Origin of the sequence: Pseudomonas sp. DVZ6 (assembly GCF_024259445.1) — a bacterium.
Classification (GTDB): domain Bacteria; phylum Pseudomonadota; class Gammaproteobacteria; order Pseudomonadales; family Pseudomonadaceae; genus Aquipseudomonas; species Aquipseudomonas peradeniyensis.
Genome location: NZ_JANCLM010000014.1, coordinates 1 through 57,040, shown reverse-complemented (window position 1 = coordinate 57,040; position 57,040 = coordinate 1). Strand labels below are relative to the sequence as shown.

Genomic DNA, 57,040 nt, shown 5'->3' with positions numbered 1-57,040 from the left:
CATCGTGATCATGGTGACCCTGGTGGAAACCTCGGCGGACATCCTCGCAGTCGGTGAGATCATCGACACCAAGGTCGACTCCAAGCGCCTGGGCAATGGCCTGCGCGCCGACATGGCGTCGAGCATCCTGGCGCCGATCTTCGGCTCGTTCACCCAGAGCGCCTTCGCCCAGAACGTCGGCCTGGTGGCCGTGACCGGGGTCAAGAGCCGCTACGTGGTGGCCACCGGCGGGGTGATCCTGGTGGTGCTGGGCCTGCTGCCGATCATGGGCCGGGTCATCGCCGCGGTACCAACCCCGGTCCTCGGCGGCGCGGGCATCGTGCTGTTCGGCACCGTGGCGGCCAGCGGCATCCGTACCCTGTCCAAGGTCAACTACAAGAACAACGTCAACCTGATCATCGTCGCCGCCTCGCTGGGCTTCGGCATGATCCCGATCGCGGCGCCGACCTTCTACCACAACTTCCCGAGCTGGTTCGAAACCATCTTCCACTCCGGCATCAGCTCGGCGGCGATCATGGCCATCCTGCTGAACCTGATCTTCAACCACTTCACCACCGGCAACTCGGAAAACCAGTCGGTGTTCGCCGCGGCCTACGAGCGCACCATCCAGTACTCGGACATCTCGGCCCTGCGCGATGGCGATTACTTCAAGGATGGCAAGCTGTTCGACGCCGACGGTAACGAGGTTCCGGTGCTGGAACTCGACGAGCACGGCAACGAGGCGCCCAGGCGCAAGGCGGTTGCCGAACACTGATCGCTGACCAGGACGGTCATCGAGGGGGAGCCGACGCGCATCGTCGGCTCCTTTTTTTCGTCTGGTGCATACGTGGTAGCGGGAGTTGTGGGAGCAACTGTCTTGCTGAGTTTTCTCAACTGGCGTGATCTCTGTAGGAGCGGCCTTGCGTCGCGAAAGGGCCGCAAAGCGGCCCCAGCGATATCTGCAACTACGCTGAAATCCCGGGGCTGCTGCGCAGCCCTTTCGCGACACAAGGCCGCTCCTACAGGTTGGCGTAGAACCTGTGGGGCCCGCTCCCACGATTGATCCGCTGAGTCGCCCTAGCCGTGCGCCACGAAGTACCGGTTCAACACATTCAGATCCCCCGCCTCCAGCACCCCCGCCAGATAGCGCAACTGCAACCACGCCCGCAGGTACTCATGGCGTGCCTGCGCCAGGTCGCGCCGGGCACCGAACAGCTGCTGCTCGGCGTCCAGCACATCCAGGTTGACCCTCTCCCCTCCCCGCACACTCTTGCGCGTGGCCTGCACCAGGGCCGAGGCGGCCTTCACCGCCAGGTCGTAGGCACGGATCTTCGCCGTGCCGCTGGCGCACAGGTTGAACTGCCGGCGCAGCTGGTTGAGCGTGTCGCGCAGCTGCGCATCCAGCTCGAAACCCGCGGCATCGCGCTGGGCCCGGGCCTGACGCACCGACGCCTGCACACCGCCTCCGGCAAACAGCGGCACGCTCAACTGCACGCCAATGCTGTCGGTGTCGTAACGCTGGTTGTAGCTGCTCTCGGAGCTGGAACTGGAAATGCCCTTGCTGGCATAGGCACTCAACGAAGGCAGGTGCCCGGCCCGCTGCCGCTCGATGTTCTGCTCGGCGACCTCGAGCCCGTGGCGCTGGCTGGCCAGTTCGGCGTTGTGGGCGACGGCCAGGTCGCGCCAGGGTTCGAAACGCGTGGGGGTGAGCGGCTGGACGCGAAAATCGCCGGTCATCGGCGCCAGGTCCTCGACCGCCACCGGTTCGCCGATGATTGCCTGCAAGGCGCGCAACGCCGCATCGAGATTGTCGCCGGCCTCGATCTCCTGGGCCTGGGCCAACTCGTAGCGGGCGCGGGTTTCCAGTACATCGGTACGGGTGCCCTCGCCGCCCTTTAGCAGGCGCTCGTTGAGGGTCAGCTGCTCGGCGTAGGTGCGTCGCTGGGCCTGGGCCAGGGCGATCTGTTCGTTGGCGAACAGCGCTTCGCTGTAGGCGCCGAACAAACGCACCATCAGCTCCTGGCCACGGCCGCGATAGCGCTCGTCGGCCAGGGCGGCCTGGGCCACGCCACGGCGGTAGTCGCTCCAGGCGGCATAATCGAACAAAGGCTGTTCGAGAGTCAGGGTCGAACTGTAGCTGCGGTAGTCGCGCTGGGTGGTCACATCGCCGAACTGGCTGCGCTGGGTCACCTCGGAATCGTTGCGGGCACGGTTGTAGCGATACGAAAGCCTCGGCAGCAATCCGGCGCGACCGATCGCCAGGTTCTCGAGCCCCGCCTCGAGCTCGGCGATGGAGCCCTGCCAGGTGGGATCGTTGCGCAGTGCCAGGGCATAGGCGTCGCCCAGGTCCAAGGCCTGCGCCGACAGGCTGGTGAACAACAGCAGCGGGCAAACGGCACGCAAAAGCACGGACATCCTTTTATTCCTCGGCCAGGGCGACATGCACCCGGTCGGCCAGTGGCTTGAACAGGTAGTTGAGCATCGAGCGTTCGCCGGTCCGCACGAAGGCCTCCACCGGCATGCCCGGACGGATATCCAGGCCGGCCAGTTGGCCGAGGCCCTGCTCGCTGACCTTGATGCGCACCTGGTAGTAGGGCTGCTGGGTCTTTTCGTCGAGCAGGCGGTCGGCCGAGACCAACGTCACCTCGCCATCCACTCGCGGCGTGGTGCTCTGGTTGAAGGCGACGAACATCAATTCCACCGGCAGCCCTGGGCGCAGGCGGTCGACCATGTCCACCGAGGCACGGGCGTCGACCAGCAACGGCGCATCGCGCGGCACGATCTCCATCAGTTGCTGGCCCCTGGCGATGACCCCGCCGTTGGTGAACACGCTGAGGCCGACCACCGTGCCGGCCACGGGCGCCCGCACCTGGGTATGGGCCAGCTCGAATTCGGCGCTGCGCAGGCGGTTGTCCAGGTCCTCGGCGCTGGCCTGCAGCTCGGCGAGCTGCTGGCGCACCTCGTTCTGATACTCCTGCTGGCGCTGGCCGATGCGCAGCTTGAGTTCCAGCACCTGGCGCCGGGTGCGACCGATACTGCCGAAGTCCTCGGCGATCGAGCCGTTGACCTGGGCCATCAGCCGCTCGCTGTCGAGCAGGCGATTGCGGGCAATGTAGCCGTCTCGGGCCAGCTCGCGCAGGCCGCGCAACTGCTCGTCCAGCGCGTCACGCTGGGCCTGTTTGCTGGCCAGCGAGCCTTGCAGACCCTGCAACGAGGCTTCGGCGCCGGCAATGCTCTCGCGCAGGCCACCGAGCTCCATGTCCAACGCCTGGGCGCGGCTGCTGCGCAGTTGCCGCTGGCTCTCCAGCACCGTGGCCACCCAGGCGCTGCCGGCCTGGTCACGCAGCCCCTGCGGGAACTCGATCGAGGCCCTGCCATCGCGCTCAGCCAGCAGGCGCGCCTCGCCGGCGCGGGCGTTGACGTACTGCACCCGCAGCGAGCCGACCTGGGCCTGGGCCTGGGTCGGGTCCATGCGCAGCACGACCTGGCCGGCGCTCACCGTGTCGCCGTCACGCACCAGCAACTGCTCGATCACCCCGCCCGTGGGGTGCTGCACGGCCTGCCGGCTACCGGCGACCATCACGCTGCCGCTGACCGGCACACCCTTGTCCAGCGGCGCCAGCGCGGCCCACAGGAGGAAGCCACCAAAACCTGCCAGCACCAGCCAGCGGCCGACCCGGCCCGGGCGGTGTTCGTCGAGGCTGAGCAGGCTCGCCTCGGTCTTTTGCGTGGAGAGGGCGTGTACGCTCATGAAGTCAGGCTCTTGGTTGGCCGAAGGTGACGCTCAGGCCGATGGGATTGCGTGTGGTGGGTGGCGCGACGGGTGCGGGAGCCGGCCGGGCGGACCGTTGTGCGTCCTGCAGCACCCGGGCGGTGGGGCCGAAGGCCTGCAACTGGCCGCCCTTGAGCATCAGCAGGTTGTCCAGGCCGGCCAGCAGCGAGGACTTGTGGGTAATCAGGATCAACGTGCGCTTGTGCTCGCGCAGCCTGGCAATGGCCTCGACCAGCGCCTGCTCCCCGGCTTCATCGAGATTGGAATTGGGCTCGTCGAGCACGATCAGCGCCGGCAGCCCATACAGCGCCCGCGCCAGGCCGATGCGCTGGCGCTGGCCGCCGGACAGGCCCAGCCCGCCCTCGCCCAGCAGCGTGTCATAGCCTCCCGGTAGCTTGAGGATCATGTCGTGCACCCCCGCCAGCTGTGCTGCGGCCACCACCTGCTGGGCATCCACCGCGCCAAGCCGGGCGATGTTGTCGGCGATGCTGCCGGCGAACAGCTGCACGTCCTGGGGCAGGTAGCCGATATGCTGACCCAGTGCGCCACGGTCCCAGACCCTCAGGTCCGCGCCATCCAGGCGGACCTTGCCGCTCGCCGGGGCAACGGCGCCGACCAGCAGCCGCGCCAGGGTCGACTTGCCCGAGCCGGACGGGCCGATGATCCCCAGTGACTCGCCCGCTGGCAGTTCGAAGCCCAGGTTGTTCAGGCACAGACGGCTGCTGCCCGGCTGCGTCGCCCCCACCTGCTCAAGCGTCAGCTTGCCAAGCGGTGCCGGCAGCGGCATGCCCGCAGGACGCGGCGGCTGGGCCAGCAGCAGCTCGCTCAGGCGCTGATAGGCCAGGCGCGCACCACTCCATTGGCGCCAGGCACCGATCAACTGGTCGATCGGTGCCAGCACCCGGGCCATGAGGATGGAGCCGGCGATCATCATCCCCGGCGTGATCAGTTGCTCGATGGCCAGCCAGGCGCCCAGGCCGAGCACCAGCGACTGCAGCGCCAGGCGCACGGTCTTGGTCAGCGCGGTGACCGCCGCGGTACGCTCGCTGCCCAGGTTCTGCCGAGCCAGGAAGCCATGGTGCAGGCGCGCCCAGCGCTGACGCACCGGCGCCAGCATGCCCATGGCCTCGATCACCTCGGCGTTGCGCAGGTTGGCGCTGGCTTCCAGGCCGGCCTGCTGCGACAGCTGCCCGGCCTCGGCGAACGGCGCCTGGGTCAGGCGCTCGTTGACCCAGGCCAGCAGCGTCAGCAGCACCGCCCCCAGCAGCGCCATCAGGCCGAGCCATGGGCTGAACATGAACATCACCAGCAGGTACACCGGGAACCACGGCGCGTCGAAGAACGCGAACAGGGCCTGGCCGGTGGCGAACTGGCGCAACGCGGTCAGGTCGGCGAGCATCTGCCCCGCAGCGCCCTTGTGTCCGGCCAGGCTGGCCTCATAGGCGGCCTCGAACACCCGTGGGTTGAGGTCCATGTCCATGCGCGTGCCCAGGCGGATCACCACCTGGCTGCGCAGCCACTCCAGCAGGCCCATGAAGGCGAACACCCCGAGCACCATGAGGCTGAGCATCAACAGGGTCATCTCGTTGCGCGACGACAGGACCCGGTCGTAGACCTGCAGCATATACAGCGCCGGGGCCAGCATCAGCACGTTGATCACCGCGGTGAACAGCGCAACGTTGCCAAGCCCGGCACGGCAGGCCCTGAGCGCCCGCAGCACTTCGTTGGCCGCGGCGGGAGCGGTTCGCATTTGTTGGAAACCTCGTAGAAGGCGCCGACCGGTGATTGCATTCGCCCTGTCGTCGCCACAGAATTCGCACCGCCGCAGCCTGGGCCCGGCAAAGACACGGGCTGCGGGGTAAGTGCATCAGATCAGCGAATGGCAGGGTGACCTTCCATTCGCTTTTTCATGCCTGCGCTCAGGCCGCCAGGGCCAGGTCCTCGGGCAGCGCCTGCACGCCGACCGCTTCGGCAGCAGCGGCGTGAGCCGGGCCGGCGGCCAGGGCCGCACCGATCTCGGCGAAAGTGCTGTTGGTGGAGACGCCATAACCGGCCAGCAGGTTGTCCAGCACGCCTTCCAGGGCCGAGGTGTTGCCCTGCATCAGGCCGTAGATCACGCCCTGCACTTCGTTGCCGGCACGCCCGGCACCCTGCGCGGCATCCAGGTCCAGGCCGTTGAAGCTGACCACGTAGTTGCCCAGGCTGAAGTCGCTGCCGCTGCCGCCACCGAGCACTTCACCCAGGGAGACGTTGTCCAGCGAGCCCCACAGGTAGTGGTTGAGGTTGTCGCCCGGGGCCTTGGACGGGTCGAACACATAGTGCAGACCGTTGGCGCTGTCGCTGTCGGCAATGAAGGCGTAGTCCGAGTTGTTGCGACCGTGGGTGGCGTACTGGTCGCCATCGAAGGTGCCGTTGCTGAAGCCGCCGGTGTTGCTGTAGCCATGGCCGGCGGTGACGAAGCCGGCACTCCAGAAGGCCAGGTAGTCGTCGACGGTCGAGCTGGCGAAGGCGGCGTCATAGTTAACGGAGATGGTCATAACGGTTCCTCGTTGTTGCACAGTGATGACGAAGGCGCGTTCCGTGCCTTCGCGTCGCCCGGAATGGGCAAACCCGGTTGGTTCAGAAGCGGTACTCGAGCATGCCGCTCAAGGTGCGGCCGCGGGCCAGCGACAGGTTGTTGCCGTCGCCCATGGCCACGAAGTAGGCCTCATCGGTGGCGTTCTCCAACGACAGGGCCAGGTTCAGGCTGGGGGTCATCCAGTAGCTGGCGTAGAGGTCGTAGACCGTGTACTGCGGCCACTGGGCCTGGTCGATCTGGTTGTAGGTATGGCTCTTGAGGTTCTCGCCGTTGCCTTCGCTGTAGCGCACGCGCATGCCCACATCCAGGGTGCGTTCGAGCAGGCGCATGCCCAGGGTCAGGGCGCCACGGTCGGCGGGCATGTACGAGGCGTTGCCCATGATGTCGCCGCAACTGACGATACTGTTGGTGTCTGCGGCGCCCTCGGCGCGTGATACGCGCACCGGCAGCATGATGATGCGGCTGCCCACCCGCACCGGGCGCATGACGGTGCCGGCGCTGACCAGACGCTGCGCGCCACCCATGTAGAACTGGTTGGAACAGAACTCGTTGCTGCCGATCATGTGGGTGTAGCTGAGTTGGCCGTAGTAGGCACCGGCATCGTAGTCCAGGCTGTATTCCACGCCGCGAAAGCGCGTGGTCTCCAGGTTGTTCTGGTAGGCCGAACGGCCCAGGGCGATGCCTGCCACGCTGCTGCCGGGCAGCGAGACATTGGTGTCGAGGAACGAGAAGTTGTCGATGCGCGTATCGAAGTAGGCGACCTTGGCGCCGAAGCGGTCGCCGTCGCGCAGCAGCGACTCCTTGAAGATGTTCAGCCCCAACTCCCAGTTGTGCGACTCCTCGGCCTTGAGGAACGGGTTGGGGTAGACCATCTCGGCACTGCCGCCGGCATGCGGGCGGCCGCTCATGAACACTTCGGTCACCGCTGGCGGGCGCCAGCCACGGCCCCAGCGGGTGTAGACCTGCAACCAGTCCGGCCCGGGCTTGAGCGCGATGCCGAAGGTCGGCGAGAAGCGGCCCTCCTCGGTGTCCTCGTCAAAGATCATGTGGGTCTGCTGGCGGGTAAGGCCGACCTCGGTGACGCCCTCGGGGTACATCCAGGTGGTGACGCCGGTCTTGCCGCTCAGGCGATAACGGTCATAGCGCAGCCCGGCATCCAGGGTGAGCCAATCGTCATGCTCGTAGGTGAGCTTGCCGAACAGGCTGGCCATCACCCGCTTGCCCTTGGGGTTGGCGCCCTGCACGTAGGGTAGTGACTCCACCTCGTTGGCCGCGGCGATGCGCTCGGTGCTGGGGCGAAAGCTGTCCTGGAACAACTCGGTGCCGTAGTTGAAGCTCAGGGTATCAGCCTGCCCCAGGTGCCAACGCGAGGTGTTCTGCAGTTGCAGGCCCCAGGTGTCGGTCTGGAAGCGGTCGGTGTAGGCCTCGACACGGTTGCCGGTGGCGGCGCTGGACAGGTTGTCGGCGTTCCAGCGGTCCTGGCGGGTGGTCACGTAGTACAGCTTGGCCTTGAAGTCGATCAGGTCGTTGTCCGGGGTGAAGCTGTAATCCAGCGCGGCATTCTTCGCATTGATGTCGTTGGTGCCGGTGACCCGGTAGTAATAGCGGTTGGCGTTGCTGTCGTTGTAGGTCCAGGCGTCCTTGCTGTCGGTGTCGGTCTCGATGTAGCTGAACTGCAGGCGCTGGTCGTCGGCGAAGTTGAGGCCGAACTTGAACAGCTGGGAGCGGGTCACGCTGTCCATCGCCCCCACTTCGCCATGCAGCCAGCTCTTCCAGGCCTCGCGATTCTCCAGCTTGCCGCGGATCTGCGTGCCCAGGTTGTCGGCGTTCTGCGTACCGCTGCGGTAGTTGCCGAAATGCCGCTCGCTGTGGCCAAGCAGGATATCGCCGGCTTCATTGCCGACGGCGAACAGCGCACTGCCATTGAAGTAGGTGCCGTTGCCCAACTCGCCGATACCGTGGCCGGCGCGCAGGCGACCACCGATTTCCTTGCCCTGGCCGAGCAGGTCACGGGCATCGACGGTGTTGAAGCTGGCGATGCCGCCGATCACCCCGGCACCGCCCATGCCGGCCGAGGTGCCCTTGTCGATCTCGACGCCCTGGATGAACTCGGGGTCGATGAACATCACGCCGTTGCGCTGCTGGTGGCCGTTGACGTTGAAGTTCTGGCGCATGCCGTCGATGTTCATGTTGACCCGGCCATAGTCCTGCACGCCGCGGATGTTCACCGACAGTCCTGGGTCACGCTGGTTGACCGCGGTGTACACGCCCGGGGTCTGTTCGAGCAGGTCGGCGGCATGACGAGGGGCGCGTTGCTCGATCTGCTCGCGGGTAATGACACTCACCGATCGCGGGGTCTGGTACACCCAATCGCCATCGCGCTGCGAATCGACATGAGTCGCGCCCAGCTCCAGGACCTCGCCGTCCTGGGCGACACGCTCCAGGCCGACCTGTCCGGCGGCGCTGAAGTGGTAGCGCACCGGCGTGCCGCGCAGCAGTTGGCGCAGGCCCTCTTCAGCCGGGTAGCTGCCGCGCAGCCCCTCGCTGCGCAGGCCGGCCAGCTTGCGGCTGTCGAAGAACACCTGCACAGCGGACTGCTCGGCGTAGGCCAGTACCGCGCTGTCGAGCGACTGGGCCGGAATATCGAAACGCACCAGGTTGCGGCTGGCGGTGCTTGGCGAATCGGCGGCTTGTGCCATGCCGATCCCCATCGGCAAAGCACAGCAGCCCAGGACCAGGCTGCCGGCCAGGGCGAGACGGCCCAGAGGGCGCAAGGGTTGTTGTCGTGGCGTGCTCACTGCGGTTGCTCGTCCGTTGTTGGCGTTTTCTAGTAATGAAAATCAATCTCAACAATCAGACGAGCTGCGCAGGAAAAGTCAGTAAATAAAATTGAAAGTATTTTGCCGAAGCTGCATTCAGTACAGCACGGCCAAGCCTGGAAGCTCGATCAACCGGGCCTTGAGCTCATCACCTAGCACCACCGGCGCGGTGCCGAGCTGGTCCAGGCGGAATACGCCGCTGACCTCACGCCGGGCCAGTGCGTCACTGGCAACCACCAGCTGGCCAGCACGGTAGCGATTGAGCCGAGCGACCACGTCGGCGAGCGGCTGACGTTCGAACACCAGCACGCCGCGCTGCCAGTCCGTGGCCCGCCGCAGATCGTGACCCGGCCAGGGTCGTATCCCTTTGCGCTGGTCATAGCGCAAGCTATCGCCCTGCTCCAGTAACTGGCTGGCCGGGCCCTGCAACGGCGGCGCCTGCAGCTCGACGGCGACGCTATGCTCCAACATGCCGACCCAGCCCCCCTCACCCTGCGCGCCAACCACGAAGCGTGTACCGAGGGCGCGACTGGTAGCCCCGGCGTATTCGACCACGAACGGGCGTGCGTCCTGGGCCGTGACCGGTGCGGCGGTGAAGATGGCTTCACCAGACAGCAGGCGTACGCGGCGTTCCCGATCATCGAAGGCGAGCTGGAGGGCGCTGCGGCTGTCCAATTCCACCTGGCTGCCATCGGGCAAGGTCACCCGGCGCACCTCGCCGATACCCGTGAGGTAGTCCGCGCGCCAGCCCAGCCAGGCCTGCGGCCCCTGCTGCACGGCAAGCACGGCCAGCAACAGCGCCGCCGCGCTGGCAACGGCCCGGCGCAACCGAGGTCGCCGTCGCCGCATCGGGCTGCCCTGGTGGGGAGTCGTGGGGCGAGCGGTCGAGACGGCGGGCAAGCTTGCCAATTGCCCAAGGTCAGCCCAGGTGGCCTGGGCGAAACCATAGGCCTGGGCGTGCCGGGGATCGCTGGCGCACCACTGGTCCAAGGCGTGCTGCTGCGCCGGGCCCAGGGGACCGGCCTGCTGCAGCACCACCCACTCGGCGGCCTGCTCGCGGATGGCTTGCTCGTTCTGGCTGCTCACACGGTTCTCTCGTGATCTGGTTATGTCTGGGCTGACGTCTGAAGCGGCATTTGTCAGTAAACCGTTGGTCATTCGGTTTCCTGCAGGCACTGCATCACATAGGCCAGGGCCTTGGCCAGATGCTTTTGCACCGAGCTGTCGGAGATCCCCAGGTGCCGGGCAACCTCGGCGTGGGTCATGCCTTCCAGGCGGTTGAGGCGAAAGATTTCCCGGGTACGTTCGGGCAGCTCGCCGAGGATCGCCTGCAGGCGACGCAGGTGCTGCTCACGCACGGCCTGCTCCTCGAGCCCGGGGCCATCCTCGACGATCGCCTCGAAGGCTTCGTGGGGCACCGTGTCGGTCTTGCGCCGCTGCTGCTGGCGCACGTGATCGATCATCAGGTTGTGCGCGGTGCGGTACAGGTAGGCCTGGGCGTTGTCGATCGGCTCGTGACGTTGCTGCTCGGCCAGGCGCAGGAAGCTGTCCTGCACCAGGTCGGCCGCCAGCTGCGGGTCGCGCACCTTGCGCGAGAGCAGGCCCTGAAGGTTTTTCGCGTGCTTTGTGAACAGCCGCTTGAGGTCGAACTCCGCCACACGCTCTCCATGGGGTGGTCGCAAGGTGGCGGTATGCTACTGGTTATTGAGAATCACTTGCAAGAAACAGCATTACTCGAAGAGTGCATCCAGCGCCTGTTCCAGACGGGTCACGGCAATCACCTGCAACCCGACGGGCGCTTCCTTCGGCGCGTTGCCCTTGGGCACGATGGCGCGCTTGAAGCCATGCTTGGCCGCCTCTTTCAGACGCTCCTGGCCGCTGGGCACCGGGCGCACCTCACCGGACAGGCCAATCTCGCCGAACACCAGCAGGCCATGGGCCAGCGGGCGGTTGCGCAGGCTCGACATCACCGCGGCCAGCAACGCCAGGTCCGAGGCGGTTTCGAGCACCTTCACGCCACCAACGACGTTGAGGAACACGTCCTGGTCGTGGGTGGGGATGCCGCCGTGCCGGTGCAGCACCGCCAGCAGCATGGCCAGGCGGTTCTGGTCCAGACCCAGGGTCACCCGTCGCGGGTTGGCCAGGTGGCTGTCGTCGACCAGCGCCTGGACCTCCACCAGCATCGGCCGGGTACCTTCCCAGGTGGCCATGACCACGCTGCCCGGCACTTCCTCCTGGGTACGGTTGAGGAAGATCGCCGAGGGGTTGGAGACTTCCTTGAGGCCACGGTCGGTCATGCCGAACACGCCCAGTTCGTTGACCGCGCCGAAGCGGTTCTTCACCGCCCGCAACAGGCGCAGGCGGCCGTCGGACTCACCCTCGAAATACAGCACGGTGTCGACCATGTGCTCGAGCACCCGGGGCCCGGCCAGCGAACCCTCCTTGGTGACATGGCCGACCAGGAAGATCGCCGTGCCGCTCTGCTTGGCGTAGCGCACCAGCAATGCCGTGCTCTCGCGCACCTGGGCCACGCCGCCGGGGGCTGACTGCAACTGCTCGGTGAAGATGGTCTGGATCGAGTCGATGACCATCACCCGCGGCTTTTCCTGGCGCGCGGTGGCGATGATGGTCTCGATGCAGGTTTCGGTCATGACCTTGAGCTGCTCCTGGGGCAGGCCCAGGCGCCGGGAGCGCATGGCCACCTGCTGCTGCGACTCCTCGCCGGTGACATACAGCGCCGGCATCTGCGTGGCGATGTTGCACAGGGTCTGCAGGAGGATGGTGGACTTGCCGATCCCCGGATCACCGCCGATCAGCACCACCGAGCCGTCCACCAGGCCCCCGCCGAGCACGCGATCGAGCTCGGTGCTGCTGGTGGTGAAACGCGGGATCTCCTCGACGCTGACTTCGGCCAGGGTCTTGATCTGCGCCTGCTGCCCGGTCCAGCCGGCACGCCCGCTCGGCGCCGCGGCGCCGCCGCTCTCGATCATGGTCTCGACCAGGGTGTTCCAGGCCCCGCAGTCACCGCACTGGCCGGCCCATTTGGGGAAGGTCGCGCCGCACTCTGTGCAGCCATACAAGCGCTTGGCCTTGGCCATGGGCGGGTCTCCTGGAAAAAACCGCCATGATAGCCGAACACGGACGTGTCCCGGAGGCTGCGGCAGGCGACAAAACTATTCGCGCTAAACACAGTCTGTAGCTGCGAACGTCACGCATGAAGCGTTTTAGTGGCTTACACTGCGTTTACCTCTCCATTCGTAACAAAGGAATACAGCATGGGCATGCTCAGTGAATTCAAGGCCTTCGCGGTCAAGGGAAATGTCGTCGACATGGCGGTAGGTATCATCATCGGCGCGGCGTTCGGCAAGATCGTCTCGTCCTTTGTCGGCGACGTGATCATGCCCCCTATCGGTATGCTGATCGGTGGAGTGGATTTCAGCGACCTGGCGATCACGCTCAAGGCCGCCGAAGGCGATGTGCCAGCCGTGGTAATGGCCTATGGCAAGTTCATCCAGACCATCCTCGACTTCATCATCGTCGCCTTCGCCATCTTCATGGGCGTGAAGGTGATCAACCGCCTCAAGCGCGAAGAGGCCGTGGCACCGACCGCACCGCCAGTGCCAAGCGCCGAGGAAACCCTGCTGACCGAGATTCGCGACCTGCTCAAGGCGCAGAACCGCCAGCCCTGAAGCACAAAACGACTGGGGCCGCTTTTCGGCGGCCCCAGTGACGACGATCCAACAGGCGCTGTTGTGCCTTACCAGTAGTTCTCCACCGCCACCTGCCCCGGCCGCTTGCTCAGGCTCAACTGCAGGTCACGCGCCTTGAGCACCTTGCGCGTCTCGTCGATCATCTGCGGGTTGCCGCACAGCATGATCCGCGAATGCTCCGGCGACAGCGCCAGCCCCGCCGCCTTTTCCAGCTCACCGTTCTCGATCAGCGTGGTGATCCGCGCATTCAATGCACCCGGATGCGGCTCTCGGGTTACCACCGGGATGAACTGCAGCTTGCCCGCGAACTCCGCCAGGTAGTCGCGCTGCTCCAGCGCGGCGATCTCGTCCACATACGCCAGCTCCTTCGCCTCGCGCACCGAGTAGACCAGCTTGATGTTGTCGAAGCGCTCCCAGGCCTCGAAGTCCTGCAGGATCGACATGAACGGCGCAATGCCGGTGCCGGTGGCCAGCAGCCACAGGTCGCGACCACCGACGAAACGGTCGAGGGTCAGGTAGCCGAAGGCCTGGCGGTCGATCAGCAGGGTGTCGCCCTCGCCCAGGCGGCTCAGCTCGCTGGTGAACTCGCCCCCCGGCACCACGATGGAGAAGAAGTCGAGGAATTCGTCATGGGGCGCGCTGACCATGGAATAGGCGCGCCAGGCGACGCTGCCATCGGCCTTGCTCACCCCAAGGCGAGCGAACTGCCCGGCGCGGAAACGGAAACCGGCATCGCGAGTGACACGCAGGGAAAACAGGTTGGGCGTCAGGGGCTGGACGTCGAGCAGGGTCTGGCGGGTGAATTTGTCGGCGCTGGCGGTCATGACGGACTCCATGGAACAGATGCGCGTAGTGTCGCGCAAAGCAGCGGAGATAAACACCGTCGGTTTGTAAGGTATCGCCTGGGACTGCTCGCAATCAGCTAAGAAAACGCGCCAGCTATAACAAAAAAACCCAGCACAGAGTTAGGAGATTTCCTACACTTCGCTTCGTGCGTTTCCTACATTGGATCCAGCGAGAAGCAGAAGGGAGCTTCATCGATGCCACACTGGAAGACTGAAGATCTCCAGCAGCTGCTGGACGAGCGCGAGCCCAAACAGATTTTCGCATGCGCCGTAGACCTGATACAGAAGCTCGACATGGAGTATCTGGGTTTGACGCTACATCTGCATGCCTGTGCAAAGGTTCCGCAGGTAATTCTCTACAACAACTATCCCAAAAGCTGGAATGATCGTTACCAGAACGAGAATTTCATCAGTATGGATCCGACAATATTAAAGTGCCACCTCGGCGAGCTGCCTTTTGTCTGGAGCGACGATCTCTTCCGCGACGTCCCACAGCTGCGCGAGGAAGCCCATGCGCACGGGCTGACCTACGGCTGGACCCAGTCAACGCATGACCTGCGGCATAACGAAAGCCACTTGAGCGTGTCCCGGCGCTCCCGCGCCATCGACGAAGACGAACATTACGAAAAGTGCGCTGCAACGATGTGGCTATGCAACACCTTGCACACGTTGCTCAGTGAATATCACCTGACCCATCTCTACGGGCTCAGCGTGCGGGAACTGGAGGTGATGGACTGGTGCGCCAAAGGCAAGATTGCCGAGGATATTGCCAAGATCCTGCGCTTATCGACCAGCACAGTGAACTTTCATATCCGCAGCGCCATCGACAAGACCAATGCTCCCAACAAGACAGCGGCGGTCGCCAAGCTCGTCGAAGCCAAGCAGATCAGTCCCAGGTAAAGGCTCGGAATCTGTAGAATCGCGTACCTCATGTCCATCGCGCCCCGCGATGACCAGCACCACCTTGAGTCGTACGCCATGCCCCTGTTCAACAGCCCCTTCGCCGACCTCGACCTGATCCGCCAGCCGGCCCAGGCCAACGACCCGTTGCTGGCCTTCGACGCCGCCGACCAGTACCTGCTGGAGCACCTGGCGGCCCAGGCGCCGCAGGCGAGCTGCAAGGTGCTGGTGCTCAACGACAGCTTCGGCGCCCTGGCCGCGAGCCTCGCGGGGCATGTGCAGGTGAGCAGCAGCGGCGACTCGCACCTGGCGCACCTGGCCCTGGAGAAGAACCTGGCGGGTAACGGCAAGCCATTCGACAGCGTGCCCTTCATCCCGGCCAGCGAGACCTTCCAGGGCCCGTTCGAACGCGTGCTGGTGCGCGTGCCCAAGACCCTGGCCCTGCTCGAGGAACAGCTGATCCGCCTGCAGGGCCAGTTGGCGCCCGGCGCCCAGGTGATCGCCGGGGCCATGATCAAGCACCTGCCCCGCGCCGCCGGCGACCTGATGGAGAAGTACATCGGCCCGGTCCAGGCTTCGCTGGCGCAGAAGAAGGCCCGCCTGCTGATTGCCACTGTCGGCGAACGCCCGACCGCGCGCTCGCCCTACCCCAGCCGCTACCGCCTGGACAGCCCGGCCCTGGAGCTGGTCAATCACGCCAACGTGTTCTGCCGCGAAGGCCTGGACATCGGCACCCGCGCTTTCCTGCCACACCTGCCACGCGACCTGGGCCGCGCCCGTGTCGCCGATCTCGGTTGTGGCAATGGCGTGCTGGCGATCGCCTGCGCCCTGGCCAACCCGGATGCGCAGTTCACCCTGGTCGACGAGTCGTACATGGCGGTGCAGTCGGCGCGGGAGAACTGGCAGGCGGCGCTGGGTGATCGCGAAGTGACGATCAGGGCCGCGGATGGCCTGGCCGGTCAGGAGAAACAATCGCTGGACGTGGTGCTGTGCAACCCGCCGTTCCACCAGCAGCAGGTGGTCGGCGACTTCCTCGCCTGGCGCATGTTCCAGCAGGCCCGGGAGGCGCTGGAGGTCGGTGGCGCGCTGTACATCGTCGGCAACCGCCACCTGGGCTACCACAGCAAGCTGGCGCGATTGTTCCGAGGGGTCGAGCAGGTGGCTGCGACGCCGAAGTTCGTGGTGTTGAAAGCCCGTAAATAAACACCCGATAGAAAACGAGAAAAGCCCGCCCCTACTGGTTCTGTAGGAGCGGGCTTGTCCCGCGATCGGGCTGCACCGCAGCCCTCACAACCTAGTGGGTACTCAAGCCTGCCGCACTCATGAACATGCGCATGCCATAAGCCACCACCCCAAGCGCCGCCACGCTCAGCCCCCAGATCAGCACCAGCCAACCCAGGCGTTGCCACAGCGGCTTTTTCTCTTCGACGTTCATCACGATACGCTCCTAGTGATAGCCATCTTCATGGGTCACCTTGCCGCGGAACACGTAGTAGCTCCAGTAGGTGTAGCCAAGGATGAACGGCAGGATGAACAGCGTGCCCACCAGCATGAAGCCCTGGCTCTGCGGTGGCGCCGCGGCGTCCCAGATGCTGATCGACGGCGGGATGATGTTCGGCCACAGGCTGATACCCAGCCCGCTGTAGCCCAGGAAGATCAGCACCAGGGTCAGCAGGAACGGCGTGTAGTGGGCATTGCGCGCCACCGCCCGCAGCAGGCCGTAGAAGGTCACCAGCACCAGGATCGGCACCGGCATGAACCAGACCAGGTTGGGCATGCTGAACCAGCGTTCGGCGATCTGCGGATAGGCGATCGGCGTCCACAGGCTGACCACGCCGATGACCGCCAGCAGCACCAGCGCCAGTGGCCGAGCGATGTCATGCATCTGCTTCTGCAGCGGCCCTTCGGTCTTCATGATCAGCCAGGTGCAGCCCAGCAGGGTGTAGGCGACGATCAGGCCCAGGCCGGAGAACAGCGTGAACGGCGTCAGCCAGTCCAGGGTGCCGCCGACGAACTTGCGGTCGACCACCTTGAAGCCCTCGATGAACGCGCCCAGGGCCACACCCTGGAAGAAGGTCGCCACCAGCGAGCCCCAGATGAACGCCTTGTCCCAGATGTGCCGCTTGTTGGCCCGGGCCTTGAAACGGAACTCGAAGGCCACGCCACGGAAGATCAGGCCCACCAGCATCAGGATCAACGGCAGGTACAGTGCCTCCAGCACCACCGAGTAGGCCAGCGGGAAGGCGCCGAACAGCGCCGCGCCGCCCAGCACCAGCCAGGTTTCGTTGCCGTCCCATACCGGGGCGACGGTGTTCATCATCACATCGCGGTCACGCTCGTCCTTGACGAAGGGGAAGAGCATGCCGATTCCCAGGTCGAAACCATCCATCACCACGTACATCATGACGCCGAAGATGATGATCACGGCCCAGATCAGCGGAAGATCGATACCCATCTCAGTTCCCCTTGCTCAGGCTGGCGGAGTCGGCCTCATGGCCTTCATCGGCGGCGGACAGTGGCCGCGCCGGCGTGCGTTTCTGGCCAGGGCCACCCGGGGTGTGCTCCTCGCCTTCGCCGGTCTTCGGCCCTTTGCGCACCAGGCGCATCATGTAGCCGATGCCGGTGCCGAACAGGGCGAAGTAGACCACCACGAACATCACCAGGGTGAAACCAAGTTGCGCGTAGCTATGGTTGGACACCCCATCGGCGGTGCGCATCAGCCCATAGACCACCCAGGGCTGGCGACCGACCTCGGTGGTGAACCAGCCGGCGAGGATGGCGATCAACCCGGACGGGCCCATCCACAAGGTCAGGTAGAGGAACGGACGCGAGCTGTACAGCGTGCCGCGCTTGCGCAGCCACAGGCTCCACAGGCCGACGAAGATCATCAGCATGCCCAGCCCGACCATGATCCGGAACGACCAGAACACGATGGTCGAATTGGGTCGATCCTCGGGCGGGAAGTCCTTCATCGCCGGGACCTGCTTGTCCAGGCTGTGGGTGAGGATCAGGCTGCCGAGCGCCGGGATCTCGATCTTGAAGCGCGTGGTCTCGGCCTGCATGTCGGGAATGCCGAACAGGATCAGCGGGGTCGGCTCGCCGGGCTTGTTCTCCCAGTGGCCTTCGATGGCGGCGATCTTCACCGGCTGGTGCTTGAGGGTGTTCAAGCCATGGAAGTCACCGATCACCGCCTGTACCGGCGCGACGATCAGCGCCATCCACATGGCCATCGACAGCATCTTGCGCACCGCCGGGTTGTCGCGCCCGCGCAGCAGGTGCCAGGCCGCCGAGGCGCCGACGAAGAACGCGGTGGCGACGAAGGCCGCGGTGGCCATGTGCATCAGCCGGTAGGGGAAGGACGGGTTGAAGATCACCGCGAACCAGTCCACCGGGATCACCTGGCCATTGACGATCTCGTAGCCCTGGGGCGTCTGCATCCAGCTGTTGGAGGCGAGGATCCAGAACGTCGACACCAGCGTGCCGAGCGCCACCATGCACGTGGCGAAGAAGTGCAGGCCACGCCCGACACGGTTCCAGCCGAACAGCATGACGCCGAGGAAACCGGCCTCGAGGAAGAAGGCGGTCAAGACCTCGTAAGTAAGTAATGGACCGGTGATGGACCCGGCAAAGTCGGAGAACTGGCTCCAGTTGGTGCCGAACTGGTAGGCCATGACCAGGCCCGAGACCACGCCCATGCCGAAGTTGACGGCGAAGATCTTCGACCAGAAGTGGTAGAGGTCACGGTAGGTATTGTCGCCGGTCTTCAGCCAAAGGCCTTCGAGGACCGCCAGGTAGCTCGCCAGGCCAATGGTGATGGCCGGGAACAGGATGTGAAAGGACACGGTAAAGGCAAACTGGATTCGGGCGAGCTCTAGGGCTTCCAATCCGAACATGGTGCTTCCTCTTCAGGTAATCCGGCGACCGGGCTCATGGCCTGTCGCCCACTGCCCCCACGGGTATCGAGTGCGGCGCGTTGGAATTGTTCTGTTCGATCGCGGGGATTCCGGCCCGAGGGCCAAGATCGTTGCATCTGGAACGATTGATCCAGGTCAACGACTGAATGGAAGCATAGTCCCGAATGACCCATCCGGATGTGTGGTTGATTGCCGCGTGACCGGTTGCCTCACCCTCTTTTTTTGCGTGTGAAAAGTTGATCCACGCGGCTTTCAGCAACTATTTGTTACAAACAGATGTTACTCTTCAGCCCCCTCTGGTACCGAGGTCGCAGGCTCCCCGATGTCCGATTCCGCCCCGAAATTGCTGCGCCATCACCGCCCGTTCCTCGCCTTCTGGCTGGCCCGCGTGTTCACCGCCAGCGGCTTCCAGATGCTCACCGTGGCCATCGGCTGGCACCTCTACCAGCTCACCGGCAATGTCCTCGACCTGGGTCTGGTCGGGCTGGTCGAGTTCGCTCCCCGCGTGCTGTTCATGCTGCACACCGGTCACGTCGCCGACCGCTATGACCGGCGCAAGGTCGCCGCCCTGTGCCAGACCCTGCAGGCGCTGATCGCCCTCGCACTGGCCGTGGGCAGCTTTACCGACAACGTCAGCCGCGAACTGATCTTCGTGCTGGCCTTCCTGCTGGGGGCCGCCCGCTCGTTCGAGATGCCGGCGACCCAGGCCCTGCTGCCCAACGTGGTACCACCCGGGCTGTTCCCACGCGCGGTGGCGGCCTCTGCATCGGCGTCCCAGGCGGCGACCATCGTCGCCCCGGCGGTGGGCGGCCTGCTCTACGCCCTCGGCAGTACCTGGGTTTACGGTCCGACCGTAGTCCTCTATCTCATCGCCTGTCTTTTGACCCTGAGCCTCGAAGCCCGTCGGCAGCCGCCGCAGCCAGGCAGGGCCAACCTCGACTCGCTGCTGGCCGGGATCCGCTTCATCCGCAGCCGTCCGGATATCCTCGGCGCGATCTCGCTGGACCTGTTCGCCGTGCTGCTGGGCGGTGCCACCGCCCTGCTGCCGGTGTTCGCCAAGGACATCCTGCTCACCGGCGCCTGGGGCCTGGGTCTGTTGCGCTCGGCGCCCGCCGTCGGTGCATTGTTGATGTCGCTGTGGCTGGCGCGCTTCCCGGTGGAACGCAAGGTGGGTCTGACCATGTTCACCGCAGTGGGCATATTTGGCGTCGCGACCATCGCCTTCGGCCTGTCCACTTCGTTCTGGTTCTCCCTAGCGGTGCTGGTGGTGCTGGGCGCGGCGGACATGATCAGCATGGTCATCCGCAGCGCCTTCGTGCAGTTGGAGACGCCAGACGAGATGCGCGGCCGGGTGAGCGCGGTGAACGGGCTGTTCATCGGTGCCTCGAACCAGCTCGGCGAGTTCGAGTCGGGCGTTACCGCGCACTGGTTTGGCACAGTGCCGGCGGTGGTGCTCGGTGGCGTGGGCACGCTGGTGGTGACCGGGGTGTGGATGAAGCTGTTCCCGACGCTGACCCATCGGGACCGGATGCACAACAGCTGATCGGTTGCCTGTGCCGGCCTCTTCGCGGGTAAACCCGCTCCCACAGGCGTGGCGCGTGGCTTGAGGGCTGCACGGTCACTGTGGGAGCGGCTTCAGCCGCGAACACCGGCATAGCCGGTGCCAGGCACCGCGTCGCCTGCTTCGCGGCGGTGCGGCGGTCCGATAAACCCGCTCCCACAGGGATCGCGCCAGATTCTAAAAATTGAGCAAGACAGTTGCTCCCACAGGCGTGGCTTGAGAGCTGCACGGTCGCTGTGGGAGCGGCTTCAGCCACGAACACCGGCATAGCCGGTGCCAGGCACCGCCTCGCCTGCTTCGCGGCGGTGCGGCGGTCCGATAAACCCGCTTCCACAGGGATCGCGCCGCCCTCAGGCCCTGTGAAATACCTGTGGGAGCGGGCTTGCCCGCGAAAGGGCCGACACAGGCTGGAAAAAACCCTCTCCCCAATGGCCATAGGCCCCCGCCATCCATGCTGGTATGATGCGCGGCTTTTTTCCGCCCCACATAAAACCACGGTATCCGGTACGGTCTGTGCTTTGCTGTTGGGGTCGATACATTCACGGCGCGAGGGCGCCCGGGGAGCAGGCATGCTGGAAAGGCTGTTTCAACTAAAAGCACACGACACCAATGTGCGCACCGAGATTCTCGCGGGCGTCACCACCTTCCTGGCCATGGCCTACATCCTGTTCGTCAACCCGAGCATCCTCGGCGAGACCGGCATGGACAAGGGCGCGCTGTTCGTCGCCACGTGCCTGGCCGCGGCCATCGGTTCGGTGACCATGGGCATCATCGCCAACTACCCGATCGCCCTGGCGCCGGGCATGGGCCTGAACGCCTTCTTCACCTACACCGTGGTCCTGCACATGGGCCACACCTGGCAGGTGGCGCTGGGCGCGGTATTCATTTCCGCCGTGCTGTTCTTCCTGCTGTCGATCTTCCGCATCCGCGAGTGGATCGTGAACAGCATCCCGCTGCCGCTGCGCTCGGCCATCGCTGCCGGCATCGGCCTGTTCCTGGCACTGATCGCCCTGCATAACGCAGGTATCGTCGTCGATAACCCGGCCACTCTGGTGGGCCTGGGCGACCTCAGCAAGCCGGCGCCAATCCTCGCCATCCTCGGCTTCTTCCTGATTGTCGCCCTCGAGTCGCTGAAGGTCCGCGGCGCGGTGCTGATCGGTATCCTGGCGGTGACCGTGGCCTCGATCGCGATGGGCGTCACTCCGTTCAATGGCGTGGTGTCGATGCCGCCGTCACTGGCCCCGACCTTCCTGCAACTGGACATCGCCGGCGCCCTCGACGTCGGCCTGATCAGCGTAATCTTCGCCTTCCTGTTCGTCGACCTGTTCGATAACTCCGGCACCCTGATCGGCGTGGCCAAGCGCGCCGGCCTGATGGGCAAGGACGGCCACATGCCGAAGATGGGCCGCGCCCTGATCGCCGACAGTACCGCCGCCATGGCCGGTTCCCTGCTGGGCACCTCGACCACCACCAGCTACATCGAGTCGGCGGCGGGCGTGAGCGCGGGCGGGCGCACCGGCCTGACCGCCATCGTGGTCGCAGTGCTGTTCCTGCTGGCGCTGTTCTTCGCCCCGCTGGCCGGCAGCGTGCCAGCCTTCGCCACCGCGCCAGCGCTGCTGTTCGTCGCCGTGCTGATGGCCTCGGGCCTGGCCGAGATCAACTGGGACGATGTCACCGAAGCCGCGCCGGTGGTGGTGACCGCCCTGGCCATGCCGCTGACCTATTCGATTGCCAACGGCATCGCCTTCGGCTTCATCGCCTGGACCGCCATCAAGCTGATCTCCGGTCGTCACCGCGACCTGAACCCGGCGCTGGTGATCCTGTCGATCCTGTTCGTCATCAAGCTGGGCTGGTTCCCCGCATGAGTGCTGTCCTGGATCCTTCCCAATACGATGCGCAGCTGGCGGCCAAGGCCGACCGCCTGCGCGAGCTGCTGGCACCGTTCGGCGCGCCGGAGCCGGCGCTGTTCGACTCGCCGCGCGAGCACTATCGCCTGCGCGCCGAGTTCCGCCTGTGGCGCGAGGACGGCCAACGCCATTACGCGATGTTCGCCCCGGGCGAGAAGCACAAGGCGATCCTGATCAACGATTTCCCCATCGCCAGCGAGCGCATCAATGAACTGATGCCACGCCTGAAGGCCGCCTGGCAGGGCAACGAGGCGCTCGACAATCGCCTGTTCCAGGTCGAGTTCCTCACCACCCTGGCCGGCGATGCGATGGTCACCCTGTGCTACCACCGTCCGCTGGACGACGCCTGGGAAACCGCCGCGCAACAACTGGCCAGCGACCTGAACGTCAGCGTGATCGGTCGTTCCAAGGGCAAGCGCGTGGTGATCGGCCGCGACTATGCGGTGGAGAAGCTCGACATCGCTGGACGCACCTTCAGCTATCGCCAGCCCGAAGGTGCCTTCACCCAGCCCAATGGCGCGGTGAACCAGAAGATGCTCGGCTGGGCCTTCGAGGCCATGGGCGAGCGCCAGGACGACCTGCTGGAGCTGTACTGCGGCAACGGCAACTTCACCCTGCCGCTGGCCACCCGCGCGCGCAAGGTGCTGGCCACCGAGATCAGCAAGACCTCGGTCAATGCCGCGTTGCACAACCTCGACGAGAACGGCGTGGACAACGTGCGCCTGGTACGCCTGTCGGCCGAAGAGCTGACCCAGGCGCTGAACGAGGTCCGCCCGTTCCGCCGCCTGGAAGGCATCGACCTGAAAAGCTACGACTTCGGCACCGTGTTCGTCGACCCGCCACGCGCCGGCATGGACCCGGACACCTGCGAGCTGACCCGCCGCTTCGAGCGCATCCTGTATATCTCGTGCAACCCAGAGACCCTGGCGCAGAACATCGCCCAGCTGCACGATACCCACCGTATCGAACGCTGCGCGCTGTTCGACCAGTTCCCGTATACCCACCATATGGAAAGCGGCGTACTGCTGGTTCGGCGCTGAAACGCTCGCAGGGCAGGCTCCTGCACGCTGTGTGTGTGTAGGAGCGGCCTTGTGCCGCGAAAGGGTCGCGTAGCGACCCCTGGATTCCAGCGTTTACACATCAATCACCGGGGCCGCTCTGCGGCCCTTTCGCGGCACAAGGCCGCTCCTACAGGGATCGCGTAAACGCCTTCAGAAATCGAAGAACACCGTCTCCCCCTCCCCCTGAATACGGATATCGAAGCGATACGCCGTCTTCCCCTCTACCTCGCAACGTCTGGCGATCAGCGTCTCGCGCCGCTGCGGCTGCTCGATCAGGTTGAGCACCGGGCACCGGGCGTTCGCCTCGCCCTCGTCATCGAAGTACAGCCGGGTATGCAGGTGGATATTGATCCCCCGGGCAAACAGGCTGATGTTGATGTGCGGCGCCATCGGCACGCCCGCGGCGTTGTTCACCACCCCCGGCTTGACCGTGTGCAGCGTCCATTCACCGGCATCGAAGGTGGTCGCGGTGCGGCCGAAGCTGTTGAAAGCGTTCTCCAGGTTGAATTCATCCTGATATTGGCCATTGGCATCGGCTTGCCAGATTTCCAGGAACGAATCGCGCACCAGGTGGCCGTTGCCGTCGTACACCTGGCCGAGCAAGAGGATATGTTCGCCCGGCGCATCGGGCCGGGCCAGGCGGTTCCAGATTTCCTGGTCGCGGGTCGGGTTGCCCGCCGCCTCCAGGGCCAGGCCGATGTGCACGTAGGGGCCGGCGGTCTGCGAAGGGGTTTCCGGCAGCAGTTCGATAGGCATGACGGGCCTCCTCAGCGATTTTCGAAGTGGGTCTGGCGCTGGCCGCGCAGGACGATGTCGAAGCGGTAGGCCAGGCAATCCATGGGGTTGGCATGGCCCATGTCGAGCCTGGCGATCAGCCGCTGGACCGCCTCAGGATTGGCGATCGACTTGACGATCGGGCACAGCGGAATCAGTGGATCGCCCTCGAAGTACAGCTGGGTGATCAGCTTGGTGGCGATCGACGGCCCGCTGATGGAGAAGTGGATATGCGCCGGGCGCCAGTCGTTGGGGCCGTTGCGCCACGGGTACGGACCGGGCTTGATGGTGCGGAAGCTGTAGTAGCCGTCGCGGTCGGTCAGGCAACGACCAACGCCGCCAAAGTTCGGGTCCAGCGGGGCCAGGTAGCGGTCGTTCTTGTGCCGGTAGCGACCGCCGGCGTTGGCCTGCCACATCTCGACCAGGGTATTGGGCACCGGCTTGCCGTACTGGTCGACAACACGGCCGGCGACGATGATGCGCTCGCCAATCGGCAGGCCGCCCTGGTTGAAGTTGAGCAGCAGGTCGTGGTCGTGCTCACCGAAGCGCAGATGGGAAAAGTCCGGGCCGGTACTTTCGCTGATCGACTGCGGGATGCTGACCAACGCCTGGCGCGGCGAGCGCGCCACCGAGGTCTTGTAGTCGGGGGTGAAGGCCTTGGGGTGCCAGTTGCGATCACGGATCACGAAGCGGCTGGTGTCCTGGGCGGGCATGCCGGTTTCCTCTCTTGGAATTGTCGAACGCCTGGGCGTGGCAGGCGGACTTGCAGTTTCCGGCAGGCCAGTCGGGATGAATATTGAATTCAGCGGTCTTAGACATAACCATTTGGTTATGCATCAGCGACCAGGGCGACGCCCTGGGCAGCGCTGAACTAATCTTTAGACTTCATGTTTCACAAACCGGAGAGCTCCATATGGAATGGCGAAAAGGTCGACGCAGCGACAACGTGGTCGATGCCCGCGGCGAAGGGGGTGGCGGCGGCATGCGCTTCGGCGGCGGCAAGGGCCTCGGGCTCGGCGCCATCCTGTTGATCGTTGGCATCGGCTGGCTCACCGGTCAGGACCCGCTGCAGATCCTCGGCCAGTTGGCCGGGCAGATGGAGCAGCAGCAGACCGCTCCGGCCAACGTCGGCAGCAAGGCGCCGCCGGCCAACGACGAGCAGGCCGAGTTCGTCGCCTCGATCCTCGGCGACACCGAGGACACCTGGAAGGCACTCTTTGCCCAGGCGGGCAAGCAGTACCGCGATCCCCAGCTGGTGCTGTTCAGTGGCCAGGTCAACTCCGCCTGCGGCTTCGCCTCGGCGGCGGTCGGGCCGTTCTACTGCCCCGGCGACCAGCGCGTGTACCTGGACATGACGTTCTTCCGGGAAATGGAAACCCGCTTCAAGGCCGCCGGCGACTTCGCCCAGGCCTACGTGATCGCCCACGAAATCGGCCACCACGTGCAGACCCTGCTCGGCGTCTCGGCCAAGGTCGACGCCGCGCGCCGCAATGGCCAACGCATGGAAGGTGACAACGGCCTGCTGGTGCGCCAGGAACTGCAGGCCGACTGCCTGGCCGGCGTGTGGGCCTACCAGGCGCAGAAACGCCTGAACTGGCTGGAGCCGGGTGATGTGCAAGAGGCGCTGAACGCCGCCAATGCCATCGGTGATGATCGCCTGCAACAGCAGGGGCAAGGGCGGGTGGTGCCCGACTCGTTCACCCATGGCACCTCGCAACAGCGCGAGCGTTGGTTCAAGGCTGGGTTTTCCAGTGGCGACGTGAACCAGTGCGACACCTTCAGCGCACGGAGCCTTTGAGATCGCGATCCCCCAGTGCGCGCCTACAGGTGCGCATGGCGGGTGTACCCGCGATTGACCACATCAAAAACACAAACGTATTCAACAAGTTACAAATTTGCTGAAAAAGCGTTTCAGCTTCTCCCCTGTTTGCCGATAAGTCCTACACAAATCTGCGGGCTATCTGACAACAACAACGCCCAGCTTTTGAGATCAAGTGAGCGAAATCATTCTCTGGGAGAGCGTGCATGAACAGTTGGTTCGCCAATATCAGCGTCAACCTCAAACTCGGCCTGGGCTTCGGCCTGGTCCTGGTCCTGACCGGCCTGCTGGCCCTGACCGGCTGGAACAGCCTGGGCAGTCTCATCGACCGCAGCAACTGGATGAGCGACATCACCCAGCTCAACAGTGACCTGACCAACCTGCGCGTGGCCCGCCTGCAGTGGATGCTGACCAACGGCGACGACGCCTCGGCGGCCAATGTCCAGGCCAAGCTCGACGCCTTCGGCAGCCAGCAGCAGCACCTGGTCAACTCCTTCAAGAGCCCGGAAAACGTCAAGCTGCTGCGCGAGCAGGGCCAGAGCATCAGCGAATATCGCGTCTCGCTGGAAAAGATGCGCCAGGGCTACAAGACCACCCTCGCCGCCCGCGAGTCGATGAACCAGGCCGCCGGCCGTGCCAATGAGGCGATCGAGGCCATCAGCAACGCCGTGCTGTCCAGTTCCGAAGGCGATGCCAGCCGCCTGGCGCAATACCTGGTCATCAGCAAGGCCAAGCAGCAACTGGTGCAGGTTCGCCTGGACGTGCGCAGCTACATCGCCGACCTGACCAACGAAGCCGAGCAGGCCGCCCTGCGCCAGCTGGAAAACGCCCTGAGCGAAATCGACAGCCTCAAGCGCCAACTGCCGGGCGAAGCCTCGCGCATCCAGCAGTTCGAAAACGCCGTGCTGGCCTACCGCGACGCCGTGCGCCAGTTCCGCGACGCCACCGCCGCCATCGGCGTGGCCCGTGCCGAAATGACCGTGCAGGGCGCCGACATCGTCAAGCGCAGCGACGAGCTGTACAAGATCCAGATCGAGCGCCGTGACGCCGAAAGCGTCCAGGCCCGCAGCCTGCAGACCACCGCCACCCTCCTGGCGCTGCTGGTCGGCGTGCTCGCCGCGTTCATCATCACCCGCCAGATCACCCGCCCGCTGCGCGAAACCATGGATGTGGTCAACCGCATCGCCAGCGGCGACCTCACCCAGGAACTGCGCGTCACCCGCCGCGACGAACTGGGCGCCCTGCAGCAGGGCATCGCCCGCATGGGCACCACCCTGCGCGACCTGATCACCGGCATCCGCGACGGCGTCACCCAGATCGCCAGCGCCGCCGAGGAACTGTCGGCGGTGACCGAACAGACCAGCGCCGGCGCCAACAGCCAGAAGGTCGAGACCGACCAGGTGGCCACCGCCATGCACGAGATGGCCGCCACCGTCCAGGAAGTCGCGCGTAACGCCGAGCAGGCCTCCCACGCGGCGACCAACGCCGACGACGAAGCCCGGGTCGGCGACAAGGTGGTGGGTGAAGCCATCAGCCAGATCGAACGCCTGGCCCATGAGGTGCACCGCTCCACCGAGGCGATGACCCTGCTGCAGCAGGAAAGCCAGAAGATCGGCAGCGTCATGGACGTGATCAAGTCGGTGGCCGAGCAGACCAACCTGCTGGCGCTCAACGCCGCCATCGAGGCGGCCCGTGCCGGCGAGGCCGGCCGTGGCTTCGCCGTGGTGGCCGATGAGGTCCGCGGCCTGGCCCAGCGCACCCAGCAGTCCACCGAAGAGATCGAAGGCCTGATCGCCAGCCTGCAGCACGGCACCCAGCAGGTCGCCGAAGTGATGAACGGCAGCCGCAGCCTGACCGACAGCAGCGTCGAGCTGGCGCGCAAGGCCGGTGGTTCGCTGGAGAGCATCACCCGCACGGTGTCGAATATCCAGTCGATGAACCAGCAGATCGCCGCCGCCGCCGAGCAGCAGAGCGCCGTGGCCGAAGAGATCAGCCGCAGCATCCTCAACGTGCGCGACGTGTCGGAGCAGACCGCCGCGGCCAGCGACGAGACCGCCGCCTCCAGCGTCGAGCTGGCGCGCCTGGGTGGTCACCTGCAGACCTTGGTCAGCCAGTTCCGCGTCTGACCCTGTAACGCATCGCGGGGCCAGCCCGCTCCCACCGGTCGTGGGAGCGGGCTGGCCCCGCGATCATTTCACCCCAGCCTTATTTGACGATCATCCCCACCCCACGCCCACGCGGATCGGAAGCGGTCTCCAGCTTCTCCCCGGTGACCCGGATCGCCTGGATATCGCCCATCTCCCAACCCTGGTCTTCCAGCACGTAGCCCATCTTCTTCAGATCGTCCGCCACCTTGCCGGTGAGCGGCGCATAGCTGTCGAAGTAGATCGTGTCCTTGGGCAGCAACTGATGATGCACACGCTGCGCCGCCACCGCCTTCTCCAACGGCATGCCGTAGTCATACAGGTTGTTCATCACCTGGAAGATCGAGGTGAAGATCCGCGAACCACCCGGCGTGCCCAGCACCAGCGCCACCTTGCCATCGCGGGTCACCAGGCTCGGGCTCATCGACGAAAGCATGCGCTTGCCCGGCGCGATAGCGTTGGCGTCGCCGCCGACCACGCCAAAGGCATTGGCCGCCCCCGGCTTGGCGCTGAAGTCGTCCATCTCGTCGTTGAGCAGGAAGCCCGCGCCCTTGACCACCACGCCACTGCCGTAGTCGAGGTTGAGGGTGTAGGTGTTGCTCACCGCATTACCCTGCTTGTCGACGATGGAGAAGTGCGTGGTCTGGTGCGGCTCCAGCCCCGGCTTGACCTTGTCGGTCTCGGAGATCGCGTTCGGGTTGACCTGGGCGGCGCGCTTGGCCAGGTAGTCCTTGGCCACCAGCTGGTCGACCGGGACCTTGGTGAAGGCCGGGTCACCGAGGTAGTCGGCGCGATCTGCGAACACGCGTTTCTCGATCTCGGCCAGCAGGTGAATGTACTTGGCCGAATTGTGCTCGACGCCCTTGAAGTCCGCGGCGCGGTCTTCCTTGATGCCCAGCAGCTGGGCCAGGGCGACGCCGCCGGAGCTTGGCGGCGGCGCGGTGTAGACCACGTTGCCGCGCCAGCCAATGGCGATCGGGTCGCGCCACACGGCCTTGTAGTCCTTGAGGTCATCCTTGGTGATCAGGCCCTTGTCGGCCTGCATCTGCGCCACCAGCAGGTCGGCGGTCTTGCCCTGGTAGAACTCGCTGACGCCCTTGTCGGCGATGCGCTCCAGGGTCTGCGCCAGTTCCGGCTGCTTGAACAGCTCGCCGACCTTCATGTGGCCGAAGTAGTCGTTGAAGTTGGTGGCGGTCTTGAACAGACCCTGGGCGTCGTCACGGTACTGGTACTGCTTCTGGGCGATCTTGAAGCCGTTCTGCGCGTAGCCGATGGCCGGCGTCAGCAACTCGCTCCACTTGAGCTTGCCGAACTTCTGGTGCGCCTCCCACAGCCCCATCACCGTGCCCGGCACGCCGGCGGCGCGTACGCCGACCAGGCTGAGGTTCTCGATCACCTCGCCCTTGTCGTCCAGGTACATGGTCTTGGTCGCGGCCTTGGGCGCCACTTCGCGGTAGTCGAGGAAGTAGGGCTTGCCGTCGACGAACAGGGTCATGAAACCACCGCCGCCGATGTTGCCGGCCTCGGGGTAGGTCACGGCCAGGGTGAAGGCGGTGGCGACGGCGGCGTCCACCGCGTTGCCGCCTTTCTTGAGGATATCGGCGGCCACCTGTGCGCCATATTGATCAGGCGCGGCCACCGCGCCGCCTTCCAGCGTCACGGCAAAGGCGGAGGAACAGCTCAGGATCGCGACCCCGAGGGCCAGCGGCTGGAACATGACGATACGCATGCGCACTTCCTTGGTGTTGTTTTTGTTGATCAGTCATTAAGGCCGAAGCCCTCCGACTAAGCAAACACCATTGCAGGATCGCGCCGCCGATGGGCAGACACTGTCGCGTTCAGGCAACTCAGCAGGCGTAGGCGGCCAGCTTTTTCTGGATGAAATCGAGGAAGCACTGGATGCGCAGGGCCAGCTGGGTGTTGCGGTAGTAGACCGCGTGGATCGGCTGGCGATAGCCGTTGTTGTGCTCGCCGAGCAGTACCTGCAGGCGGCCGGCGCGGATATCCTCGTGGGTCATGAAGTGCGACAGGCTGACGATGCCTTCACCGGCGATGGCCAGCTGGCGCAGGGTTTCGCCACTGGAGGCGAGCAGCTGCGGGCGGATCGCCCAATGGTCGCCCTGGGCGTGGCGCAATGGCCAGCGGTTGAGCGATTCCAGGGAGCTGAAACCGAGCAGGCAATGCTGGTCGAGATCCTCGACCTTCTGCGGCGTACCGTGCCGCGCCAGGTAATCGGGGCTGGCGAGTACCTGCACCGGGCTGCAGCCCAGCGAGCGGGCATGCAGGCTGGAGTCGGACAGCTCGCCGATGCGAATGGCCACGTCGGTGCTCTGCTCCAGCAGGTCGATGATCAGGTCGTCGGTGTTCAGTTCCAGCTCGATGCCGGGGTATTGCCGACGGAACTCACCGATCCACGGCAGGATCGCGTGCAGCATGAACGGCGCGGCAGCGTTGATGCGCAGGCGCCCGGACGGGGTCTGGCGGTTCATCGACAGGCGCTCTTCCATGTCGTCCATCTGCTCGAGGATCAACCGTGCGCGTTCGAGGAAGAAGCGCCCTTCCTCGGTCAGGTCCATGCGCCGGGTGGTGCGGTTGACCAAGGTGGTGCCCAGCTTGCCCTCCAGCCGCGACAGGGTGCGGCTGACGGCCGATGGGGTCTGGCCGATCTGCTCGGCGGCGGCGGAGATCGAGCCGCTGTCGATGACGGCGACGAAGACCTGGAGTTCTTCGGAGCGAGTTTTCACACGAAAGGACCTGATTGGAGAATGCCGTGATTGATAGCTGTTGATCAACGTACGTGCAAGCAACTTGCCCCGTGTAGGAGCGGCCTTGTGCCGCGAAAGGGCTACGCTGCGCCATTGAAGTTGTCAGGTATACGAAAACCTGGGGCCGCACTGCGGCCCTTTCGCGGCACAAGGCCGCTCCTACAGAGGCGAGCGATCAGGCCTTGCCGAACACCTCATCCAGGTGCTGCACGTACGCCGCCAGCGCCGCCGGCACATCCGGCCGCTTCATCACATCGACGGCGAGGAAGGTCGGCAACCCGCTCATGCCGAGGAACTGGTTGGCCTTGTGGAACGGGAAGTACACCGCATCCACGCCCTTGCCCTCGAAGAAATCGCTCGGATCGTCGAACGCCTGCTGCGGCGCGTTCCAGGTCAGCGACAGCATGTACTGCTTGCCCTGGACCAGGCCACCGCTGCCGTACTTCTGCGAGGCGTCGGAGCGGGTGCGGCCATCGTTGGCGTACAGGCTGCCGTGCCCGGCGGTGAACACCTCGTCGATGTATTTCTTCACCGTCCAGGGCGCGCCCATCCACCAACCGGGCATCTGGTAGATCACCACGTCGGCCCAGAGGAATTTCTCCACTTCGGCCTGGACGTCGTAGCCACCGTCGATGAAAGTTTCCCGCACATCGAAACCGGCACGGTCCAGGTGAGCCAGCGCGGCATCGTGCAAGGTCTGGTTGAGGCGGCCGTCGGAGTGGGCGAAGCGTTTGCCACCGTTGAGCAGGAGGATCTTTTTCATGGGAGGGTCAGCCCTGTAAGTGAAGTTGCCGGCAGGTTAGGCACTCACGGGGCGGGGAAACAGCGGGTTCAGGGCAAAATACATTTGCCTGTTAATCACGAATGGCAAACATATTGTTGATTTAGAATCTGCTCACCCTCTTCACTCACCGAGATCTGCCATGAGCGAGCAATACGCCTTCATCCTCAAAGCCAAGACCCGCCCGGAACAGGCCGAATCCTTCGAGCAGTTGTTCCGTCCCTACGTCGAGCCCAGCCGCCAGGAGCCGGGCTGCATCGAGTACCACATGCTGCGCGACAAGGAAGACCCTAGCCTGTTCGTGTTCTTCGAGGTCTGGGCCAGCAAGACGGCCCTGGACGTGCACTCGGCGCTGCCGCATATGGCCGCGTTCTTCGAAAAGCGCATGGATTACCTGGAGCGCGACTTTGATATCCAGATGATCGACATGCTCAGCGCTTCGTCCGCTAACCGTTGATCAACAGGTGCGTGCCCAGCAGCGCCAGGCCGATGAAGAAGCAGCGCTTGAACAGCGCTGCGCTGATCCGCCCGCGCAGCCACTGACCGGCGAACATGCCCAGCAAGGCGGGCGCCAGCATCAGCAACGAAGCGCCCAAGGCCTGGCCACCCAAGGCATCCTGACCGGCCAGGCCAACCGCCAGCGCCAGGGTCGAGACGGTGAATGACAGCCCCAATGCCTGGACCATCTCCTCACGGCTCAGGCCAAGACCTTGCAAATAGGGCACTGCGGGCATCACGAACACCCCGGTGGCCGCCGTCACCACGCCCGTCAGCAACCCGCAGGCGGGGCCCAGCCAACGCTCCCGCCCAGGCGCCACCCGCAAGCCCGGGCCGGCCAGGCCGTAAAGGGCATAGATCAGCAACGCAGCGCCCAAGCCATGGGCTGCCCACGGGCCACTGTCGATACCTGACCAGGCGCTGCCCAACAGGGTGCCGATGAAGATCATCGACAACATCCCTCCCAGGCGCCGCAGCAGCGCCAGCAAGTGACCGCCTGCCGCCAGCTGCCACAGGTTGGTCACGGTCGACGGCACGATCAGCAGCGCCGCTGCCTGCGCCGGAGACATAGCCAGGCCCAGCAAGCCCATGGCAATGGTAGGCAGCCCCAGGCCGATCACCCCCTTGACCGCGCCAGCCAGGAAGAAGGTCATGATCACCAGCAGTGAAATTGCAGGCCCGATACTCTGATAAAACGCCAGGAAGGTATTCATGGCGTCATCCTGCCGTGCGGCCGGCGCGCTGAAAATCTGCCATATACTCAGGCAGACTCTTTCCAGGACAGAGGCAGATGCATTTCGACCTGATCGATCTCAAGCTGTTCCAGCATACCCTCGAGAGCGGCAACATCACCGAAGGTGCCCGACGCAGTCACCTGTCGCTGCCAGCGGCCAGTGCCCGCATTCGCGCCATGGAAGCTTCGTTGGGCATCCCCCTGCTCACCCGCAACCGCCGCGGTGTACAGCCCACACCTGCCGGCCAGGCGCTCCTGCAGCATGCGCGGCTGATTGCCCGGCAATTGGAACGCCTGCAATACGACCTGGGACAGTACGCTCAAGGCCTGCAAGGACAGGTACGCCTGCTGTGCAACACGGCTGCACTGACCGAGTACCTGCCGGAGTTGCTGGCCAGCTATCTGGTCGAGCACCCGGGGGTAAGTGTCGATATCCAGGAGTTGCCGAGCCTTGGCATCGTCCAGGCGATCACCCAGGGCATGGCGGACCTGGGCATCATTTCCAGCGCCGCGCCTTGCGAACATCTGCAAACACGGCCGTTTCGCGATGATCCGCTGGTGCTGGTAATGCCCCGGGGACATCCGCTGGACGCCCATGATGAGGCAGGTTTCAACGCGAGTCTGGGCCATGGGTATGTGGGGCTTGGCGCCAACAGCGCCCTCGCGTTGCACCTTGAGGAACAGGCGCTACGCCAGGGAAGGCGCATGCAGGTGCGGGTTCGTGCGGAAGGGTTCGATGGGGTGATCCGCATGGTCTCGGGCGGGGCCGGCGTGGCAGTGGTGCCACTGGCCTCGGTTCGGCGCTGGGAAGGCGTCCTGCCGCTGCGTTGGGTTGCCCTGCGAGAGGACTGGGCCAATCGCCATTTGCTCCTCTGCTCGCGGGATTTCAGCGCATTGCCGGGGTACGCCGCCGTGCTGGTCGATCGCTTGGCCGAGCCTGTCTGAATATGACCGGGGCGCGCAGGCTCAGGACACCACAGCCAGTTCGCGCAGCGCCGCTGAAGCCAGAAATGCGGAGCGTGAAGCGTAGCGATTGTCCTGCTTCACCCTATCGTCGATTCGTTGCAACAAGTTCCTGGGCAACGTCGCACTGAACCGTACCGCCGTCCCCAGGTACGGCGTTGCGTCGAAGTCCACCAACGCCCAGAGGCCGCCTGCATACTCTGGATTGTCCACATGCGCATCCATTTCCTGCACCTGCGGCAGGGGCGCGCCATCGGCCACCAGCCCTTCATAATGCAGCGCCAGCGCCTCCTGAACGTTCTCCAGTGCCTGGGGGACCGTGGCGCCTGCGGAAAAACAGCCAGGTACATCGGGGATGGTGACACCGTAATAGGTCTCACGGGACTTGTGCAGGACAACAAGTAGGTTCATCGGCTCTCTCGTTTTGTCGAGCTGCCATGGTTGGGCATCTGCCGGGCAGCGTTTCCGGTCGGTGAACCGCGAAACTAGAACGTTCAGCCGCACCCTCGCAATGTGCCAGGCGGCAGTGAAACAAGTTTCGGAAATGAACTACAGCCGAGTACCTAAACTCGCTGTGCGGCCCCTCGCGGGGCAAGCCCGCTCCTACAACAATTGCGCCAAGTCTGTAGGAGATCGCCCGGCGAAGCCGGGGCCATACACCGCGCTGGATTCTTCGCGGGTAAACCCGCTCCCACAGGGCCAAGCCAAATCAATGGGTTGCGTGTTGTTCCTTAGGAAATTGCCCTGCCTATTGCACTACCCTGCCTTCGCGGGGAACAGTGTGGGAGCGGGCTTGCCCCGCGATCAACGCCGACAAAGGCCACCTCGATTACCTCGCCGTCCTCACAACTCCGCTACGCCCCCCTTGCCGCCCCTGGGCCTGATTCCCCACAATCGCGTCCATGCCGCACCACGACAGGGAATTCACCGTGCCATCGATCTACCAGCTCAAACCCCGCTTCCAGGCGTTGCTGCGCCCTGCCGTCCAGCGCCTGTTCGATCGCGGCATCACCGCCAACCAGGTCACGGTCACCGCCGCTGCGGTTTCCGTCCTGCTGGGCCTGTTGCTGGCCTGGCTGCCCCAGGTCACCTGGCTGTTCCTGCTGATCCCGGTGTGGATGCTGCTGCGCATGGCGCTGAACGCGGTCGACGGCATGCTCGCCCGGGAGTTCGGCCAGCAGTCCAAACTCGGCGCCTACCTCAATGAACTGTGCGACGTGATCGCCGACTCCGCCCTCTACTTGCCCTTCGCCCTGCTGCCAGGCGTTTCGCCGACGCTGGTAGTGCTGGTGGTGGTGTTCGCCGTGATCAGCGAGTACGCCGGAGTGATGGGCCCGCTGGCCGGCGCATCGCGCCGCTACGACGGGCCGATGGGCAAGAGCGACCGAGCCTTTGCCTTCGGCGTGCTGGGCACCGGCGTGGGGTTCGGGCTGCTGGCCGCGACCTGGATCAACGGCCTGCTGCTGGTCATCCTGCTGCTCTCGCTCTATACCCTCTACAACCGGGTTCGCCACGGCCTGGCCGAAACCCGCTGAGCCCCTCGCTGCCGGACAAGGATATTCGCCATGCGCCAAGCGCAATCGCTGCACTTCTGCACCCATGACGGCGTCGAGCTGCACTATCGTCATTGGCCCGCCACGCGCAACGAACACCAGCCGCGCCGGGCCGTGGTGATGTTCCATCGCGGCCACGAGCACGGCGGGCGCATGGCCCACCTGGCCGATGAGCTGGATATGCCCGGCTACGACTTCTTCGCCTGGGACGCCCGTGGTCATGGGCAGTCACCGGGGGCTCGCGGCGACAGCCCGAGCTTCGCCACCAGCGTGCGCGACGTGCAGACCTTCATCGAGCACATCCAGGCGCAGCACGGCATCGCCGAGGCCGACATGGTGGTGCTGGCACAAAGCGTCGGCGCGGTACTGATCGCCACCTGGGCCCACGATTATGCGCCCCGGGTACGCTGCCTGGTGCTCGCCTCGCCGGCCTTCAAGGTCAAGCTCTACGTACCTTTCGCCCGCCCCGGGCTGAAGCTTATGAAGGCCCTGCGCGGCAACTTCTTCGTCAACAGCTACGTCAAGCCGCGCCTGCTGACCCACGACCCGGAACGGGTCATGTCCTATGTCGCCGACCCGCTGATCAGCCGGCCCATCTCCGTCACCATGCTGCTGGGCCTGTACGACGCCGCCGACCGCGTGGTCGCCGATGCCCAGGCGATCCAGGTGCCGACGCAGCTGCTGATTTCCGGCGCCGACCTGGTGGTCGAGCGCAAGCCGCAGGAGCAGTTCTTCGACCGCCTGGGCAGCGCACGCAAAGAGAAGCACATCCTCCCCGGCTTCTTCCACGACACCCTTGGCGAACGCGACCGCGCCCATGCCCTGGCGCGGATCGAGCGCTTCGTCGCGCACTGCTTCGACGCTCCGCAAGCGCAGCCCTCGCTGCTCGATGCCGACAAGAGCGGCGCCAGTTGCGCCGAGGCCGAGAGCCTGGCCGCGCCATTGCCGCGCCATTCGCCACGCGACCTCTACTGGCGTGCCACCCGCGCCAGCCTGCGCTTGGGCAAAGGCTTTTCCGAAGGGGTGAAGCTGGGCTTCGACACCGGTTTCGACTCAGGCTCCACCCTCGACTACATCTACCGCAACACCCCGACCGGCAAGGGCAAGCTGGGCGAGCTGATCGACCGCAACTACCTGGATGCCATCGGCTGGCGTGGCATCCGCCAGCGCAAGCTGAATGTCGAGGAACTGCTGCGCCTGGCCATCGCCCGCCTGCGTGAACAGCAGCGCCCGGTGCATATCGTCGATATCGCCGCCGGCCATGGCCGCTACATCCTCGAGGCGCTGCAGGGCCTGCAACAGCTGCCCGACTCGATCCTGCTGCGCGACTACAGCGAACTGAACGTGCAACAGGGCAATGCCTTGATCAGCGAAAAGGGCCTGGCCGAGATCGCTCGTTTCGTCCAGGGCGATGCCTTCGACCGCCAGAGCCTGGCCGCTCTCACCCCGCATCCGACACTGGCGGTGGTCTCGGGCCTCTACGAACTGTTCCCCAGCAACGAGCTGGTCGGCAACTCGCTGGCGGGACTCGCCGACGCGGTAGAGGACGGCGGCTATCTGGTCTACACCGGGCAGCCCTGGCACCCGCAGCTGGAAATGATCGCCCGCGCCCTGACCAGCCACCGTGGCGGCCAGGCCTGGGTGATGCGTCGGCGCAGCCAGGCGGAGATGGACCAGTTGGTGGAAGCGGCAGGGTTTCGCAAGATCACCCAGCGCATCGACGAGTGGGGCATCTTCAGCGTCAGCCTGGCGCAGCGGGTGCGCTGATGGGCCGTGAAGCCGGGCTGGTCCGTCGTGGTGTCCTGTGGCTGTTGCTGCTCGGGCCGTTCTTCTTTCTCAGCTACGGCCTGGCCAATACCTACACCGCCGGCCGCGAGGATATCGGCAGTTTGGTGTTCGCCTGGGAGCGGCAGGTGCCGCTGTGGCCCTGGACGATCATCCCGTACTGGTCGATCGACCTGCTGTACGGGTTGTCGTTCCTGCTGCCGCGCTCGCGTTCGGAGATGGACCGTCATGCCCTGGCCCTGCTGACGGCGCAACTGGTCTGCGTGGCCTGTTTCCTGCTCTGGCCGCTGCGCTTCACCTTCGAGCGTCCCGAACTGTCGGGGCTGTTCGGCTGGCTGTTCGATGTGCTGATGGGTTTCGACAAACCGTACAACCAGGCGCCGTCGTTGCACATTGCGTTGCTGGTGATCATCTGGACGATGTTCGCCCGGCATACGCGGCATCCTGCCTGGCGCTGGGTGTTGCATGGCTGGATGGGGCTGATCGGCCTGTCGGTGCTGACCACCTGGCAGCATCATTTCATTGACGTGCCGACCGGGGCGCTGGCGGGGTTCGTCTGCCTGTGGCTGTGGCCACACAGCGGCCCGTTGCCCTGGCGACAGGCACACCTGGCGCGCGATCCGAAACGTTGGCGCCTGACACTGCGCTATGGACTCGGCGCGGCCGTGCTGGGGCTACTGGCAATGAAGATCGGCGGTGGCGGGTTGTGGCTGCTGTGGCCGGCGCTGTCGTTGCTGCTGGTGGCGCTGAACTATGCCCTGTTCGGCGCCGCAGGTTTCCAGAAAGGCGCCGACGGGCAGCTGTCCGTGGCCGCCACCTGGCTGCTGGCGCCGTATCTGCTGGGCGCCTGGGTCAATTCTCGGCTATGGACCTGGCGGCATCCGCAGGCGGATGAGGTGGCCGATGGCGTATATCTCGGCAGAGTTCCGGGGCGCACTGAAGCGTCCGCGTTCGCGGCGATTGTCGACCTGAGCGCGGAACTGCCCTGTCTTGCTGTCCCTCAACAGAGCATCGCGGGGCAAGCCCGCTCCCACAACGCGGCTTGCCCCGCGATGAAGGCGCTGAAAACGCCACAGGACTACCAGAGCCTGCCGACCCTGGACCTGATTGCCCCAGACCGGGAAATCCTGCAACAGGCCGCCAAGGCCATCGAACACCTCCAGCAACAAGGCCCGGTGCTGGTCTGCTGCGCCTTGGGTTACTCGCGCAGCGCCAGCGCCGTCGCCGCCTGGCTGCTGCTCAGTGGCCGCTGTGCCAGTGCCGAACAAGCCGAGGCGCTGATTCGCCAGGCGCGCCCCGGCGTGGTCCTGCACCCGGCCCACCGCCTGGCATTGCATCATCTGGAGGCCCAGCCATGAGGCTGTTTCTCGTCGCCAGCCTGCTCGCCCGAGGCCGTCAGCTGGAGCGCCTGTCGGACGGCCTGACCCTGCTGGCCCTGGCCTGCACCCTGGCACCGCTGCTCGGCTTGCCATTGGCGCCACTGCCCCATCTGCTCTGCGGCCTGTTGCTGCTGCTCGGCCTGGTCCACAAGTATTGGGCTATACGCGTCGCCCTGGATGCCGACCTGTTCGCCCGCCTCGGCGCCAGCGGCGACCTGCCTGCCGATACCCAGGCCCTGGACCACGCCCTGTTCGACCTGCGCCTCAAACCTGCGCCCAGCGACCCGCGCGACTGGCCGACCCGCAGTCGGGCCGCCCTGGCCCTGCTGCGTCGCCAGGCCCTGTGCCTGGCGCTGCAGGTCGCGCTGCTGCTGACCCTCCCCTTCACCGGATAAGACCAATGCCATGCTCGCCAGCCTGACCGCCTTCGTCATCACCTCCGCCGCCCGCCTGATCACCGGCGCCCGCGCCTTGTGGCTGGGCTGCACACCGCAACCGGTGCAGCGCCTGTACTTCGCCAACCACAGCAGCCATGGCGACTTCGTGCTGCTGTGGGCCGCGCTGCCCGAACCGCTGCGCCGCCGCACCCGCCCCGTGGCGGGCGCCGACTACTGGTGCAAGCCGGGGATCCGCGACTTCCTGATCCGTAAGGTGTTCAACGGCGTGCTGATCGACCGCCAGCACGGCACGGGCGAGGGCAACCCGCTGCAACCGGTGCTCGAGGCCTTCGCCCAGGGCGATTCACTGATCTTCTTCCCGGAGGGCACGCGCAACCTGACCGACGACCCGTTGCTGCCATTCAAGAGCGGCCTGTTCCACCTGGCCTCGGCCAACCCGCAGGTCGAGCTGGTGCCGGTGTGGATCGCCAACCTCAACCGGGTCATGCCCAAGGGCCGCGCCCTGCCGCTGCCGCTGCTGTGCACCCTGAGTTTCGGCGAGCCGCTGCACTTGCAGCCGGACGAGGGCAAGCACGCCTTTCTCGAGCGGGCCCGCCAGGCCCTGCTGAACCTGGCCCCGAAGGAAGCCTGAGATGGATCACAACACCCTGTCGCTGTTCGCCGGCATCGGCGCCCTGCTGCTGCTCGCCAGCCTGATCGGCCGCCTGCTCAAATGGCGCGCCGGCCCCGCCCCGCATGCGGTGATCGACAACCTCAACGCGCGCATCAACGCCTGGTGGGTGATGGTGCTGGTGATCGGCATCGCCTTCCTGTTCGGCAAGTACGGCGTGATCGTGCTGTTCTACGGCGTGTCGTTCTATGCCCTGCGCGAGTTCATGACCCTCACCCCGACCCGACGCAGCGACTATCCAGCGCTGGTGGCGGCGTTCTACGTGGCGCTGCCGGTGCAGTACCTGCTTATCGCCATGGACTGGTACGGGTTGTTCAGCATCTTCATCCCGGTGTACCTGTTCCTGCTGCTGCCGATCCTGGCCAGTTTCGGCGGCGACACCACGCGCTTTCTCGAGCGCGCCTCCAAGGTGCAGTGGGGCCTGATGATCGCGGTGTACTGCGTGTCGTCGGTGCCGGCGTTGATGACCCTGGACATCCCCGGCTACGAGGGCCGCAACCTGCTGCTGATCGCCTGGCTGATCCTGGTGGTGCAGATCAGCGACGTGCTGCAGTACGTGTGCGGCAAGCTGTTCGGCAAACGCAAGGTGGCGCCGAACCTGTCGCCGTCGAAAACCCTCGAAGGGCTGCTCGGCGGCGTGGCGCTGGCCACCCTGGTCGGCGCCCTGTTGTGCTGGATCACCCCGTTCACCTTCTGGCAGGCGGCGCTGATGGCCTTGACCGTCAACGCCATGGGTTTCTTCGGCGGGCTGGTGATGTCGGCAATCAAGCGCGACCGCGGCGTGAAGGACTGGGGCCACATGATCGAAGGCCACGGCGGCATGCTCGACCGCATGGACTCGGTGTGTTTCGCCGCGCCGGTATTCTTCCACTTCGTGCGTTACTGGTGGGCGTGAGGCATACAGCATGATCGACGCGCAATTGTCCGCCGCCCGGCAGATCCTCACACGGCACCTGGGCGATCAACTGCTGGCCATCCATCTTTACGGGTCTGCGGTCTCCGGTGGCTTGAAACCGGAGAGCGACCTGGACCTGCTGGTAACCGTGGCAAGTCCCCTGCCCCCTGCGACGCGTCAAGCACTGATGCTCGATCTGCTCACGGTCTCGGCCCGTCCCGGTAGTCGCCCTGATCTGCGGGCGCTCGAGGTGACAGTGCTGGCTCGTGACCACACTCACCCCTGGCACTATCCGGCCCGGCGTGAACTGCAATTCGGCGAATGGCTGCGCGAGGCGTTGCTGGCCGGTGAGTTGGAACCTGCACAACTCGACCCCGACCTGGCCATCCTGCTGACCAAGGCCCGCCAGCACAGCATCAACCTGCTTGGCCCGGCCGCCGCGCAATGGTTCGACCCCGTTCCGGCTGCCGACCTGGCCCGGGCCTTCCACGACACCCTCGCGCAATGGAACAGCCCCGAGGACTGGAGCGGCGACGAGCGCACCGTGGTCCTGGCCCTTGCGCGTATCTGGTACAGCCTGACGACCGGTGAAATCGCGGCCAAGGATGTCGCTGCCGACTGGCTGTTACCGCAGCTGCCCAAGGTCCACCGGCCCGTGCTGGCCAATGCCCGGGACGCCTACCGGGGCGAGACCACGGAGCAATTGACGGCCTGGCCTGAGCCGGTGGCTGCATTTATTCACTACTGCAAGGCCCATATCCCGGCATAGCGCAGGCAGACAGCTGGGCGTCGAGCCCAGGCAACTGCCCGCCTGGCAATGGCCCTATGGTGATGCGTCATCTCACCTGTTGCCTGGAGCCACGCCATGTCCGATTTCATCACCGTCCTGCGCGAAACCTGCCCGACCCCGGTGGTCGACGCGACCAAGTGGAAGCGCATCGGCGGCGACCCGCACACCGTCAACCTCAACGCCTACCTGTCCGCTGACGGCAGCAAGATCATGGGCACCTGGATCTGCACGCCAGGCAAGTTCGAGGTCAACTATGAGAAGTGGGAGTACTGCCATTTCCTCGATGGCTACTGCATCGTCACGCCTGAGGGTGAAGAGCCGAAGCATCTGAAGGCGGGCGATGTGTTTGTGATCGAACCGGGGATGAAGGGGACCTGGGAAGTGGTCGAGACGGTGCGTAAATACTTCGTCTTCGCCTGACTCGGTGGGAGCGGGCTTGCCCCGCGATGCGTACTGCCACAAGACATCACTGCTCGAGCAGATGCCATCGCGGGGCAAGCCCGCTCCCACGCCCCCCACAGCTGGTCATAAAAAAATCGCGAACCTGATGACCCTTCCCCAAGGTGCGCAGTTACAAGGGGAAGGGCCACCCGGCCCGCGATCAAGTCCACTCGCTCGTCAATCCTTCTTGCGGTACCCCTCGACGATCGCCGAGAAATCCTTGCCACCCTCGCCGCGCAGGCTCATGGCCTGGTACAGCTGCTGGGCCACGGCCCCCAGGATCACCGGCTGGTGCGCCTGGCGCGCGGCCTCGGTGGCCAGCCCCAGGTCCTTGAGCATCAGCTCGGCACCGAAGCCGCCGGTGTAGCCGCGCGAAGCCGGGGCGGTCTCGATGATGCCCGGCCACGGGTTGTAGGTGTCCGAACTCCAGCAACGCCCGGTGGAGCTGTTGATGATCCCGGCCAGCACCTTGGTGTCGATGCCCAGCGCATTGCCCAGGGCCATGGCCTCGGACACGCCGATCATCGAGATGCCCAGCAGCAGGTTGTTGCAGATCTTGGCGATCTGCCCGGTGCCGACCTCGCCACAGTGCACGATATTGCGGCCCATCTGCTCCAGCACCGGCTTGAGCGTGGCGAACAGCCCGGCGCTGGCGCCGACCATGAAGGTCAGGGTGCCGGCTGCCGCGCCGCCGGTCCCGCCGGAAACCGGCGCATCGCCCATGTCGATGCCCTTGGCCGCCGCGGCCTTGGAGACCTCACGGGCGGTCTGCGGGTCGATGGTGCTGCAGTCCACGGTCGGGGTGCCGGGGCGGATGCCGGCCAGCACGCCGGTTTCTTCATCCAGGTACACGCCGCGCACATGGGCGGCGGCCGGCAGCATGGTGATCACCAGCTCGCTGTTGGCGGCAGCGTCCTTGGGCGAGGTGCTGACCTGGCCGCCCAGCTCGGCAAGTTCTGCCAGCACGGCCTTGTTCAGGTCGAACAGGTTGAGCTGGTGCCCGGCCTTGATCAGGTTGCGGGCCATGGGCGCGCCCATGTTGCCCAGGCCGATGAAAGCGATACGCATGGCGTTCTCCTTAGCGCAGGCTGATGGTGGTGTTCACACCGTCATTGACGCTGTCATCGTCGAACCAGCGAGCGGTGACGGTCTTGGTCTGAGTGTAGAACTGCACCACCTGCTTGCCGTACGGGCCGAGGTCGCCGAGCTTGGAGCCACGGGAACCGGTGAAGCTGAAGAACGGCACCGGCACCGGGATCGGGATGTTGATGCCGACCTGGCCGATATCGATCTCGCTCTGGAACTTGCGCGCCGCCGCGCCGCTCTGGGTGAACAGGCCGGTGCCGTTGCCGAACGGGTTGGCGTTGACCAGGGCGATGGCCTCGTCGAGGGTATCGACCTCCAGGGTCACCAGTACCGGGCCGAAGATTTCCTGGGTGTAGACCTGCATGTCGGTCTTCACCCCGGAGAACAGGGTCGGGCCGATGAAGTTGCCCTGCTCGTAGCCCGGCACCTTCACATCGCGGCCGTCCAGTTCGAGCTTGGCGCCTTCCTTGATACCGCTTTCGATCAGGCCCAGCACACGCTCCTTGGCGCGTTTGGAGACCACCGGGCCGACATCGGTGCCCGGCTCGTTGCCGGCGTTGACCTTGAGCTTGCTCGCCGCGTCCTTGATATCCGGCAGCCATTCGCGGGCCTTGCCCACCAGCACCGCCACCGAGGTGGCCATGCAGCGCTGGCCGGCCGCGCCGAAAGCGGCGCCGACCAGGGCATTGATGGTCTGGGTGCGGTTGGCGTCGGGCAGCACCACGGCGTGGTTCTTGGCGCCCATCATCGATTGCACGCGCTTGCCATGCTGGCTGCCCAGGTTGTAAACGTGGGTGCCGACCTCGGTCGAGCCGACGAACGAGATCGCCTTGATGTCCTGGTGGGTGCAGATCGTGTCGACCACCTGCTTGCCACCGTGCACCACGTTGAGCACGCCGGCCGGGATGCCGGCTTGCAGCGCCAGCTCGACCAGCATCATGGTCGACAGCGGGTCCTGCTCGGACGGTTTGAGCACGAAGGTGTTGCCGCAGACGATGGCCATCGGGAACATCCACAGCGGGATCATCGCCGGGAAGTTGAACGGGGTGATGCCGGCGCACACGCCGATCGGCTGGCGCAGGGTGTAGGTGTCGACACCGCCGGCGACGTTCTCGGCGAACTCGCCCATCTGCAGGGTGCCGATGGAAGCGGCGTGCTCGACCACTTCCAGGCCACGGAAGATATCGCCCTCGGCGTCGGCGATAGTCTTGCCCTGTTCGGCGCTGAGGGTCACGGCGATGCGCTTGCTGTGTTCACGGATCAGCGCCTGCAGCTTGAGCATGATGCGCATGCGCGCGCCGATCGGGGTGTCGCGCCAGGTCTTGAAGGCGCGCTCGGCCGCAGCCACGGCGGCGTTGACTTCCTCGACGGTGGCGAACGGCACCCGCGCCAGCACTTGCTGGGTCGCTGGATTGACGATGTCACGCCATTCGGTGGTCTTGGACTCGACCCATTGGCCGTCGATCAGCAGCTTGACCTGCTCGACCTTGGTCTGGTCGGGCGTCTGGGGTGCGTTCATCTGCGCTCTCCTTGGAATTATTGTCGGAACGAGGACGCCTACGCCGCAGCGAACGGGGTGGCGCTCAGGGGCTGAGTTCGAGTATAGATGTGCAAACATCCAACAAGAATGCACAAAAAAACCGGATCATCATGCAAAAAGACCTCACCTCCCTGAGCGCGCTGAACTGGGACGACCTCAAGTTCTTTCTTGAGGTGGCGCGCACCCGCAAGGCCAGCAGTGCGGCCAAGCGCCTGGCCGTGGACTACACCACGGTGTCGCGGCGCATCGGTTCACTGGAAGGGGCGCTGGGCACTTTGCTGTTCGAGAAGTCGCGAACCAACGGCTTTGTTCTCACCGCCGAAGGCCAGCGCCTGCTGGGCTATGCCGAATCGATCGAGAGCACCCTGCACATGGCCTGCGAGCAGGTCTCGGGGTCGGGCGTCGCGTTGTCGGGGCATGTGCGCATGGGCTGCACCGAAGGCTTCGGCAGCTTCTTCGTCACCCCGCAGCTGAGCCATTTCGTCGATGCCTGGCCGGCGATCTCGGTGGATATCCTGCCGCTGCCGCACTTCATCAGCCTGTCCAAGCGCGAGGCCGATATCGTCATCGCCCTGGAGCGCCCGGAACATGGCCCTTACGTGTGCTGCAAGCTGTGCGACTACCGCCTGCGCCTGTATGCCACCCAGGACTACCTGGACAGCCACGAGCCGATCCGCGAGATCGCCGACCTGGGGCGCCATCCGTTCATCAGCTACGTGGACGACCTGGCGTTTAGCTCGGAGCTGCTGTACCTGGCCAACCTGATCCCCAGCGCCAACGCGCACCTGCGCAGCACCAGCGTGATCGCCCAGTACACGGCGGCCTTGCAGGGGCGCGGGCTGGCGATCCTGCCGTGCTTCCTGGCGGCGCAGGACCCGCGGCTGGTGACGGTGCTGCCGGAGCAGATCGAGGTGACGCGGCAGTTCTGGATGTACTGTCGGGAGGATCTGCGCAAGCTCAAGCGGATCACCCTGCTGTGGGATTACATCCGCGAGGTGACCGAGGCCAATGCGCCGTTGTTGATGGGGGAAACGCGGGAGATGAAGTTCTCTCAAGGTTGAACTTGAGGGCCATCGCGGGGCAAGCCCGCTCCCACGCAGGTATTGGCAATTCAACGTGGGAGCGGCGGTGCGCCGATGCGACTTGCCCCGCGATGGATGGCATGCAGCACTCAGTCCGACGCCACCACGATCGACACCCGCCGATTCTCCATGCGTCCTGTCGCGGTGCGGTTATCCGCCACCGGCTGGCTGCTGCCCATGCCGCGGGTCTGGATGTTCTGCGGCTGCATGCCGATGCCGATCAAGGCCTTGGCCACACTCTGGGCACGGCGCTCAGAGAGCTGCTGGTTGTAGGCGGTCTTGCCCGAGGCATCGGTGTGGCCGTCGATGCGCACCCGCTGGATATCCACCGACAGCAGCGCTTTGCCGATGCGCTCGACAATCGACTCGCTGGCGCTGTTGAGGCTGTCCAGGTCACTGCCGAACAGCACCTTGCCGGACAGGTCGAACGCCCAGCCCTCGTCGGTCGGGGCAAAACCCTCGCGCTTGAGCACAGCAACCTGCTCGGGGGTCAGTCCCTTGGGCGGCACGCTCTGGCAGCCGGCCAGGGCGAACAGCGCCAGCAGCAGGGTGAATAACGGGAAACGCAGCATGGAAAAACGCTTTATCACGGTTCAGCTCCTGTTCTTTGCATCAGGGGCGCAGCGTTCCGTCTGCGCCACTTGCCAATGGCCACGGCGATTGCGCTTGGCCTGGTACATCGCCGCATCGGCGGCATTGAGCAGACTGGCCGGGTCGCGGCCGTCGTCCGGGTAATAGGCGATACCGACGCTCAGCGAGGTGACGAGGCTGTTGCCATCCTCCAGCTGCACCGGCAGCTTCATGCTGGCGACGATCTTCTCGGCGATGCGCTGGGCATCCTCGCGCGAGTGCAGTGGGGTCAGCAACACGGCGAACTCGTCACCCCCCAGGCGCGCCACCAGGTCGTGCTCGCGCAGTTGCGCACGCACGCGGTTGGCCACGCTGATCAGCACTTCGTCCCCCACCGCATGGCCGAGGCTGTCGTTGATCTGCTTGAAGTGGTCGCTGTCGAGGAACAACAGCGCCAGGTGGTCTTCGCTACGGGCGGCATTGCGCAGGCTGCGGCTTAACCGCCCTTCGAAGAAGGCACGGTTGGGCAGGCCGGTGAGGCTGTCATGGCTGGCCTGGTGGGCAAGGCTTTCGTTCTCGCTCTGCAGGTGGCTCTGCCAGACCTCCAGCTCGTCGAGCAGGGCATTGAAGTCGTTGCCCAGCTCGTTGAGTTCGGCGATCTGGGTCTGCGGCACCCGCCGGTCGAAGCTGCGCTCGCGTCGCGCGGCATGGGCGACGCTGGCCAGGTTGCGCAAGGGACGGATGATGTCGCCGAACAGGCGTCGCGACAGGTACAGCGCCAGCACCGCGCTGAGCACCGTGCACACCAGGATGCCCACCAGGCCGCTGAACAGGAAGCGCACCAGGCTGCCGCCCTGTCCGGTCAGCTCTATATGGCCGACCCGCTGACCCATGTGCTGCACCGGCATGTTGATCGGCTCTTCCAGCAGGCTGCGCGCCACGTGGGACTGCAACTGCGCCATTACGCCCTGCTCGTCACGCTGCCAATGGGCAAGCAGGTCACCATCGTTGTCGTAGACCTTGGCGTCGGCCACCTCCTCGGTGGAGGCGATCAGCGCCAGGGCCTCGTTGGCCGCGGCACTGTCGTCGAAGACCACGGCGGCTTCGACGGTGTAGTTGATGGAGCGGGCGATCAGGTGCAGGTTGTGGTTGGCATACACGCGCAACGCCGCCACCCCGAGCAGGGTCACCAGCACACCGGCCAGACCCGCGGCGAGCAAGGCCACGCCCAGGTGACCCCGCCCGAGCACGGCGCGCAGGGTCGGCCGGCTGAAGCGCCTGGCTGAACGTTTCATGGCTGCCCCGCCCGCCGTCGCGACAACTGCAGCACGCTGGGATGGATGCGCACGCCGCTGCGCGCCACCGAGTCGAGGTTGACGTCGAACGCCACCTGCTGGTCGCCGACCCGCAGGCAGAACAGGCTCCCCACCGTGCACGGATCGTCGGCCTCGCTGATGCTCAGCACCGGGTGGCCGTTGACCCGCTGGAACAGCCGTTCACGTTGCAGCTTGTCGAGCTTGCCGAGGTAGATGGCATCGCAGGCACTGGCCACGCTGGGGTCGTCGGCGAGCAGGCGGCGCACCTGCAGGGGTTGCCCGGACTGCTGCAGATTGCCCTTGATCAGGTCGTCGGCATATTCGGTCGGGCCGACCAGGCACAGGCGCAGGGGATTGGGGTCGGCGGGCCAGCGGGCGTAGCTGAGGATGCCCAGCACTACCTGGGTCACGGCCCTGGCCCGTTGCTGCACCTGCGCATCCGACACGGCATTGCCCGCCCAGGCGGGCGCGCCGTTCGACAACAGCGTGGCCATCAGCAACGAGAGCGCACAGCCCTTCACGCGTCCCAGGGCCGAGACAGCCACTGTCATGGGGGGAAATCTCACAAAATGTTTGCGGATAATGCCGCAACGATAGCATATCGGCGGCAAACTCCAGAGTCAGACTTGCTCCAGCATCAACCCCGAGACCCGCCGGACCTTGCGCCCCACGGCCTCCTCGAACACCCCGGCGCGCGGCTCGATCAGGCTGAAACAATGCTTGGCGCGGGTGATGCCGGTGTACACCAGCTCCTTGGTCAGCACCGGGTTCAGCGCGTCGGGCAGCACCAGCGTGGTATGGCTGAATTCCGAGCCCTGGGACTTGTGCACGGTCATGGCGAATACCGTTTCCACCTCGCTGAGGCGGCTGGGCAGGACGAAGCGAACCCCACCGCTGCCATCGTTGCGCGGGAAAGCCACGCGCAACAGCGCCTCGCCCTGATCGTCCGGCAGGCGCAGGGCAATGCCGATATCGCCGTTCATCAGGCCGAGGCCATAGTCGTTGCGGGTCACCAGTACCGGACGGCCCTCGTACCAGGGTTGCTGGCTGTCGATCAGCCCAGCGTTGTGCAGCACCCGGGCGACCCGCTCGTTGAGGCCTTCGACACCCCAGGCGCCCTTGCGCACGGCGCAGAGCAACTGGAACGCCTCGAAGCTCTGCAGCACCTCGGCCGCCCAGCGCTCCCAGCGCGGATCGTCGCCTGGCGTGCCTGGCGGCGGGCGCAGGCGACCGATGGTACGCAGGTAACCGCGATAGCCCTGTGGTCCTTCGGCACCCTGGTTGAGGCCATCGAGCAGCAGGCGGTCGAAGCGTTTGTCATGCTCGCCGCCCAGGGTCAGGCAATGGACATCCGCCGGTCGGGTCGCCAGCAGCGCACGCGCCTCCAGGGCTTGCTGGCGATTGACCAGGCGCGCCAACTGGCCGATGCCGCTGCCTTCGCCGAAACGCCGTGAGTGGCGCAGCATCACGATCTGCTGGGCCAGCGGGTTGCGCTGACCGTCGCCCGTCTTCAGGCCGATGTCGGCCAGCGATTGCCCGCCCACCTGCTCCAGCCAGGCCAGGGTCTGCGGCCAGTAGCAGCCGTCCTCGGCGTCACGGCACAGGTCGCCCAGCACCGCCCCGGCCTCCACCGAGGCGAGCTGGTCCTTGTCGCCCAGCAACACCAGACGCGCATTGGCCGGCAGGGCATCGAGCAGGTTGGCCATCATCTCCAGGTCGATCATCGAGGCTTCGTCGACCACCAGCACATCCAGGGGCAACGGGTTGCCGGCATGATGGCGGAAGTGCCGCGACCCCGGGCGGCTGCCCAGCAGGCGGTGCACGGTGCTGACCTCGGTGGGGATCTGCGCCCGCACCGCGCCATCCACCTGCAAGCGTTCCACCTGCTGACCGATGGACTCGGTGAGGCGCGCCGCGGCCTTGCCGGTCGGCGCCGCCAGGCGGATGCGCAGCGGCCGGCCTTGCTCGACAGCAGGCCCCTGCAATAACGCCAGCAGACGTACCACAGTGGTGGTCTTGCCGGTTCCGGGGCCGCCGGTGATGACACTGAAGCCGGCACGGGTGGCCAGGGCGCAGGCCAGCTTCTGCCAGTCCACTTCGCCTGCAACCGAGCCACCTTCGAACAGTTGCGCCAGGCGTAGTGCCAGGTCGGCCGGCTGCGGCTGAAGGCGCGCCAGGCGCTCATGCAGGGCGTTGTCGATGCGTCGCTCGTAGGTCCAATAGCGGCGCAGGTACAGGCGCTCACCGCTGACCACCAGTGGTCGGGCACGCTGCTCGACGGTATCGCCAGTGGCAACCAGGGGGCTCTCGGCGATCCGCTGCAACCAGGTGCCCAGTTCGAGGCTGGCCAGCAGCTGCGAAGGCAGCAGCAACGGCCCGGCCAGGGCATCGCCTTCCGGCGGCAGCGACAGGGCGAAGTCCGGCTCGGCAAGGGTCTGTTGCAGGTCGAGGCAGACATGGCCATGACCCAGCTGGTGGCTGGCCAGGGCGGCGGCCAGCAGCACCAGCGGATCGCTGCCCGGCGCCCGCTCCTCGAGGAAACTCACGAAGGCCCGGTCCAGTGCGCGCAGCCAGCCACGCTCGACCCAGCGATCGAGCAGCGCCAGCAAGTCCTGGCTATGGCGCAGCGGCGCCAGGGCGCTCAGGTGCTCGGCCTGCAAGGGCGTGGGCAGCAGGTCGTCGAGGTTGCGGCTCATGGCGTGGCTCCGGCAAACAGGTCCTGTTGGGCAGGTTCTTGCTCACCCCGGAACATCGCGTCGAGCTGTTCGATCAGCGCCCGGGGAGGCCGCGCATGATACAGCCCGTGACCGGCCGAGGTGACGCCACGCAGGAAGATGAACACGGCACCGCCGACATGCCGGTCGTAGTCGTAGTCGGGCAGGCGCGCGCGCAGCTGGCGATGCAGGGCCAGCAGGTAGAGCACGTACTGCAGGTCGTAGCGGTGCTCGAGAATTGCCTGCTCCATGGCCAGGGCGCCGTAGGCCTCGGCGTCGGGGCCGAGCCAGTTGGACTTGTAGTCGGCCACGTAGTAGCGCCCGTCGAGCTCGAAGGCCAGGTCGATGAAGCCCTTGAACATGCCGTTAAGCACGGTCGGCTGGGCGGCCGCCCGCGTCATGCCAACGTGCGTGTGGCGCGCCACCAGGTGGTCGAGGCGCACCGCATCGACCTGATGGCTGGCGAACCAGAACTCCATTTCGACCTGGTAGCGCTCAAGGCCTGCGAGGGTCAAGGTGGCCCCTTGCAACGGCATGGGCTGGACCAGCAGTTGCTGCAGCCACTGGGTCAGCGTGGGAATCCAGCCGGTCCAGTCGCGTCGGTTGCAGCGCTGGCCCACGGTGCGTTCGATCACCGGCCCTTGGGCGGCGACCTCGGCGAACCCTTCGCGCCCCGCCCATTCGAGCAGGCCGTGGAGGAAGGTGCCCGGATTCGGCCCACGGGGGAAGCGGTGGATATCGCCCGCCTCGGCCGGCACCTCGCGCAGCGCCTGGCTGTCCAGCACCTCGTCGTCCAGCAGTTGCTGGGCCTGGGAGCTGTCGGCGACCAGGGTCTGGTCACCCACCCGCAAGGCGCTGTACGAGGCGATCCACCAATGCTCCGCAGCGGCCCGCCGTGGCTTACGCGGCGGCAGCAGTTCGCGCTGGCTGTCCGGCATGCGGTAGCACAGGGCCTGGACCTCGGGCAGCGGACCATGGGTGATGGCCGGATTGCCGGCCGCCAGGGTACTGAGCCATTCGCCCAATTGGCTGGAAGCCGCCAACGGCAAGCCGCCGCCCAGCAGGTAGCCCAAGGCCGAACGGTGCAGCTGCGAACTGCGCTGGGTGCCGCGCTTGAGGTCGGCAACACCCAGCCAGCAGGCATGCTGGGCACGGGTCAAGGCGACGTAGAGCAGGCGCAGGTCCTCGGCCAGGCGTTCGTCGTCGGCGCGCTCGATCTGCTCGGCATTCGGGGTCAGGGTCAGGTGTGCCTGCCCCTGGTCGTCGTGCCAGCCCAGGGGCAGGCGCTGGCCATCCACCGGCTTACTGGTACAGATGAACGGCAGGTACACCAAGGGGTATTCCAGGCCCTTGGACTTGTGGATGGTCACCACCTTGACCAATTGCTCGTCGCTTTCCAGGCGCAGGATCTGCTCTTCTCCGGCCTGCCCGGCGTTGGCCAGGTGCTCGGTGAGGTGACGGATCAGCGCCTGCTCGCCATCCAGCTCGCCGGCGGCCTGCTGCAGCAGTTCAGCCAGGTGCAGCAGGTTGGTCAGCACCCGTTCGCCGTCGCTGCGGCCCATCAGCGCCCGCGGCAGCTGGAAGTCGTGCAGCAGGCGGCGCAGCATCGGCAGCACGCCCTGGCGCTGCCAGGTGTCGCGGTAACGGCGGAAGCGCATCACCCAGCTTTCCCAGACCCGCTCGTCCTGGTTCAGACGCTCCAGTTCGATAAGCGGCAAGTCGAGGGTCAGGCTGGCCAGGGCGGCCTTGAGCATACGCTCCGAGTCCGGCTCGGCGCAGGCCTTGAGCCAGGCCAGCAGATCATGGGCCTCCTGGGCGGCGAATACCGAGTCCTTGTCCGACAGGTACACGCTGCGCACATCGCGGGCGGCCAGTTCGGCGCGGACCAGCTGGGCCTCGCGACCGTCGCGCACCAGGATGGCGATATCGGAAGGCAGGCAGGCCCGCAGCTTGCCGGCGGCATCGGCGAAACCGCTGACGCCCTGCTGCCCACCCTCGAGCAGCTCGACGATATGGCTGGCGCAACTGGCGGCCAGCTGCTGGCGATACGCTGTGCTGGATACCGGCTCGTCGCTCTCCAGCTGCCAGCAATGCAGGGCCGCACTGGGCTGTCCGGCGATCAACAGTTGCTCGCCACGACCCTTGGCGCGCACTTCGACGAATGGCAATGGATTGTCGCCCTGGCTCCGGAACAGGAAGGCGCCACGGCCCTCGATACGTTCCTCGGCTTGCAGGAACACGCGGTTCACTGCCGCGACCATGGCCTGGCTGGAGCGGTAGTTGGTGTCCAGGCTGTGCAGGCGCCCGGCGGTGGCGCGGCGCGCGGCCAGGTAGGTGAAGATGTCGGCGCCACGGAAGGCGTAGATCGCCTGTTTGGGGTCGCCGATCATGAACAGGCCGGTGTCGGGGTTGTTCTCGGTAATGCGGTAGATGCGCTCGAAGATGCCGTACTGGACGGGGTCGGTGTCCTGGAACTCATCGATCAGCGCGACCGGGAACTGTTCGCGGATCAACGCGGCCAGGCGCTCGCCGGAGTCGCTGCCCAGGGCATGCTCCAGGCGCAGCAGCATGTCGTCGAAGCCCATCTCGGCACGGCGACGCTTCTCCACCTCGAAGCGTGCCGAAACCCAGGCAGCGGCATGCTCCAGCAACCGCGCATCGGGACTGGCCAGCCCCTGCAACTGCTCGCGCAAGGATTCCATGGCCCGCAGCGCCGGGTGCTGCGGCGGCTCCCCGGACTTCCAGGCCTCGGCCAGGCCGGCGGGCGTCAGGCGGGTGAAGCCCGTGCCCAGGTCCAGTTCCATGGCCTGCTCATCACCGGCCCAGGCCCGCAGCTTGTCAAACCAGGGCTCGAAATAGCGTGCCTGCAGCTTGCGCCCGTCGGCCTGCTTGGCGGCCACGGCATCGCGGCAGATCTGCTGCAGCTCGTCGGCCCAGGCGCCCCAGGGCGCCTTGAGTTGCGCCAATTGCTCGGTGCGCTGGCGCAGGGTCGCCTCGATCAACGACTGCGGGTCTTGCTCGTCCTCCTGGCCACGGACACGGCCAAACAGCGGCCTGATCCTCGGCAACAAGGCATCGGGGCTGCCCCAGTTGCCGCGCACCCAGGCCAGCGACTCGCCGCGCATGCCGTAGCAGAAGCGCCGCCAGTAGTCGCGCATGACCTGGCCCAGCAGTTCGCTGTGATCGGTCTCCAGGCTCTGGGTGAACAGGCTGCCGCTGTCGAAGGCGTGCTCGCGCAACATGCGCTGGCACCAGCCGTGGATGGTCGAAACGGCAGCCTCGTCCATCCACTGCACGGCGATCTCCAGGCGGCTGGCGCAGCGCGGCCATTGCTCCTGTGGATAATCGTCGCGCAGCAGGTGCAGCAGCGGGTCGGCATCGTCCAGCTCGCCACGGAAGAAGCGCGCCGCCTCGGCCAGGCGCGTGCGAATACGCTCGCGCAGCTCCTTGGTGGCCGCGTCGGTAAAGGTCACCACGAGGATCTGCGGTGGCAGCAGCTCGCGACTGAAACCCTGCTCACCGCCATGGCCGAGGATCAGCCGCAGGTACAGGGCCGAAATGGTGAACGTCTTGCCGGTACCGGCGCTGGCTTCGATCAGCTGGCTGCCGTGCAGGGGGAAACTCAGCGCCAGGGGACGGGCTTGGGTCATTGGGCGTTCTCCGGGTTACCCAGGGTCTGCCAGGGCGCTGCGAACAAGGGGCGATAAAGGGCTTCGCACCAGCCTTCGAAGGTCTCGTCGAGGGCCAGCGCGGCGAAGTCACGGTACTGGCGGGCCAGCGCCAGGCTTTCGCTGCGCTCGCCGAAGCTGTTCTGGCCGTCACCCTCATAGGCGCGGATCGCGGCGGCCACGGCCTTGTCCGGATCCTCCTGGGCCAGCCAGGCGAAGGCCGTCTTGGCCGCCACGGGCAAAGGGGCGTTCATTGCCGCCTGGCGTGCCACCAGCAGTTCGCCCAGGCGCTCTGCCGCCTCGCCCTGGGGTAGCGGTGCCAGCAACAAGGTCAGGTCGCTGGCCACCAGCGCGCTGTGCAGCGGATAGCCCGAGGCGCAGGCGGCAAGGTGCATGACCCAGGCCGGCACCAGCCGGTGCCACTTCAGGCTGTTGCGCCCGGCACTGAGGGTATTGGGCACGGTGGCGATGCTCAGCAGGCTCTGGTCCTCGGCCTGGTACACCCGGCCGAGCCAGCCCTCCAGGCGCAACGGCCCGTGTTCGAAATGGACCGGCAGGGCCCCCTCGACCAGGGTCGGCCAGCGTTGCAGCAGTTGCCGATGGCGTTGCAGCAGGTCCGGCAGCGGCTGGATCAACTCGGCCTGCAAGGCTTCGCCGAAGCCTGCCAGCGGCAGCATCCCGCAGGCCTGGAGGCGTCGGGCCTGGGCCTGCAGCGCCCGCTCGGCGTTGTCCGGATCGGCCAGCGCGGCGCCGAGCAGGCTTTCGCTCAGGCCATAGCGTTGCAGGGCGTCCAGCACGAAGGGTTCTTCGTCCGGGGTCGGTGCCTCCAGCGCCTCGAAGAACACTTTCAGGCGCTGGCTGAAGAAATGCCGCACCGGATGGCGCAGGAAGTCCTGAAGCTGCACCAGGTTGAGCGGCTCATCGCTGGCGTAGGGCGACAGGGCGGTAGGCGCTTGCGCTTCATCCCCGGCCTGGTGCAAGGCCAACCATTCATGGGCGAAGCTGAACAACGGGCTGCCCTTCTGGAAGTAGCGCTGGCTGAACGGCTGTAATGGATGCTCTTGGGTCAGGGCATGCAGCAACTGCTGCCCAGGGTCGTCGCGTTGGCCGGTCCTGGCGCCGGCGAGCTGCCAGCCGGCGGCCAGGTGATCGCGCAACTGCCCGATCAGCACCGAGGACGGGCGCTCGCTGTTGTCGCGGATGCTGCGCCCGACCCAGCTCACATAGAGCTGGTCGCGTGCCGAGAGCAAGGCCTCGAGCAACAGGTAACGGTCATCCTCCCGACGGGAACGATCCCCTGGCCGGTAGTCGCTGGCCATCAGGTCGAAGTCGAGGGGCGGCTGGGCACGCGGGTAGTCGCCATCGTTCATGCCCAGCAGGCAGACCACCCTGAACGGGATGGCGCGCATGGGCATCAGGGTGCAGAAGTTCACCGAGCCGGCCAGGAAGCGCTGGGACAACTTGCCCTGGTCCAGCCCGGACAGCCAGGCTTCGCGCACCACGGTCAGTGGCAGCAAGTCGTGCAGGCCAACCGCGTCGCAGGTTTCCAGCCAGGTGTCGCGCAGGTCTTGCAGCTGGACCAGGAGCAACTCGTCGTGCTCGTTCTCGGCCAGGAAGAAGATCTGCAGCAGCGCATGCAGCCGTGCCCCCCACTCCGTCGCCGAGGCGGGTTGCGAGAGGGCCTGGCAGGCAATGTCCAGGGCATCGAGCAACGCCACCAACGGGCCGATCAGCGCGGCGTCGAGCCCCCCGATCTCATCGTACGGCTCGATACCGTCACAGCTTTCGCCCACGCCGACGGCGTAACCCAGCAGCATGCGCCGCAGGCCGAAGCGCCAACTGTTCTGCTCAAGCCCCTCGGGCAGGCCAAGGCTGGCACGTTGCTCGGCGCTCAGTCCCCAGCGGATACCAGCGCCTTCGATCCAACGGTGCAGGGTTGGCAGGTCACTTTCCTGGATGGCGAAGCGGGCACGCACTGCCGGCACGTCCAGCAGGTCGAGCACTTCGCTGACGGCGAAACGGCTGTCGGGCAGCTTGAGCAGATGTTCCAGGGCGATCAGCAGCGGGTCGCGACCACGCTGGCCCTGGTCGGTCAGGGTGAACGGGATATAACGCGGATCGTTGCGGTCGAGCTGGCCGAACACCGCGCGGATATGCGGTGCGTAGGTGTCGATGGCCGGCAACATGACGATGACGTCGCGGGGCCGCAGCGTGGGGTCGGCACTGAAGCGGGCCAGCAACTGATCGTGCAGGATCTCCACTTCGCGTTGTGGACTGTGGGCCAGATGGAAACGTACGGAACGGTCCTTGGCCGGGTCAACCGCCGGCCATTGCTCGCGGGTCTCGGCCAGCGGGCGCAGCTCGAGGATGTCATCCTGCAGCTGGTTGAGCAGGGTCTTGGGCTCACCTTCGCTGAACAGGTCGATGCGTCCGTCGCTGAACACGCCCTGGTAACTGCCGGGATCGTCGTAGCTGTCGAGCAGGTTGATATAGTCGCGCCCCTGCTTGCCCCAGGCCGCCAACAGCGGATGCGCATGCTGGTGCAGCAGCTCGTCGTCCAGCTGCAGGGGCATGCTCTGCTTGCGTTGCTGACGCTTGTACTGGTGTCGCAACAGGTCCTTGTCGGCGACGATATCGCCCCAGTGATGGCGGCAGGGGTTGTGCACGCACAGCAGCACCTGGCTGAAGCGGGCCAGGCCTGCCAGGGCCTCGAGGATCTGGGCGGGCAGCGACGAGATGCCGAACACGATCAGCCGTGCCGGTAGCCCGGCGGGCGCCTGCTCCAGGGCGTTGATCCGCTCGATGAAACGTTGGTGCACGCCGGCACGGCTCTGGGCCATGCCCGCCTCGCCCACATCCTCGAGCAGGATCCGCCACAGCTCGGCCTGCCAACGATTGCCGGCGGCCAGCGGCTTGCGCTCGCCGCGTGCGGTGTTGAGCACATGGGCTCCACTTGCCCAGTCCTTCAGCCAGTCGGCACGGTAGACCTGGTACTGGTCGAACAGGTCGGCGAGGCGCTCCGCCAACTGATAGCGCTTGCGCAGGTCGCTGTCGTCGGTGAGGAAGCGGCGCAGGGGCTCGAAGTGCGGGCGCTCGATCACTTCCGGGAGCAGGCGCATCAGGCGCCAGGTCAGGGGCGCCTTGTCCAGCAGTGACACCTCGGGGATTTCATCGCGCCCCAGCACACGGCGGTACAGCTGCCACATGAAGCTGCCCGGAAGCTGCACATCGATGGCTGCGGCGATCCCGCAACCGCCCTGGTCGTCGTCCTGCGGGTCCTCGGCCAGGGCCAGTTTCAACCATTGGGCAATGCCGTTGCTCTGCACCAGGGCGATTTCGTTTTCCAACGGTGCCAGGGGGTAACGGCGCATCACGCCCACCACCAGATTGCGCAGGTCGTCCAGGCGGTTGCCCTGGACGATCATGAAGCCTGGGTGAAGTGAGGTGGTCTGGGGCATTGGGTGGTCTCGGAAGTGCGGTTGGTGCAGAACAGGAACCTTATCACGGAGGCGGTTGACGCGATCCCTGTGTAGGAGCGGCCTTGTGCCGCGAAAGGGGCGCGTAGCGGCCCCGGGGGTTGTGCATCACGCTGATATCGCCGGGGCCGCGTTGCGGCCCTTTCGCGGCGCA

General features: G+C 65.8%; 47 protein-coding genes (1 of these 47 cut by a window edge). 20 read left to right on the top strand and 27 right to left on the bottom strand.

What is annotated here, in order from left to right:
• Window positions 1-754: the end of a nucleobase:cation symporter-2 family protein gene (locus NMG10_RS10380; RefSeq protein ID WP_050706911.1), read on the top strand. The gene continues 764 nt to the left of window position 1, outside the view; 754 of the gene's 1,518 nt are visible here — the last part of the coding sequence; its start codon lies off the left edge, out of view; the stop codon is at window positions 752-754.
• A gap of 302 nt (window positions 755-1,056) precedes the next feature.
• Here the strand turns inward: NMG10_RS10380 and NMG10_RS10375 are convergent, their stop codons facing one another.
• The 8 genes from NMG10_RS10375 to radA all read right to left on the bottom strand — a co-directional run bounded on the left by NMG10_RS10375 (window position 1,057) and on the right by radA (window position 12,246).
• Window positions 1,057-2,394, bottom strand: coding sequence for a TolC family outer membrane protein (locus NMG10_RS10375; protein ID WP_254464309.1), 1,338 nt, complete (start codon window positions 2,392-2,394; stop codon window positions 1,057-1,059).
• Between the two features lie 4 nt (window positions 2,395-2,398).
• The gene (locus NMG10_RS10370) at window positions 2,399-3,730 is read right to left on the bottom strand and encodes an HlyD family type I secretion periplasmic adaptor subunit (protein ID WP_254464308.1); all 1,332 of its coding nucleotides are present in this window, start codon (window positions 3,728-3,730) and stop codon (window positions 2,399-2,401) included.
• A 4-nt stretch (window positions 3,731-3,734) separates the two neighbouring features.
• Window positions 3,735-5,501, bottom strand: coding sequence for a type I secretion system permease/ATPase (locus NMG10_RS10365; RefSeq protein WP_254464307.1), 1,767 nt, complete (start codon window positions 5,499-5,501; stop codon window positions 3,735-3,737).
• 169 nt (window positions 5,502-5,670) lie between these two features.
• Window positions 5,671-6,288: a heme acquisition protein HasA gene (locus NMG10_RS10360; RefSeq protein WP_203650496.1), complete on the bottom strand. Its 618-nt coding sequence runs from the start codon at window positions 6,286-6,288 to the stop codon at window positions 5,671-5,673.
• 82 nt (window positions 6,289-6,370) lie between these two features.
• Window positions 6,371-9,040, bottom strand: a complete 2,670-nt coding sequence (locus NMG10_RS10355; protein ID WP_254464321.1) for a TonB-dependent receptor — start codon at window positions 9,038-9,040, stop codon at window positions 6,371-6,373.
• A 204-nt stretch (window positions 9,041-9,244) separates the two neighbouring features.
• On the bottom strand, window positions 9,245-10,234 hold the full coding sequence (locus tag NMG10_RS10350; RefSeq protein WP_254464306.1) for a FecR family protein: 990 nt from the start codon (window positions 10,232-10,234) through the stop codon (window positions 9,245-9,247).
• A 68-nt stretch (window positions 10,235-10,302) separates the two neighbouring features.
• Window positions 10,303-10,806, bottom strand: coding sequence for an RNA polymerase sigma factor (locus NMG10_RS10345; RefSeq protein ID WP_203650489.1), 504 nt, complete (start codon window positions 10,804-10,806; stop codon window positions 10,303-10,305).
• 72 nt (window positions 10,807-10,878) lie between these two features.
• Window positions 10,879-12,246, bottom strand: coding sequence for a DNA repair protein RadA (gene radA, locus NMG10_RS10340; protein ID WP_203650487.1), 1,368 nt, complete (start codon window positions 12,244-12,246; stop codon window positions 10,879-10,881).
• A gap of 177 nt (window positions 12,247-12,423) precedes the next feature.
• Between radA and mscL the strand changes: the two genes are divergently transcribed.
• The gene (gene mscL, locus NMG10_RS10335) at window positions 12,424-12,837 is read left to right on the top strand and encodes a large-conductance mechanosensitive channel protein MscL (protein ID WP_110739376.1); all 414 of its coding nucleotides are present in this window, start codon (window positions 12,424-12,426) and stop codon (window positions 12,835-12,837) included.
• 68 nt (window positions 12,838-12,905) lie between these two features.
• Here mscL and NMG10_RS10330 read toward each other — a convergent pair whose 3' ends face one another.
• A complete protein-coding gene (locus NMG10_RS10330) occupies window positions 12,906-13,682 on the bottom strand; it encodes a ferredoxin--NADP reductase (RefSeq protein ID WP_232855737.1) in 777 nt (258 codons plus the stop codon).
• 216 nt (window positions 13,683-13,898) lie between these two features.
• Between NMG10_RS10330 and NMG10_RS10325 the strand changes: the two genes are divergently transcribed.
• A complete protein-coding gene (locus NMG10_RS10325; RefSeq protein ID WP_203650483.1) occupies window positions 13,899-14,603 on the top strand; it encodes an autoinducer binding domain-containing protein in 705 nt (234 codons plus the stop codon).
• Between the two features lie 78 nt (window positions 14,604-14,681).
• Window positions 14,682-15,806, top strand: a complete 1,125-nt coding sequence (locus NMG10_RS10320) for a methyltransferase (protein ID WP_203652587.1) — start codon at window positions 14,682-14,684, stop codon at window positions 15,804-15,806.
• A gap of 91 nt (window positions 15,807-15,897) precedes the next feature.
• Here the strand turns inward: NMG10_RS10320 and NMG10_RS10315 are convergent, their stop codons facing one another.
• The 3 genes from NMG10_RS10315 to NMG10_RS10305 are packed head-to-tail and all read right to left on the bottom strand — an operon-like array spanning window position 15,898 to window position 18,496.
• Window positions 15,898-16,038 carry a DUF2474 domain-containing protein gene (locus NMG10_RS10315; protein ID WP_036986195.1) on the bottom strand — a complete coding sequence of 47 codons (141 nt, stop codon included), beginning with the start codon at window positions 16,036-16,038 and terminating at the stop codon, window positions 15,898-15,900.
• A 12-nt stretch (window positions 16,039-16,050) separates the two neighbouring features.
• Window positions 16,051-17,058 carry a cytochrome d ubiquinol oxidase subunit II gene (gene cydB / locus NMG10_RS10310; RefSeq protein ID WP_110739372.1) on the bottom strand — a complete coding sequence of 336 codons (1,008 nt, stop codon included), beginning with the start codon at window positions 17,056-17,058 and terminating at the stop codon, window positions 16,051-16,053.
• A gap of 1 nt (window position 17,059) precedes the next feature.
• Window positions 17,060-18,496, bottom strand: a complete 1,437-nt coding sequence (locus tag NMG10_RS10305; RefSeq protein WP_110739371.1) for a cytochrome ubiquinol oxidase subunit I — start codon at window positions 18,494-18,496, stop codon at window positions 17,060-17,062.
• Between the two features lie 343 nt (window positions 18,497-18,839).
• Here NMG10_RS10305 and NMG10_RS10300 point away from each other — a divergent pair, with 343 nt between their 5' ends.
• From NMG10_RS10300 to trmA, 3 genes are all read left to right on the top strand, one after another.
• On the top strand, window positions 18,840-20,060 hold the full coding sequence (locus NMG10_RS10300; protein ID WP_254464305.1) for an MFS transporter: 1,221 nt from the start codon (window positions 18,840-18,842) through the stop codon (window positions 20,058-20,060).
• Window positions 20,061-20,647: 587 nt separating this feature from the next.
• Window positions 20,648-21,943, top strand: coding sequence for an NCS2 family permease (locus tag NMG10_RS10295; RefSeq protein ID WP_203650481.1), 1,296 nt, complete (start codon window positions 20,648-20,650; stop codon window positions 21,941-21,943).
• On the top strand, window positions 21,940-23,025 hold the full coding sequence (gene trmA, locus NMG10_RS10290; protein WP_232855739.1) for a tRNA (uridine(54)-C5)-methyltransferase TrmA: 1,086 nt from the start codon (window positions 21,940-21,942) through the stop codon (window positions 23,023-23,025). Before NMG10_RS10295 ends, trmA begins: the two co-directional genes overlap by 4 nt.
• Before the next feature lie 171 nt (window positions 23,026-23,196).
• On the opposite strand, the gene pcaG is transcribed toward trmA, so the two are convergent.
• Window positions 23,197-23,802 carry a protocatechuate 3,4-dioxygenase subunit alpha gene (gene pcaG, locus NMG10_RS10285; protein ID WP_232855740.1) on the bottom strand — a complete coding sequence of 202 codons (606 nt, stop codon included), beginning with the start codon at window positions 23,800-23,802 and terminating at the stop codon, window positions 23,197-23,199.
• A gap of 11 nt (window positions 23,803-23,813) precedes the next feature.
• Window positions 23,814-24,533 (bottom strand): protocatechuate 3,4-dioxygenase subunit beta, encoded by a 720-nt coding sequence (gene pcaH, locus NMG10_RS10280; protein ID WP_203650476.1) that lies wholly within the window; start codon window positions 24,531-24,533, stop codon window positions 23,814-23,816.
• Between the two features lie 200 nt (window positions 24,534-24,733).
• On the opposite strand from pcaH, the gene NMG10_RS10275 reads away from it, so the two are divergent.
• Window positions 24,734-25,618, top strand: a complete 885-nt coding sequence (locus NMG10_RS10275; protein WP_232855741.1) for a neutral zinc metallopeptidase — start codon at window positions 24,734-24,736, stop codon at window positions 25,616-25,618.
• A gap of 227 nt (window positions 25,619-25,845) precedes the next feature.
• Window positions 25,846-27,765, top strand: a complete 1,920-nt coding sequence (locus NMG10_RS10270) for a methyl-accepting chemotaxis protein (RefSeq protein ID WP_232855742.1) — start codon at window positions 25,846-25,848, stop codon at window positions 27,763-27,765.
• Window positions 27,766-27,844: 79 nt separating this feature from the next.
• Here NMG10_RS10270 and ggt read toward each other — a convergent pair whose 3' ends face one another.
• The 3 genes from ggt to NMG10_RS10255 form a co-directional block, all read right to left on the bottom strand.
• A complete protein-coding gene (gene ggt, locus NMG10_RS10265; RefSeq protein WP_203650470.1) occupies window positions 27,845-29,512 on the bottom strand; it encodes a gamma-glutamyltransferase in 1,668 nt (555 codons plus the stop codon).
• A gap of 118 nt (window positions 29,513-29,630) precedes the next feature.
• Window positions 29,631-30,527, bottom strand: a complete 897-nt coding sequence (locus NMG10_RS10260) for a LysR family transcriptional regulator (RefSeq protein ID WP_203650468.1) — start codon at window positions 30,525-30,527, stop codon at window positions 29,631-29,633.
• Between the two features lie 196 nt (window positions 30,528-30,723).
• Entirely contained in the window at window positions 30,724-31,311 is a 588-nt protein-coding gene (locus tag NMG10_RS10255; RefSeq protein ID WP_232855743.1) for an NAD(P)H-dependent oxidoreductase, read from the bottom strand.
• Window positions 31,312-31,471: 160 nt separating this feature from the next.
• On the opposite strand from NMG10_RS10255, the gene NMG10_RS10250 reads away from it, so the two are divergent.
• Entirely contained in the window at window positions 31,472-31,786 is a 315-nt protein-coding gene (locus tag NMG10_RS10250) for a putative quinol monooxygenase (protein ID WP_232855744.1), read from the top strand.
• On the opposite strand, the gene NMG10_RS10245 is transcribed toward NMG10_RS10250, so the two are convergent.
• Window positions 31,776-32,540, bottom strand: coding sequence for a sulfite exporter TauE/SafE family protein (locus tag NMG10_RS10245; protein ID WP_232855745.1), 765 nt, complete (start codon window positions 32,538-32,540; stop codon window positions 31,776-31,778). The two genes, NMG10_RS10250 and NMG10_RS10245, sit on opposite strands and share 11 nt — an antisense overlap.
• A gap of 77 nt (window positions 32,541-32,617) precedes the next feature.
• On the opposite strand from NMG10_RS10245, the gene NMG10_RS10240 reads away from it, so the two are divergent.
• Complete coding sequence (locus NMG10_RS10240; RefSeq protein ID WP_232855746.1) at window positions 32,618-33,505, top strand: LysR substrate-binding domain-containing protein; 888 nt, start codon at window positions 32,618-32,620, stop codon at window positions 33,503-33,505.
• Between the two features lie 21 nt (window positions 33,506-33,526).
• On the opposite strand, the gene NMG10_RS10235 is transcribed toward NMG10_RS10240, so the two are convergent.
• The gene (locus NMG10_RS10235; protein ID WP_203650451.1) at window positions 33,527-33,934 is read right to left on the bottom strand and encodes a type II toxin-antitoxin system HicB family antitoxin; all 408 of its coding nucleotides are present in this window, start codon (window positions 33,932-33,934) and stop codon (window positions 33,527-33,529) included.
• 518 nt (window positions 33,935-34,452) lie between these two features.
• Here NMG10_RS10235 and NMG10_RS10230 point away from each other — a divergent pair.
• The 8 genes from NMG10_RS10230 to NMG10_RS10195 all read left to right on the top strand — a co-directional run bounded on the left by NMG10_RS10230 (window position 34,453) and on the right by NMG10_RS10195 (window position 41,413).
• A complete protein-coding gene (locus NMG10_RS10230; protein WP_203650449.1) occupies window positions 34,453-35,058 on the top strand; it encodes a CDP-alcohol phosphatidyltransferase family protein in 606 nt (201 codons plus the stop codon).
• Between the two features lie 30 nt (window positions 35,059-35,088).
• The gene (locus NMG10_RS10225; protein ID WP_232855747.1) at window positions 35,089-36,843 is read left to right on the top strand and encodes a bifunctional alpha/beta hydrolase/class I SAM-dependent methyltransferase; all 1,755 of its coding nucleotides are present in this window, start codon (window positions 35,089-35,091) and stop codon (window positions 36,841-36,843) included.
• Complete coding sequence (locus NMG10_RS10220; RefSeq protein WP_232855748.1) at window positions 36,843-38,219, top strand: phosphatase PAP2/dual specificity phosphatase family protein; 1,377 nt, start codon at window positions 36,843-36,845, stop codon at window positions 38,217-38,219. Before NMG10_RS10225 ends, NMG10_RS10220 begins: the two co-directional genes overlap by 1 nt.
• Window positions 38,216-38,635 (top strand): hypothetical protein, encoded by a 420-nt coding sequence (locus NMG10_RS10215; protein ID WP_232855749.1) that lies wholly within the window; start codon window positions 38,216-38,218, stop codon window positions 38,633-38,635. Before NMG10_RS10220 ends, NMG10_RS10215 begins: the two co-directional genes overlap by 4 nt.
• 10 nt (window positions 38,636-38,645) lie before the next feature.
• The gene (locus tag NMG10_RS10210) at window positions 38,646-39,269 is read left to right on the top strand and encodes a 1-acyl-sn-glycerol-3-phosphate acyltransferase (protein WP_232855750.1); all 624 of its coding nucleotides are present in this window, start codon (window positions 38,646-38,648) and stop codon (window positions 39,267-39,269) included.
• A gap of 1 nt (window position 39,270) precedes the next feature.
• Window positions 39,271-40,203 carry a phosphatidate cytidylyltransferase gene (locus NMG10_RS10205; protein ID WP_232855751.1) on the top strand — a complete coding sequence of 311 codons (933 nt, stop codon included), beginning with the start codon at window positions 39,271-39,273 and terminating at the stop codon, window positions 40,201-40,203.
• 10 nt (window positions 40,204-40,213) lie between these two features.
• Window positions 40,214-40,972 (top strand): aminoglycoside adenylyltransferase family protein, encoded by a 759-nt coding sequence (locus NMG10_RS10200; RefSeq protein ID WP_203650439.1) that lies wholly within the window; start codon window positions 40,214-40,216, stop codon window positions 40,970-40,972.
• Between the two features lie 96 nt (window positions 40,973-41,068).
• Complete coding sequence (locus tag NMG10_RS10195; RefSeq protein ID WP_023631693.1) at window positions 41,069-41,413, top strand: cupin domain-containing protein; 345 nt, start codon at window positions 41,069-41,071, stop codon at window positions 41,411-41,413.
• Window positions 41,414-41,611: 198 nt separating this feature from the next.
• Here the strand turns inward: NMG10_RS10195 and mmsB are convergent, their stop codons facing one another.
• Both mmsB and NMG10_RS10185 read right to left on the bottom strand, forming a co-directional pair.
• Window positions 41,612-42,502 (bottom strand): 3-hydroxyisobutyrate dehydrogenase, encoded by an 891-nt coding sequence (mmsB, locus tag NMG10_RS10190; RefSeq protein ID WP_232855752.1) that lies wholly within the window; start codon window positions 42,500-42,502, stop codon window positions 41,612-41,614.
• A 10-nt stretch (window positions 42,503-42,512) separates the two neighbouring features.
• Window positions 42,513-44,039: a CoA-acylating methylmalonate-semialdehyde dehydrogenase gene (locus NMG10_RS10185; RefSeq protein WP_232855753.1), complete on the bottom strand. Its 1,527-nt coding sequence runs from the start codon at window positions 44,037-44,039 to the stop codon at window positions 42,513-42,515.
• A 131-nt stretch (window positions 44,040-44,170) separates the two neighbouring features.
• Here NMG10_RS10185 and NMG10_RS10180 point away from each other — a divergent pair, with 131 nt between their 5' ends.
• Window positions 44,171-45,121: a LysR family transcriptional regulator gene (locus NMG10_RS10180; protein ID WP_232855754.1), complete on the top strand. Its 951-nt coding sequence runs from the start codon at window positions 44,171-44,173 to the stop codon at window positions 45,119-45,121.
• Between the two features lie 110 nt (window positions 45,122-45,231).
• On the opposite strand, the gene NMG10_RS10175 is transcribed toward NMG10_RS10180, so the two are convergent.
• From NMG10_RS10175 to recC, 6 genes are all read right to left on the bottom strand, one after another.
• Entirely contained in the window at window positions 45,232-45,714 is a 483-nt protein-coding gene (locus tag NMG10_RS10175; RefSeq protein ID WP_232855762.1) for an OmpA family protein, read from the bottom strand.
• A 21-nt stretch (window positions 45,715-45,735) separates the two neighbouring features.
• The gene (locus NMG10_RS10170) at window positions 45,736-47,007 is read right to left on the bottom strand and encodes a diguanylate cyclase (protein WP_203650428.1); all 1,272 of its coding nucleotides are present in this window, start codon (window positions 47,005-47,007) and stop codon (window positions 45,736-45,738) included.
• Window positions 47,004-47,579 (bottom strand): YfiR family protein, encoded by a 576-nt coding sequence (locus NMG10_RS10165; RefSeq protein WP_203650418.1) that lies wholly within the window; start codon window positions 47,577-47,579, stop codon window positions 47,004-47,006. The genes NMG10_RS10170 and NMG10_RS10165 overlap by 4 nt, the downstream gene beginning before the upstream one ends.
• Before the next feature lie 69 nt (window positions 47,580-47,648).
• The gene (gene recD, locus NMG10_RS10160) at window positions 47,649-49,724 is read right to left on the bottom strand and encodes an exodeoxyribonuclease V subunit alpha (RefSeq protein WP_232855755.1); all 2,076 of its coding nucleotides are present in this window, start codon (window positions 49,722-49,724) and stop codon (window positions 47,649-47,651) included.
• Complete coding sequence (gene recB / locus NMG10_RS10155) at window positions 49,721-53,392, bottom strand: exodeoxyribonuclease V subunit beta (RefSeq protein ID WP_232855756.1); 3,672 nt, start codon at window positions 53,390-53,392, stop codon at window positions 49,721-49,723. Before recB ends, recD begins: the two co-directional genes overlap by 4 nt.
• Window positions 53,389-56,868, bottom strand: a complete 3,480-nt coding sequence (gene recC, locus NMG10_RS10150) for an exodeoxyribonuclease V subunit gamma (protein ID WP_232855757.1) — start codon at window positions 56,866-56,868, stop codon at window positions 53,389-53,391. The genes recB and recC overlap by 4 nt, the downstream gene beginning before the upstream one ends.
• Window positions 56,869-57,040: the final 172 nt, after the last annotated feature.

Excerpts from the sequence above, each read along its gene's own strand:
- NMG10_RS10375 (WP_254464309.1), bottom strand. The coding sequence starts at position 2,394 with ATGTCCGTGCTTTTGCGTGCCGTTTGCCCGCTGCTGTTGTTCACCAGC.
- NMG10_RS10370 (WP_254464308.1), bottom strand. The coding sequence starts at position 3,730 with ATGAGCGTACACGCCCTCTCCACGCAAAAGACCGAGGCGAGCCTGCTC.
- NMG10_RS10365 (WP_254464307.1), bottom strand. The coding sequence starts at position 5,501 with ATGCGAACCGCTCCCGCCGCGGCCAACGAAGTGCTGCGGGCGCTCAGG.
- NMG10_RS10360 (WP_203650496.1), bottom strand. The coding sequence starts at position 6,288 with ATGACCATCTCCGTTAACTATGACGCCGCCTTCGCCAGCTCGACCGTC.
- NMG10_RS10355 (WP_254464321.1), bottom strand. The coding sequence starts at position 9,040 with ATGGGGATCGGCATGGCACAAGCCGCCGATTCGCCAAGCACCGCCAGC.
- radA (WP_203650487.1), bottom strand. The coding sequence starts at position 12,246 with ATGGCCAAGGCCAAGCGCTTGTATGGCTGCACAGAGTGCGGCGCGACC.
- mscL (WP_110739376.1), top strand. The coding sequence starts at position 12,424 with ATGGGCATGCTCAGTGAATTCAAGGCCTTCGCGGTCAAGGGAAATGTC.
- NMG10_RS10330 (WP_232855737.1), bottom strand. The coding sequence starts at position 13,682 with ATGACCGCCAGCGCCGACAAATTCACCCGCCAGACCCTGCTCGACGTC.
- NMG10_RS10325 (WP_203650483.1), top strand. The coding sequence starts at position 13,899 with ATGCCACACTGGAAGACTGAAGATCTCCAGCAGCTGCTGGACGAGCGC.
- NMG10_RS10320 (WP_203652587.1), top strand. The coding sequence starts at position 14,682 with ATGCCCCTGTTCAACAGCCCCTTCGCCGACCTCGACCTGATCCGCCAG.
- NMG10_RS10315 (WP_036986195.1), bottom strand. The coding sequence starts at position 16,038 with ATGAACGTCGAAGAGAAAAAGCCGCTGTGGCAACGCCTGGGTTGGCTG.
- cydB (WP_110739372.1), bottom strand. The coding sequence starts at position 17,058 with ATGGGTATCGATCTTCCGCTGATCTGGGCCGTGATCATCATCTTCGGC.
- NMG10_RS10305 (WP_110739371.1), bottom strand. The coding sequence starts at position 18,496 with ATGTTCGGATTGGAAGCCCTAGAGCTCGCCCGAATCCAGTTTGCCTTT.
- NMG10_RS10300 (WP_254464305.1), top strand. The coding sequence starts at position 18,840 with ATGTCCGATTCCGCCCCGAAATTGCTGCGCCATCACCGCCCGTTCCTC.
- NMG10_RS10295 (WP_203650481.1), top strand. The coding sequence starts at position 20,648 with ATGCTGGAAAGGCTGTTTCAACTAAAAGCACACGACACCAATGTGCGC.
- trmA (WP_232855739.1), top strand. The coding sequence starts at position 21,940 with ATGAGTGCTGTCCTGGATCCTTCCCAATACGATGCGCAGCTGGCGGCC.
- pcaG (WP_232855740.1), bottom strand. The coding sequence starts at position 23,802 with ATGCCTATCGAACTGCTGCCGGAAACCCCTTCGCAGACCGCCGGCCCC.
- pcaH (WP_203650476.1), bottom strand. The coding sequence starts at position 24,533 with ATGCCCGCCCAGGACACCAGCCGCTTCGTGATCCGTGATCGCAACTGG.
- NMG10_RS10275 (WP_232855741.1), top strand. The coding sequence starts at position 24,734 with ATGGAATGGCGAAAAGGTCGACGCAGCGACAACGTGGTCGATGCCCGC.
- NMG10_RS10270 (WP_232855742.1), top strand. The coding sequence starts at position 25,846 with ATGAACAGTTGGTTCGCCAATATCAGCGTCAACCTCAAACTCGGCCTG.
- ggt (WP_203650470.1), bottom strand. The coding sequence starts at position 29,512 with ATGCGTATCGTCATGTTCCAGCCGCTGGCCCTCGGGGTCGCGATCCTG.
- NMG10_RS10255 (WP_232855743.1), bottom strand. The coding sequence starts at position 31,311 with ATGAAAAAGATCCTCCTGCTCAACGGTGGCAAACGCTTCGCCCACTCC.
- NMG10_RS10250 (WP_232855744.1), top strand. The coding sequence starts at position 31,472 with ATGAGCGAGCAATACGCCTTCATCCTCAAAGCCAAGACCCGCCCGGAA.
- NMG10_RS10245 (WP_232855745.1), bottom strand. The coding sequence starts at position 32,540 with ATGAATACCTTCCTGGCGTTTTATCAGAGTATCGGGCCTGCAATTTCA.
- NMG10_RS10240 (WP_232855746.1), top strand. The coding sequence starts at position 32,618 with ATGCATTTCGACCTGATCGATCTCAAGCTGTTCCAGCATACCCTCGAG.
- NMG10_RS10235 (WP_203650451.1), bottom strand. The coding sequence starts at position 33,934 with ATGAACCTACTTGTTGTCCTGCACAAGTCCCGTGAGACCTATTACGGT.
- NMG10_RS10225 (WP_232855747.1), top strand. The coding sequence starts at position 35,089 with ATGCGCCAAGCGCAATCGCTGCACTTCTGCACCCATGACGGCGTCGAG.
- NMG10_RS10220 (WP_232855748.1), top strand. The coding sequence starts at position 36,843 with ATGGGCCGTGAAGCCGGGCTGGTCCGTCGTGGTGTCCTGTGGCTGTTG.
- NMG10_RS10215 (WP_232855749.1), top strand. The coding sequence starts at position 38,216 with ATGAGGCTGTTTCTCGTCGCCAGCCTGCTCGCCCGAGGCCGTCAGCTG.
- NMG10_RS10210 (WP_232855750.1), top strand. The coding sequence starts at position 38,646 with ATGCTCGCCAGCCTGACCGCCTTCGTCATCACCTCCGCCGCCCGCCTG.
- NMG10_RS10205 (WP_232855751.1), top strand. The coding sequence starts at position 39,271 with ATGGATCACAACACCCTGTCGCTGTTCGCCGGCATCGGCGCCCTGCTG.
- NMG10_RS10200 (WP_203650439.1), top strand. The coding sequence starts at position 40,214 with ATGATCGACGCGCAATTGTCCGCCGCCCGGCAGATCCTCACACGGCAC.
- NMG10_RS10195 (WP_023631693.1), top strand. The coding sequence starts at position 41,069 with ATGTCCGATTTCATCACCGTCCTGCGCGAAACCTGCCCGACCCCGGTG.
- mmsB (WP_232855752.1), bottom strand. The coding sequence starts at position 42,502 with ATGCGTATCGCTTTCATCGGCCTGGGCAACATGGGCGCGCCCATGGCC.
- NMG10_RS10185 (WP_232855753.1), bottom strand. The coding sequence starts at position 44,039 with ATGAACGCACCCCAGACGCCCGACCAGACCAAGGTCGAGCAGGTCAAG.
- NMG10_RS10180 (WP_232855754.1), top strand. The coding sequence starts at position 44,171 with ATGCAAAAAGACCTCACCTCCCTGAGCGCGCTGAACTGGGACGACCTC.
- NMG10_RS10175 (WP_232855762.1), bottom strand. The coding sequence starts at position 45,714 with ATGCTGCGTTTCCCGTTATTCACCCTGCTGCTGGCGCTGTTCGCCCTG.
- NMG10_RS10170 (WP_203650428.1), bottom strand. The coding sequence starts at position 47,007 with ATGAAACGTTCAGCCAGGCGCTTCAGCCGGCCGACCCTGCGCGCCGTG.
- NMG10_RS10165 (WP_203650418.1), bottom strand. The coding sequence starts at position 47,579 with ATGACAGTGGCTGTCTCGGCCCTGGGACGCGTGAAGGGCTGTGCGCTC.
- recD (WP_232855755.1), bottom strand. The coding sequence starts at position 49,724 with ATGAGCCGCAACCTCGACGACCTGCTGCCCACGCCCTTGCAGGCCGAG.
- recB (WP_232855756.1), bottom strand. The coding sequence starts at position 53,392 with ATGACCCAAGCCCGTCCCCTGGCGCTGAGTTTCCCCCTGCACGGCAGC.
- recC (WP_232855757.1), bottom strand. The coding sequence starts at position 56,868 with ATGCCCCAGACCACCTCACTTCACCCAGGCTTCATGATCGTCCAGGGC.